Consider the following 55669-nt stretch of genomic DNA (forward strand, 5'->3'; position numbering starts at 1 on the left):
CCCCGCACGGCCCCGCACCTCACGCCTCCCCAGCCTCGTCGGCGGCTCCCGTCGGTCGCCGCCGACTCCCTCGCGTGGTGCTGACTCGCGGCCGCCCGGGGCGGCCGCTCGCAGGCACGCGCCACCGCAGGAAAAATTCGTTAGTCGTCGTTCGCGGGGTTGCCGTCGCGCGTCTTCACGGCGACGCCGGAGCCGAGCTGCTCGGCCTCCGCGCCGGAGAGTTCGGCCCGCCCGACCCCGAATATTGCGTCGCTCTCGTCGACGACGAGCACCTCGTCGCCCGGCCGGATCCCGTCGTCGGCCGCGGTGACGAACTTCGCGAACGCGTTGCGCCCCTCGCGGACGAACGGCTCGCTCTCCTCGCCGACGACCATCCGGTGTCGCGGGGCGGCGAAGGCGTCGTGGAGGCGCTTTCCCCCCGCGATCCCGAGCGTGAACCGGCCGTCGGTGCCGTACGAGACGAGGCGGTCGCCCTCGCTGCTGCCGGGGGTGTCGTCGACGTCGCCGTCGATCACCTGTCGCGGGCGGCCGCCGCTCGACCGGCGCACCGTGAGCGGGTCGTCCGGCGGGAACAGGGCCTCGCCCGCGCCCGCCCCGAACTGGTAGTCGGCGGCGGTCCGCAGGTCCGCGAGCGTGTCGGCGTCGGTCATGCCCGCGATACCGACCGCGCGCCCAAAGCGATTGCGACACCGACCGGCCGCGCCGCCTCGGCCGCGACGCGAGCCAGTGACGCCTCCGCGGCCCGACTCCGGACGGTCCGGACGGCCCCCGCTACAGTTCGATCCGGTCGACGATCGAGCCGTTCCCGTCCTGTCCGTCGCTGTGGGTGTTGATCGCGACGGTCCGGATCTGGTCTTCGAGCAGCGAGCCGTCGATCTTCGCCTTCAAAAGCGAGTCGACCTGATAGACGCCCGCGGCGTTGTTCATCCGTATCACGACTTGGACCGGGGTCTCGTCGCCCTCGCGGAGCGAGACGCGCTCGATCGCCTGCGAGGAGACGGTGTTGATCCCGCGGCCGCCCTCCTCGTAGGGGACGCGCGAGCGCCCGCGCTCCATGTCGAGGCCGTCGGCGATCCGGACGACGCCGGCCTCCAGCGTGAGCGGCTGCTCCTCGGTGTGGTGGCACAAGATCGCGTGGAGCACCTCCGCCTTCACGCGAACGCGGTCCGCCGCGCCGTAGAAGGTGGGCAACAGATCGTCCAGCAGGTCCGCGGCCAGCGGGATCGAGTAGTACGGGTGGTCGTCGCGGTGGACGACGTGGCCGATGTCGTGGAGCGTCGCCGCCAGCGCGACGACCACCGGCTCGTCGGCCTCGTCGAGCCCCTGCTGGCGGGCGCCGTTGAACTCGACGCCGCCGGACTTGAGGAGGTCGTACAGCCGGAGCGCGCGGTCGCGGACGATCTCTACGTGTTTGGACCCGTGGTCGTTGTACCCTTTCCGGGCGACCGGGTTGACGTTCTGCGCCTCTAGGTAGGCGACGACCTCCTCGTCCGATTCGAGGTGCGCGAGGACTTCGTTGAGCCGCTCGTCCGGGAACGCGTGTTCGGCGTCCGGATCGTACTCGTGGCGGTCGGCGTCGGTGTCGGCGTCGATCTCGTCGCGCGGGTCGGGCGCGCCGTCCGCGGTCGGGTCCGGGACGTCGTCGCCGTCGGTCGGGTCGGGGGCGTCGTCGGCAGGGTCGTTCATGCGTCTCCCAGAGTCGCCCGCCGGGGATAAATGTGCGAGGCACGCGATTCCAACGGAGCCCGCCGGTCGATCCCGACGGAGCCCGCCGGCGTCCCGACCGCTTATCCGGCGGCCGACTGTGGCCTCGCGTATGGCGTTCGACCCCGACCGCGTCTCGACGGTGACGTTCGACTCGTACAGCACGCTCGTGGACGTGGAGGCCGCCGAGGCGGCGCTCGCGGACCGCGTCGCCGACCCCGAGCCGGTGTCGCGGCTGTGGCGGTCGCGGTCGCTGGCGTACACGTTCGTCGCGAACGCCGTCGACGCCTACCAGCCATTCTACGAGATGAACCGCGACGCGCTGACGTACGCGCTGGCGGCGCACGGCGTCGACCTCCCCGACGCGGAGCGCGACGAGATCCTCGCGGTGTACCACGAGCTTGAGGTGTTCGACGACGTGCGCGACGCGATCGGCCGCCTGCGCGACGCGGGCTACGACTGTTACGTCCTCTCGAACGGCGACCCGGAGATGCTCGCCTCGATGGTCGAGCACGCCGACATCGGAGACCTGATCGCGGACGCGATCAGCGCCGACGAGGTGGAGACGTTCAAGCCGGCCGCCGGGCTCTACCGCCACTGCGCCGCCCGGACCGGGACGCCGGTCGACGAGGTGGTCCACGCCACCGCCGGGTGGTTCGACGTGCTTGGCGCGCGCCACGCCGGGATGCAGGCGGCGTGGGTCGACCGGAAGTCGAGCCCGTGGGAGCCGTTCGGCGGCGACCCGGACGTCACCGTCGAGACGCTCCACGAGCTGGCGGACCTGCTCGGGGCCTGACGCGCAGTGCGGCTCCCGACGCGCCCCCGCGGTCGGCCGCTCGCGACGTGGCTCCTGATCGCCGTGGCCGGGCAGCTCTCGGTCCGCGGGCTCGTCGGCGGCGCGGCCCTCGTCGCCGCGCCCTCGGGCCGGCTGGTCGGGGCGTCGACGGCCCCGCTCGACGGGCTCCCGGTCGGCGACTTCCTGCTTTCGGGAGTCGCGCTGTTCGTCGCCTTCGGGGTCGCGCCCGGGGTCGTCGCCGCCGCGCTGTACGGCCGCCGTGGGTGGGCGCCGCCCGCCGCGGCCGCCGTCGGCGCCGCGCTGCTGGGGTGGCTGTCGGTCGAGCTCCTCGCCGGGTTCGACCGACCGACGGCGTGGCTGAACCTCGCGACCGCCCTCGCGCTGCTCGCGCTCGCCGGCCGCCGATCCCTCCGGGCCGAGGCGCGAACGCCCGGGTGACGGCGCGGCCCCGCGGCAGTTTCGACCAGAGGCACAATCTATAAGCGCGCGACCGATCCATATGTCGGTGTGACCCGACCCGCGTCCGCACGCGGTCAGCCGTCGACGCCAGCGGCGCGGCTCTTCTCGAAAAAACGCGCGTGAACCGTCCGTCGGCGGGAGTGGCGACCCCGTCCCGGACGACCCCCGGCCCGCGCGCATCAGTCCGCTGACCGACCCGGACTCACCGCTACCCGACCCGAACTCACCGCTACCCGACCCAAACCCACCCCAACACCCATGACGGACACCACCACCACGACACCCTACGCGACGCACGAGGAGACGGACCGAGACACCACCGACGCGCCCTTCGAGGGCGTCTACCCGGCGATGACCACGCCGTTCACCGAGGACGACGCGGTCGATCACGAACAGCTCGCCGACAACGCCCGCTACCTCGAACGCGCCGGCGTCGACGGGGTCGTCCCCGTCGGCTCGACCGGCGAGTCGGCGACGATGAGCCACGACGAACACGTCGCGGTGATAGAGACGGTCCGCGACGCCCTCGACGACATCCCCGTGATCGCGGGCACCGGCTCGAACAACACCGCGGAGGCGCTCTCGCTGTCGCGGCGCGCGGCCGACGCGGGCGCCGACGGCCTGCTGCTCATCTCGCCGTACTACAACAAGCCGGAGCCGCAGGGGTTTTTGAACCACTACCGGACGATCGCGGACAAGGTCGACCTCCCGCAGATAGTCTACAACGTCCCGAGCCGGACGGGGCAGTCGATCCCCGCCGACGTCACCGTCGAACTTGCCGAACACCCGAACATCCAGGGGTACAAGGCGGCCTCGGGCGACCTGAACCTAATCAGCGAGGTGATAGAGCGCACGCGCGACGCGGACTTCGCGGTGCTGTCGGGCGACGACGGGCTCACGCTGCCGGTCCTCTCCGTCGGCGGTACGGGGACGATCAGCGTGGTCGCCAACGTCGAACCCGAGCGGACCTGCGCGATGGTCGGCGCCGCGCTCTCGGGTGACTACGACCGCGCGCGGACGCTCCACCACGAGCTGTCGCCGCTCGTCCGCGAGCTGTTCGCCGAGACGAACCCGATCCCGGTGAAGGAGGCGATGTACATCCGCGGCCGCGGCGGCCCCCGCGTCCGGTCGCCGCTCTCGCGGCTCTCGGAGGGGCGGCGCGACGCGCTCCGCGAGCTGCTGGCCGCGTACGAGGACGGCGAGCCGGGGGCGGTCGACCCGGCGGCCGTCGCGTCCGCCGCGACGGAGGGCGCCGAATGAGCGGCGCGAGCGACTCGGCCGCCGCGGGGAGTGACGGGGACGACGACCTCCGGATCGCCGTCACCGGCGCGGGCGGTCGCATGGGACGCGAGGTGATCGAGGCCGCCGTCGGCCGCGAGGGCGTCGCGGTCGCGACCGCGGTCAACCGCACCGAGACGGGTCCGGTCGCGGGCGTCGCGGTCGCGGACGCCGACCGACTCGGCGACCTGCTCGCGAGCGAGGAGCCCGACGTCGTCGTCGACTTCACCGGCCCGGCGTCGGCGGTCGCGTACGCCGAGGCCTGCGCGGACGCCGGCGTCCCGCTCGTGACGGGGACGACTGGGTTCACGGAGTCGCAGCTCGACTCCCTGCGAGCCGCGAGCGAGGCGGTTCCCGTGCTCAAGGCGTCGAACTTCGCGCGCGGCGTGGCCGCGCTCCGCCGCGCGGTCCGCGAGGCCGCCGCGGCGCTGCCCGGCTACGACGTCGAACTGACCGAGACGCACCACAACGCGAAGCGCGACGCCCCCTCAGGCACCGCGAAGTCGATCCTCGACGATGTCGAGGGCGTGCGCGACGACCTCGACGAACGCGTCCACGGCCGCGAGGGAGACGCACCGCGGAGCGCCGGCGAGATCGGCGTCCACGCCCGCCGCGCGGGCGACGTGACCGGCGAACACGAGGTCCTGCTCGCGGGGAACCGCGAGACGCTCGAACTCACCCACCGCGCCGGCGACCGCGGCGTCTTCGCCGAGGGCGCGCTCGACGCCGCCGACTGGCTCGCCGGCCGCGACCCGGACTGGTACGGGTTCGGTGACGTGTTGGACGCGGACGACGCGGAATAATCACTGGACATAGTCACATCGACATATAAATACCGCCACTCATCCATACACCATTCAATGAGTCTCGAAGCCGACGTAACCGACCTGTGGAACCGCTATCAAGACGGGCTGACCGCCGCCGACGCGACGTCCGACGACGCCGACGTCATCGACGAGTTCCTCGCCGCGCTGGAGGCCGGCGAGGTCCGCGCCGCCGAGAAGACCGGCGACGACGTGACCTCGTGGGAGGCGAACGAGTGGGTCAAGCGGGGGATCCTGCTCAACTTCGGCCTGCGAGAGACGGAGCCGCGGGAGTACGGCGGCGTCACCTACCACGACGTGCTCCCGCTCCGGGACACGGACGACCTCGCGGAGCGCGGCACCCGGAACACGCCGGACGGGACCGCGATCCGCCGCGGGGCCTACCTCGGGAGCGACTGTATCATGATGAGCCCCTCGTTCGTCAACATGGGCGCGTACGTCGGCGACGGCACGCTCGTCGACTCCTGTGACACCGTCGGCTCCTGCGCGCAGCTGGGCGAGAACGTCAAGCTCGGCGCGAACACCCTGATCGGCGGGGTCCTCGAACCGGTCGAGGACGCCCCGGTGATTATCGAGGACGGCGTCTCGCTGGGCGCGGGCTGCCGGGTCACTTCGGGATTCCGCGTCGGCGAGAACTCGATCGTCGGCGAGAACACCCTCCTCACGCCGCGCATCCCCGTCTACGACCTCGTCGAGGAGGAGATCGTCTACGGCCACCTCCCGGCCGACCGCCGCGCGTTCACTCGGATGGTGGCGTCGTCGGTCGGCGACCACGAGCTGTTCGAGGGCGGCGCGTACAAGCCCGCGGTCGTCGCGACGCACGTCGAGGAGGAGACGCTGGAGGCGACCCGGCGGGAGGACGCCCTCCGCGAATGAGCGACCGCGACGTCGGCGCCGCGGAGGCGACGACCGGCTCCGTCGACGACGACAACCCCCCGGTCCGCCGCGTGAGCGACTGGGACGCCGACCGGCTCGCCGCCCTCGCGGCCGACCACGAGACGCCCCTGTACGTTCAGGACCTCGACCGCGTCCGCGAGAACTGCGAGCGCCTGCTCGCGGCGTTCCCCGACGCGGACGTGAGATACGCGGTCAAGGCGCACACCGGCCGCGCCGTCTTGGAGGCGGTCCGCGACGCCGGCCTCGACGCCGAGTGCGCCTCCGCGGGCGAGGTCGACCGCGCGCTCGCCGCCGGCTTCGACGGCTCGCGGCTCCACTACACCGCGGTGAATCCGCCCGCCCGCGACCTCGACTACGTCGCCGACGTCGCTGAGGCGGAGCCGGAGCTGACCGTCACCGCCGGGGCGGTCGACACCCTCGACCGCCTCGCCGAGCGGGGCTACGACGGCCGGGTCTGCGTCCGCGTGAACCCCGGCGTCGGCGCGGGCCACCACGAGAAGGTCACCACCGGCGGCGCCGCGAAGTTCGGGATTCCCTACGACCGCGCCGCGGCGGCGGTCCGGGCGGCGACCGAGCGCTTCGACGTGGTCGGGATCCACGCCCACGCCGGCTCCGGGATCGACCCGGACCAGCTCGACAGCCACCGCGAGCTCGTCGCGCGGATGGGAGAGCTGGCGCGGGAGCTGATCGACCCGAGCGGCGATACCGATCCGAGCGACAACGACCCGAGCGGCGACGGGGCCGACGCCGACCCCGTCGATCTCGAGTACGTCGACGTCGGCGGCGGGTTCGGCGTCCCGTACGAGGAGGACGCGCCGCCGCTCGACCTGCCGGCGGTCGCGGCGGCGACGCGGGAGGCGGTCGCCCCGCTTCCCGAGGGCGTCGACCTCGCGATCGAACCCGGGCGCTACGTCGTCGCCGACGCGGGCGTCCTCCTGACGAGGGTGAACACCGTGAAGCCGACGCCGGACGAGACGGTCGTCGGCGTCGACGCGGGGATGACGGACCTGTTGCGTCCGGCGATGTACGACGCCTACCACCCGATACGAAACCTCGGAGGCGGACGGGAACCCGACGGGGGCGACGCTCCTCCCGTCGCCGAGCGGGAGGCAACCCCTGTCACCGTCGCCGGACCTATCTGTGAGACCGGCGATACGCTGGGTACGAACCGAGCGCTCGCCGACCCGAACCGCGGGGACCTCCTCGCGGTCGGCGTCGCGGGCGCGTACGGATACGAGATGGCGAGCCAATACAACTCACGGCCGCGGCCCGCGGAGGTCGCGCTCGACGACGGAACCGCGACGATCGCTCGACGCCGAGAGGACCTCTCCGACCTGACCGTCGCCGAACGACACCCGGAACCCGACGGCGGCGACCGACCGGAGGCGGAGCGATGAGCACCCACGCCGTTCCGGTCGAGAAGTACCACGGCACCGGGAACGACTTCCTCGTCGTCGACGCGGCCGCCGAGAACGTCGGCGACCGCGCGGCGTTCGCGCGGGCCCACTGCGACCGCGAGACGGGCGTCGACGGGCGGGATTTCGGCGCTGACGCCGGAGGCGACGCCGACGGGATCGGTGGGGACGGAAGCGGCGAGACAGCCGGCCGACGAGGCGCCGACGGCGTCCTCTTTTTGAGCGTCGAAGAACGGTTCAACCCGACCCGCGTCGTGATGACGCTCGTACAGCCCGACGGCTCCACGGCGTCGATGTGCGGCAACGGCGCGCGAGTCGTCGCGCTGTGGGCGCACGAACAGACCGGCGAGCACGAGTTCATGATCGACACGCAGGCCGGCACCCGCCGGGCCACGGTGAACGCGGACGCGACCGCGGCCACCATCGAGATGGGCGAGCCGACGTTCGACCCGCGTCGCGTCCCGGTCGCTCGCGAGGGTTCCCTCGCGGACGAGCCGCTGGTCGACGAACCGGTCGAGGGGCTGACGGTCACCGCCGTCAACACCGGCGTTCCGCACGCGGTCGCGTTCGTCGACGGCGGCCGCGAGGACCCCGACGGGATCGACGCGGTCGACCTCGACGCGGTCGCGCCGCCGGTCCGCCACGCCGAGGTCTTCCCGGAGGGGGCGAACGTGAACCTCGCGGCGGTCGTCGACGACGGGTCCGGCGACGGCCCCGCGGTCCTCGACCAGCGCACCTTCGAGCGCGGCGTCGAGGGCGAGACGCGCTCCTGTGGCACCGGCGCGGTCGCGGTCGTCGCGGCCGCCCGCCGGCTGGGCCTGATCGAGGGCGAGTCGGCCGTGAGCCGCCCGCCGGGCGGCGAGCTGGAGATAACGGTTCCCGACCGCGGCCACGCGACCCTCTCCGGCCCGGTCGCCCACGAGTTCTCGGGGACGCTCCCCGCCGACCCGCGATGAGCGAGGAGTCCGGGCGCGACGCGGACTCGGTGCGCTCCGCCGACTCGGAGCGCGCCGCCGACTTCGACCCCGTCTCGTTCCTCGAAGAAGCGGTTCGAATCCCCTCCCACGAGTCGGCCGACGAGATGCGCGAGTTCGCTGTCGAGACGCTCGCGGCCAACGGGGCGGACCCCGCGGTCGTCGCGGACGGCTGCGTCCTCGCCGAGAAGCGCTCCCCGGAGCCCGACGCGGGCCCGCACCTCGTGTTGAACACCCACCTCGACACGGTGACGCCGGGCGTCCCCTTCGAACGGGGAGAGGCGACCGAGGACGAGCGGGGCGGCACCGCCCCGGCCGTAGACGGACCGGACGAGGTGATCCGCGGGCGCGGCGCCTGCGACGCGAAGGGGCCGCTCGCGGCGCTCCTCGGCGCCTTCCTCGCCGCCGACCCCGCCCGCGGCCGGCTCACCCTCGCGCTCACGCCCGACGAGGAGGCGCTGTCGCTCGGGGCGGCGGCGCTGACGGGGCGGCTTCCGGGGACCGAGGACCGGCTCGACGCCGACCTCTACGTGGTCGGAGAGCCGACCGGGCTCGACGCGTGTACCGCCGCGAAGGGCCGTTTTCAGGCGACGGTCGAGCTGTCGGGAACGGCCGCGCACGCCGCCGAGTTCGCGGGCGCGAACGCGGTCGCGGCGGCCGAGGACGCGCTCGCCGCGATCCGGACGTTCGACGCGGGCGCGGAGCCGCACCCGCAGTTGGGTCCCCCGAAGCTCACTCCCACGGTCATCGAGGGCGGCGAGGCCACGAACCAGGTGCCGGCCGACTGCGCGATCACGGTCGACCGGCGGAGCGTCCCGCCGGAGACGGCCGAGGAGTTCCGGTCGTCGCTGGCCGAGGCGGTGCGGGGGTCGCTCGCCGACGTGGCGGGCGGCGACGACCGCGGCGACGTCGACGCCGCGGTCGCGCTCACCGACCGCGAGTCGCCGTTTCTGGAGGCGTTCGCCACGGACCCGGACCACGAACTCGTCCGGGCGGTCGCGGCCGCGGCGCGCGAGGCGGGCGACGCGGTCGGCCTCCCGAGCGAGCGCGGCGGCGACGTGCGCCCCTTCGGCGCCGCGACGGAGGCGTCGTACTTCGCGCCCGCGCCGACGGTCGTGTTCGGCCCGGGTGACCTCGCGGACGAGACGGGCGCCGTCGCGCACGCCGAGCGGGAGTACGTGCGGGTGCGCGAGGTCGAGGCGGCCGCGGCGGCCGTCGCGGACGCGGTCGCTGCGCTGCTCGGGTAGCCGCCCGCCTCGGCGCTCGTTGCCGGCGCCGTAGTTACAGGAGGAACTGCTCCTCGTCGTCCGCGAGGTCGACGAAGTCGTCGGCCGCCTCGATCAGCTCGTCGGCGGCGGAGTTGCCGAACCCCATCGCCTCCACGCGGACGCCCTCGTGGCGGAGGTGCGAGCAGAGCCGCGCGAAGTCGCCGTCGCCGGTACAGAGGACAACGGTGTCGACGTGGCTCGCGAGCGAGACGGCGTCGAGGCTCATCCCGAGGTCCCAGTCGGCCTTCTTCGAGCCGTCGGCGAACGTCTTGATCTCCTTGATCTTCGTCTCGAAGCCGATGTCGCGGAGCGCCTCGAAGAAGCTCTCCTCCTCCGGGGAGTCGGCGCGGATCACGTACGCGATGGCGCGCACGAGCGACCGGTCCGCGACGGCGCCGTCGAGGAGTCCGGAGTAGTCGATGTTCCGCGAGTAGACGCTCTGTGCCGAGTGATACAGGTTCTGCGAGTCCGCCAGCACCGCCACGCGCTGGTCCGGGTGAATGTCGGTCATAGGTCACTCTTCACCCCCCGTCGTTAGGGGCTTTGGGATCGGCGCGGCCGCGGTTCCGGGGTCGTCGCGGTCGCAACGACCACCATGGTTTATGTCAGGCGCTGGCGACCGTGGCCCATGGACGAAAAGCGGTTCGTCGTCGCCCTCTTCGGCCTCGCGGTCGCGCTCGTCGCCGGCTACGTGGCCTATCGGTTCGTCGCCCCGCTCACCGTCGCGGTCTTCCTCTACTACTCGACGCGGCGGTTCTACCACCGGCTCGAACGGTTCCGGCTCCCGGCCCGAGTGCGCGCGGTGGTGTCGCTCTCGGTCATCGGCGTCCCGCTCATCGGTCTGGTGAGCTACACGCTGGTCCTGCTGATCTTGGAGGCGCGGCGGTTCATCGAGACGTACCCGGTGGCCGACACGATCGGCGCGGAGAACTCGGTGATCGGCGATCTCGCGGCGCTGTCGAACCCGACCGCGGACGAACTGCTCGCGGCCTACCGCTCCGGGCAGTTCGACCCCCTCATCGAGCTCGTCTCCGAGCAGGCGTCGCTGCTCGCCAGCACGGTATCCGGACTCGCCTTGAACCTCCTCATCACCGTGGTCGTCACCTACTACCTGCTGATCGACGGCTCCAAGTTCCACGACTGGCTGCTCTCCTTCGACGACGACGCGATCGTCCGCGAGTACCTCGAGACCGCCGACGACGAGCTGGAGGCGGTGCTGTACGGCAACCTGCTCAACGTCATCGCCATCTCGATCATCGCGGTCGTCACCTACCTCGGGTACAACACGGTCGCCCCCGCCGCGGTGGAGATTCCGTATCCGACGCTTGCGGGCGCGCTCACCGGCGTCGCCAGCCTGATTCCGGTGATCGGGATGAAGATCGTCTACATCCCGATCGCGGCGGCGATGTCGATCCCGATCGCGCTCGACGGCGAGATAGCGCTGCTCGCGTACGTCGCCGGATTCCTCGCCGTCGTGGTCGTGGTCGTCGACACCATCCCCGACATCGTCCTCCGGCCGTACTTCAGCGGCAAGACGACGCACGTCGGGCTGCTCATGCTCGCGTACATCTTCGGCCCGGTCGTGTTCGGCTTCCACGGGCTGTTCCTCGCGCCGATCATCCTCGTGTTGGTGCTGACGTTCGCGGACACCGCGCTGTTGCGCCTGCTCGGCGTCGAGCCGAATCCGGGGCCCGAGATCCCCGAGGGGCAGCAGCGGCTCGACGAGTTCTGAGGCGTCGCGAGTGCGCGAGGATTCGGCCGGGGTTCGCGGCGAGCCGAAGTCATATATCCCCGCTCGACGACCGGGGCACGTATGCGACTACACGTTATCGGCCTCGGCGGGGCCGGGGGCCGGATCGCCGACAGGCTCGCCGCCGCCCACGACGGCGATCCGTTCCTCGCGGGCGTTCACGCCTTCGACACGGACATCGACGCGCTCGGAGCGCTGGACGCGCTCGGCGACGAGCGCCGGTACCGGTTCGGCGACGCCGCGGGCGGGGACGGGCTCGGCGGTGACCTCCACGCCGGGCGTCGCCTCGGCGACGCGCACGCGAGCGAACTCGGCCGCGCGATGGACGACCAACAGCCGTCGCTCGCGGAGGCGTTCCTGCTCGTCGTCGGCCTCGGCGGCGCGGCCGGCGCGGGCGCGGCGCCCGCCCTCGCCGAGGAACTCTCGCGACTCTACGACGCTCCCGTCTACGCGCTCGGGCTCCTCCCGACTCCCGACGAGACCGAGGACCCCGACGAGGGCGGTCCGGCGGGAGCGGGATCGAGCGCCGACCCGGCGCCGTCGGCCCCGCACCGCCCGCTCGCCGAGCGGAACGCCGCGAGGACGCTCGACGCGCTCTCGGACCGCTGCGCGGCGGTCTTCCCGTTCGACAACGCGGCGTGGCTCCGTCCGAGCGAGACGCTCGGCGGGGCTCGCGACCGGCTCAACGAGGTCGCCGCCGAGCGGGTCGCGGCGCTGTTCGGCGCCGGCGAGACGCCCGAGGGAACGGAGACGCCCCAACAGGTGCTCGACGCGAGCGACGTCGCCCGCGCGGTGGGAAGCGACGGCGAGATCGCGGTGATCGGCCACGCGACGCAGGCCGTGGACCCCCCCGAGTCGGGCTCCCGGTTCGGGCTCGGGCTGTTCGGCTCCTCGGAGCCGGCCGAGGTCGACACGAGCGCGGCCGTGTCGGCGATCGAGACGGTCATCCGGAAGGCGGCCCGCGGGAAGAACACGGTCGAGGTCCCCGAGGGACGCGCCGACCGGACCCTGCTCGTGGTCGGCGGTCCGCCGGCGTGGCTCAACCGGGAGGCGATCGCCGACGGGCGGCGCTGGCTCGCCGAGGAGACCGGCTCGGACGCGATACTGAGCGGCGACGCCCCGGTTCACGACGGGGACGAGGTGTTCGCGGTCGTGGTCCGGTCGGGGACCGACGAGTCGGACCGAATCCGGGAGCTCCGGGAGACGATCGAGTGAGCCGATCCGAACGGAGTAGCGTGGACCGACCCGAACGGATTAACCGCGTGGCGCGCCCAGTCCTCTCGTGACGACGAAGCCCGACCTCGGTATCGACCTCGACGTGCGCGACGCCGCGGCCGTCGCGGAGCGCCGCGACGAGCTCGTCGCCACCGTACGCGACCACGCAGGGGAGATCGCCTACCAGCTCGCGCGGCTTCAGGGAGGCGACTACGGCCGCGAGACGCTGTCGACGCCCGGCGGCGAGTGGACGGTGAAACACGAGGCGGGCGAGCTGGAGTTCCTGCTGTTCTCGCCGACCTCCGGCTCGGACACGTACGTGATCTCGACGAAACAGCCCCCCAAGCCGGCGGCGCTGGCGACCGCGCTCGACGACTACGCGGCGTTCGTGGCGGCGTGGAACGAGCACGTCGACTCGCTGTCTGGCGTCCTCGACGACGTGCGCGCGGAGTTCCCCGACCCGGCGACGACCGACGGCGTGGTGGCCGAACGCGACCGCGTCCTCGACGGGATCCGCGACACGTGCGCCGTCATGGCCGGAGAGATCCACCGGTACGAGAGCGACGACTACGGCACGTTCACAGCCCGCGTCGAGGGCGACCGCTGGGAGCTGAAGTACGACGAGGGGGCCGTCTCGTACCTCCGGATCGGCGGCTCGGGCGGGCTCTACCTCCTCTCGCAGTACGGCGCGCCCTCCGCGGCCGACGTCCGGGAGTACGCGGACCGGTTCCGCGGGTTCGTCGAGGCGTACAACGAGTTCGTCGACGAACTCGAAGCCGACCTCGAACGGATCTCCGTCTGAGGGGCCGGTGCCGTCCGCCGCCACAGATCGATCCGTGTTCGTGCGTATTCGGCGGTTGATTTGGTAATACTTATTCACTTCTGTTCAGTACCGCACCGTACATGTCGATCACCCTTCCGGGGCCGACGCTCGGCGTCGTGGGCGGCGGGCAGCTGGGCCGGATGTTGGCCGAGGCCGCCGCGCCGCTCGGCGTCGACCTCGTCGTGTTGGACCCGACGCCCGACTGTCCGGCGGCGCCCGTCGCGGCCGACCAGATCGTCGCCGACTTCGACGACGCGGACGCGATCGACGAGCTCGCCGCCCGCGTCGACGCCCTGACCTTCGAGATTGAGCTCGCGGACCCGGCGGTCCTCGCGGCCGCGAGCGAGGAGCACGGCGTGCCGGTCCACCCCGACCCGGCCACGCTGGAGACGATCCAGGACAAGCTGGTCCAGAAGGAGGCCCTCGCCGACGCCGGGATCCCCGTCCCCGAGTTCGTCGCGGTCGCGACCGCCGAGGGGCTCGAACGCGTCGTCGAGGAGTTCGGCGGCGTGATGCTGAAGGCCCGCGAGGGCGGTTACGACGGCCGCGGGAACGTCCCCGTCGAGACGCCCGACGAGGCCGCCGCCGCGCTCGACCAGATCGGCGGCGCCGCGATGGCCGAGGAGTTCCTCGACTTCGAGCGCGAGATCGCGGTGATGGGCCTGAAGGGCGCCGATGGCGAGACGCGGACCTACCCCGTCACGGAGACGATTCACCGCGAGGAGATCCTGCGCGAGAGCGTCAGTCCGGCGCGCGCCGACGACGCGGTCGTCGCGGAGGCGGAGTCCGTCGCCCGCGACGTGCTCGACGTCCTCGACGGCCGCGGCGTCTTCGGGATCGAGCTGTTCGAGACCCGCGAGGGCGAGGTGCTGGTCAACGAGATCGCGCCGCGCCCGCACAACTCCGGGCACTGGACGATCGAGGGCGCGCGCACCTCGCAGTTCGAGAACCACGTCCGCGCCGTCCTCGGCTGGCCGCTCGGCCCGACCGACCTCGTCGCGCCCGCCGTCACCGCGAACGTGCTCGGCGACGTGGACGACCGCGAGGCGGCGACGCTTCGGAACGTCGAGACCGTCCTCGACGCGGACGACGCCGACCCCCACTGGTACGGCAAAGACGACGTGTACCCGCTCCGGAAGATGGGGCACCTGACGGTGACGGCGCACGAGGACGCGGTCTCGCCGGGCGACGGCGAGACCGACCGCGACGCGCTCCTCTCGCGGGCCCGAGAGCTCCGCGACGGACTGACGTTCCGGGACGCGTAGCCACGGCTCGGTCGGGCCTCACGAGTCGCGGTCGATCCACGCGCAGAAGGCGTCGAACTCGTTCGCACCCGCCCCGTCCGCGATATCCCTGAGCGTCCCTTCTCGAAGTTCGTCGTGTAGCGGGACCGTGACGTGCCTTTTGTCCGTCTCGTTTGTCGGGTGTTCGTAGTAGAGCTGTGCGTGATCTCCGGTAGTCCGTCGCCACTCGAAGCCGCCGAAGTTGACGAGTACCTTCACGACTTCTCGTCCGGAGAACGTTCGCCTCGCCACGCTACTCGAGGATGTCGGGCGGGGCCTCGGTCCCGGTCGCGTTCTCCTCGGGATCGATCCCGAGTTCGCGGAGCTCCTCGTCGGTCGGTTCGCGACCGATCTCTCCCCGATGGAGCGCGACGGCCTCGTCGAGGTTCTCCAGCGCGTCGGACCGGGACTCACCCTGCGTCGCGACGCCTGTTCCGACGTCTCGGGCGATCCACCATCCATCCTCGCGCCAGAGTCGGATCTCGCTATCGCGATCCGATCTATCATCCGTCGTGCTCGCCATCGTCGTACCGTTCGTCGATTCAACTGATAAGGGTTGGGCAGGGCCCTTACGCCGACCGAGACGGGAGATCGCATCCGGCACTTCCTTACCGACCTCCGCCGAACTCCCGTCCATGACCACGGTTGACGACCTGATCGAGCGGCTCGAAGCGGAGGCGGCGGCCGACGCCGACCCGGCGACCACCCCGGACGTGGGGATCATCATGGGCTCCGACTCGGACCTCCCGACGATGGAGGGTGCCTACGAGGCGCTCGACGAGCTCGGTTTCGCGGAGCAGACCGACTTCGGCGACGCCCCCGACGCGCGGTTCACCTACGAGAGCTACGTCGTCTCCGCGCACCGGACGCCGGAGCTGATGTACGCGTACGGCGAGACGGCGACCGAGCGCGGGGTCGACGTGATCGTCGCGGGCGCCGGCGGGAAATCCGCGGACCTGCCCAACATGACCGCCTCGATCGCGTACCCGGTACCGGTGATCGGGGTGCCGGTTCAGGAGAAGTCGGTCGACTCCGTTATCGGGATGCCGACCGGGGCACCGATCGTCGCCGTCGACGCCGGGAAGTCGTACAACGCCGCCCTCTCGGCCGCGCAGGTGCTCGCGCGCGAACACGACGATATCGAGGAGCGACTGGTCGAGTTCCACGACGATCAGAAGGCGGGCGTCGCGGACGTCTCCGCCGACCTCCACGACCTGGGTCTCGACGGGTTCCGCGATCGGTAGCGAGACCGCGTCGAAGTCGGCCGCCCCGCCGTCCGGACGCACGTCATTTTTCGTCGCGTGACGGAGCCGTTCGACGGCTCTCGGTGAGTTTCCCGGCGCTCCGACCGCAAACGGCCGCGACCGGGCCGCACGCCCGCGGGCGCACAAGACTCAACGCTTATGAGGGGGCGGTCCAAACGCCAGCACGTTACGGAGACCTATATGAGCGATTGGATAGCTATTGGCGCCTTGGCGGTCGTCGGCCTGCTCATCCCGATAGCGATGATGACAGTGTCGGCGCTGCTCCGTCCGAGCGTGCCTGAGACCGGTAAAAGTACCACCTACGAGTCCGGCGAGACCCCGACGGGCGGAACGCGGATCCGGTTCAACATCCAGTACTACATGGTCGCGTTGTTGTTCGTCGTGTTCGACATCGAGACCGTGTTGCTGTTCCCGTGGGCGGTCATCTATCGCCCGGCCGTTCAGGCCGGCGTGCCGATGGCCGACCTGCTGTGGCCGATGTTGGCCTTCGTCGGGATCCTCGCGGTCGGACTCGTCTGGGCGTGGCGGTCGGGGGCGATCAGCTGGGCCCGCAGCCCCCGCGCGACCAGCAGAAAGACGACGGAGGACATCAACTAATGAGCAGCGATCAACCGTTTATCACCGACGATTCGCAAGTCGTAACCGAGACCCGAGACGCCCGGATGACCGGGCAGGGGGACCGATTCAACTCCCGCCTGCGCGAGGCGTTCGGCTCCTCGCCGTTCATCCTCACCAAGTTCGACAAGTTCCTGAACTGGTGTCGGGGCTCCTCGATGTTCATGCTACAGTTCGGCATCGCCTGCTGTAGCATCGAGATGATGCACACCTACGCGGTGAAACACGACCTCGACCGCTTCGGGTCGGGCGTCCCCCGCGCCTCGCCGCGGCAGGCCGACGTGATGATCGTCCCCGGGACGATCGTCTCGAAGTTCGCCCCGCGGATGAAGCGCGTCTACGACCAGATGCCCGAGCCGAAGTTCGTCGTCGGCATGGGTTCCTGTACCATCTCCGGCGGCCCGTTCCAGGAGGGGTACAACGTGATCAAGGGCGCCGAGGAGGTCATCCCGATCGACATCCACGTCCCCGGCTGCCCGCCCCGCCCCGAGGCGCTCGTCTACGGCGTCGTGAAGCTGCAGGAGCGCGTCGCCAACGGCGAGGCCGCGCCCGTCACGGTCAAGCCGTACGAGCTGGAGGAGTTCTCGGACCTCGAACGCGACGAACTCGTCGACAAGCTGGCCGACCAGATCGACGACGACGAGCTCGTCATGCGGTACAACTTCGCTGATTCGCCATGAGCCTCGAACGACCAGACACCGTCGACGACGGCGCCGTTGAGCAGACCCCCGACGAGCTGGAGGCGCTGCTCGGCGACCTCGTCGTCGACCGCGACGACCACCTGAACGCTCCCGGCTTCGTCATCCGCCCGGACACCGTTCAGGAGACGCTTCGGACCCTGAAACAGCAGGCGGGGTACGACCACCTCTCCGTCGTCTCCGCACAGGAGTACGAGAACCGCTACGAGTCGATCTACCACCTGAAGAAGTACGACGACCCGACCCAGGAGGTCAGCGTCGTCGTCCCCGCGGACAAGGACGACCCAGTCTCCGAGTCGGGCGAGCCCGTCTTCCGCACGGCGGACTGGCACGAGCGGGAGGCGTACGACCTCATCGGGATCGAGTACGACGACCACCCCGACCTGCGTCGGATTCTGCTGCCGGAGACCTGGCAGGGCCACCCCCTGTCGATGGACTACGACAAGGACCGGCCGCAGATCGCGACGCTGCCGGAGCACGCGAACCCGCTCGAGGACCACCACAAGGACGCCGAGTCCGACACGATGTTCCTCAACATCGGGCCGCACCACCCGGCGACGCACGGCGTCCTCCACCTGAAGACGGTCCTCGACGGCGAGCAGGTCGCCGACGTCGAACCCGACATCGGCTACCTCCACCGCAGCGAGGAGCAGATGGCGCAGTCCGGGACGTACCGCCACCAGATCATGCCGTACCCGGACCGCTGGGACTACATCTCGGCGGGGCTGCTCAACGAGTGGGCGTACGCCCGCGCGGCCGAGGACCTCGCGGACATCGAGGTGCCCGAGTACGCGCAGGTGATCCGCACGATGGGCGCGGAGATGTGCCGCATCGCCGCGCACATGCTCGCGCTGGCGACGTTCGCGCTCGACATCAACGGGGACTTCACGGCGACGTTCATGTACGCCATCAACGACCGCGAGCGCGTCCAGAACCTCCTTGAGGATCTGACGGGCCAGCGGCTGATGTTCAACTACTTCCGGCTCGGCGGGGTCGTCTGGGACCTCCCCGAACCCCGCGAGGAGTTCTTCTCGAAGACCCGCGACTTCCTCGACCAGCTCCCGGAGTCCGTCGAGGAGTACCACAACCTGATCACCTCGAACGAGGTGTTCCAGATGCGGACGATCGACACCGGCATCCTCCCGCCGGAGGTCGCGAAGAACTACGGCGCAACCGGGCCCGTCGCTCGCGGCTCGGGCGTCGACTACGACCTGCGCCGCGACGACCCGTACGGCTACTACGACGAGCTCGACTGGGACGTCGTGACCGAGGACGGCTGCGACAACTTCAGCCGCCTCCTCGTCCGGATGCGCGAGGTCGAGGAGTCCGCGAAGATCATCGAGCAGTGCGTCGACCTGCTCGAAGACTGGCCGGAAGACGAGCGGAACATTCAGGCGAACGTACCGCGCACGCTGCGCCCGGACGACGACACGGAGATCTACCGCGCCGTCGAAGGCGCCAAGGGCGAGCTCGGCATCTACATCCGCGCCGACGGGACGGACAAGCCCGCCCGATTCAAGATCCGGTCGCCGTGCTTCTCGAACCTCCAGACGCTCCCCGAGATGGCGAACGGGGAGTACATCCCCGACGTCATCGCCGCGCTCGGTAGCCTCGACGTCGTCCTCGGGGAGGTGGACCGCTGATGGGTACGGCGCCCGCGCAGCTGTTCCCCGAGTTCATCGTCGACACGCTCGGCCTCGACAGCGTCATCGGCGAGGTCGCGGCCTCGCTCGTCGCCGCGTTCGTCGTCGGGAACATCATCCTCGCGTTCACGGGCGTCGCGGGTCCGTGGGCGAAACGGAAGATCACGGCCGCGTTCACCGACCGGATCGCGGTCGACCGGATCGGACCGTTCGGCCTGCTCATCATCCCGGCGGCGGCGGTCCAGCTCCTCGCGAAGGAGCTGATCATCCCGGAGGGCGTCGACCGTCCCTCGTGGGACATCGCGCCGATCCTCCTGCCGTCGTCTGCGCTTCTGGGCTTCTCAGTCATCCCGATGGGGCAGCTCGGACCGATCAACCTCCACCTCGCGGACCCCGAAGTCGGGTTCGCGCTGGTGTTCGCGTTCGCCTCCATCGCCTCGGTGTCGCTGGTGATGGCCGGCTACGCGTCGAACAACAAGTACTCGCTGCTGGGCGGGCTGCGCGCGGTCGCGCAGAACCTCGCGTACGAGATCCCGCTCATCGTCACCGCGATGTCGGTGGTGATCTTCTCGGGGACGCTCCAGATGAGCGGCGTCGTCGGCGCGCAGACCGAGACGCTCGTCACCATCGGCGGGATCGCGATCCCGTCGTGGTACGCGTTCGTGAACCCGTTCGCGTTCGTGCTGTTCCTCACCGCGAACATGGCCGAGATCGGTCGGAACCCGTTCGACATCCCCGAGGCGCCGACGGAGATCGTCGCGGGGTACCAGACGGAGTACTCCTCGGCGTACTTCGTCCTCTTCTACCTCGGGGAGTTCGTCCATATCTTCCTCGGGGGTGCGATCCTCGCCGTGACGTTCCTCGGCGGGGCGTCCGGCCCCGGCCCGGAGAGCATCGGCTTCATCTGGTTCGTGGTGAAGATCTGGGGCTTCTTCCTGTTCACGCAGTGGGCCCGCGCGGCGCTGCCGCGCGTCCGTATCGACCAGCTGATCGAGATCGGCTGGAAGGGAATGCTGGTGCTGTCGTTCGCGAACTTGGTGCTCACGGCCGTAATCGTGGGGGTGATCGCCTGATATGATCGGACTCATGAAATCCATGGCGACGACGATGAAACACGCGCTGGACGGGACGACGTTCACGGTGGAATACCCGGAGGACGCGCCCGAAGTGAGTCCCCGGTTCCGCGGGGTCCACAAGTTCAGCCAAGAGCGGTGTATCTGGTGTCGGCAGTGCGAGAACGTCTGTCCGAACGACACGATCCAGATCGTTCAGGACGACCAGCGCAACGGGGAGCAGTACAACCTCCACATCGGGCAGTGTATCTACTGCCGGCTCTGCGAGGAGGTCTGCCCCGTCGACGCCATCCTGCTGACGCAGAACTTCGAGTTCACCGCCGACACGAAAGACGACTTCGTGTTCAACAAAGAACAGCTCAAGAACGTCCCGTGGTACAAGGGAATCGACCCGCTGGAGTCCCGGAACCCCGATCGCGGCGCGTGGATCGGGGAGGGAGACGGCGAGGTCGACTACCAGTAACGGGCACGTCTCGAAATCTTCAAAGGGGTTCTCATAGGAGACAAACACAATGGTTTATGCTACCATCGCGTTCGGGCTGTTCGCCGCGGTCACGCTGGCGTTCGCCCTCGGGGTCGTCCTGGCGCGCGACGTGTTCCACGCCGCGCTGCTTCTGGGCGGAGCCCTCACGAGCGTCGCGGTGCACTACGTGATGCTGCGGGCGGAGTTCATCGCCGCCATGCAGATCCTCGTCTACGTGGGCGGGGTCCTCATCCTAGTCACGTTCGCCGTGATGCTCACGCGATCGGATTCCGAAGCGGAGGTGAGTAGCGCGTGAGCAACGACGAGAGCCGCGGGTCGCGTATCGCACCCGCGATCGCCGTGGGCGCACTGTTCGCGGTGTTGGCTGCGACGGTCAACGCGGCGACGTTCGGCTTCGGGGAGGTCGGCTTCCCGGCGGACGCCTCGGTCGTCCACAACATCGGGTACGCCCTGTTCGATCTGGGCGCGTACGACGTCGCGACCGTCCCCGCGGAGGGGTTCCTCGCGGCCTTCCTGATCGCCGCGGTCGCGCTCGACGTCGCCGTCGACGGCGCCGTCTACCTGGCCAAGCGCGAGGAGGGCGACTCGATCGTCTCCGCGCTCGGGCAGGCGTTCACCGACGGCGGACGGGACGGAGGTGACCGGCGATGACCGCCGTCGCCGCCTCGATCCCGCCGTCGTGGTACCTGCTGCTGGCGTCGGCCGTGTTCTGCGTCGGGCTGTTCGGCGTGTTGACGCGGCGGAGCGCGCTGTACTTCCTCATGAGCGTCGAGCTCATGATGAACGCGGCCAACATCAACTTCGTCGCGTTCGCGCTGTACTACGGCGACCTCACGGGGCAGGTGTTCGCGCTGTTCGTCATCGCGCTCGCCGCCGCCGAGGTCGCTATCGGCATCGGCATCATACTCGTGTTATACCGTAACTTCGGCACGACAGACGTGACTGTTCCCGCGGAGATGAGGTGGTAAGATGGTGGACGCATTCGCATACGTTCCGGCGATCGTACTCTTACCGTTCTTCTCGTTCCTGATCGCGCTCGGCGCCGGCCGGTACCTTCCGAAGGGCGGCGCCTTCGGCGGCATCGCGGCGACGGCGGGGTCGTTCCTGCTGTCGATCTGGGTCGCCGCGACCGTCGCGGGCGGGCGGGCGTACGACGAGACGCTGTACTACTGGGCGAGCGAGGGCGGCGCGCGGATCGGCCCGACGGATATCGAACTGTCCTTCGGCGTGCTGATCGACCCGCTGTCGGCGCTCATGCTCGTCATCGTGACGCTCGTGGCCCTGCTCGTTCACGTGTTCTCGCTCGGCTACATGAACGACGAGGGCGAGACCGGACTGCCGCGCTACTACGCCGGTCTCGGCCTGTTCACGGCGTCGATGCTCGGCTTCGTCGTCGCCGACAACCTGCTGATGGCGTTCATGTTCTTCGAGCTGGTCGGGCTCTGCTCGTACCTGCTCATCGGCTTCCACTTCCGGGAGCCCGGTCCGCCGTCGGCCGCGAAGAAGGCGTTCCTCGTCACCCGTTTCGGCGACTACTTCTTCCTCGTCGGCGTGGTCGCGGTGTTCGCCACGTTCGGCACGGCGCAGTTCGCCGGCCCCGAGTCGTTCCCGGCGCTCGCCGACGCGGCGCTCAACGGCTCCGGGTCCGTCGCGTGGACGCCCGGCGGCCTCGACGTCATGACGTGGTTCACGGTCGTCGGCCTGCTCGTGCTGGGCGGCGTCGTCGGCAAGTCCGCGCAGTTCCCGCTCCACACGTGGCTCCCCGACGCGATGGAGGGTCCGACGCCCGTCTCCGCGCTCATCCACGCCGCGACGATGGTCGCGGCCGGCGTCTACCTCGTCGCGCGGATGTACGGCTTCTACGTGCTGACGCCGACGACGATGGCGGTTATCGCCTTCGTCGGCGGCTTCACGGCGCTGTTCGCGGCGACGATGGGGCTCGTGAAAGACGAGCTGAAGCAGGTGCTCGCGTACTCCACCATCTCGCAGTACGGCTACATGATGCTCGCGCTCGGCGCGGGCGGGTACGTGGCCGCGGTCTTCCATCTCACCACCCACGCGTTCTTCAAGGCGCTGCTGTTCCTCGGCGCCGGCTCGGTCATCATCGCGATGCACCACAACGAGGACATGTGGGACATGGGCGGGCTCAAATCGAAGCTGCCAGTCACCTACTACACGTTCCTCGCCGGGTCGCTGGCGCTCGCAGGAATCTTCCCGTTCGCCGGCTTCTGGTCGAAAGACGAGATTCTCTACGAGGCGCTCGTCCACGGGCTCAACGACCCGCTGCTGCTCGGCGGCTACCTGATGGGGCTGCTCGCGGTGCCCGTCACCGCGTTCTACACCTTCCGGATGGTGTTCCTGACCTTCCACGGCGAGCCGCGGAGCGACACCGCGCGTGACCCCGAATCCGTTCGCTGGAACGTGAAGGGGCCGCTGGCGGTTCTCGGCTCGCTCGCCGTCGTCACCGGCTTCATCAACATGGTGCCGGTCCAGAAGGTCCTCGGACTGGAGGGGATCGACCTCCTCCACCGGTGGCTCGACAACGAGTGGGGCGGCATCGAGGGGCTCTCGTCGCACCACTACGCCGACCTGAGCCCGTACAGCAGCGGGTACCTCGTCGGCGGTGAGGCCGGGACCGTCCTCGTCGGTGCGGCCGTCTCGCTCGGCCTCGCGCTGCTCGGTCTCGGACTCGCCTGGCGGCTCTACAACGTGCCGTCGCCGACGGAACACACCGCCAAACTCGGCGGGATCAAAGACGTGCTGTACAACAACTACTACCTCGACGAACTGCAGGTCTGGCTCGCGTATCGGACGGAAGACGTGGCGGGCGGCGCGAACGTCTTCGATCAGGGAATCATCGACGGCGTCGTCAACGGCGTCTCCTCCGTGAGTCTGACCGGCGGCGACCGGATCCGGAAGCTCCAGTCGGGCGTCGTCTCGCAGTACGCCGCGCTGCTCACCTTCGGACTCGTCGCGCTGCTGCTCGTGCTCGGCGCGACCGGGGGGTGGTTCCTGTGATACTCGAAGCGCTCATGGCGGCCGCCTTCGTCGGCGCGCTGACGGTGTTCCTCGCGCCCGACGAGTGGGCCGGTCGGCTGGCGTTCGCGATCAGCCTGGTCCCGTTCGTCGGGAGCCTCTACCTCTGGTCCGGCTTCGAGGCCGGCGGCAACGCGCTGCTCGGCGGCGAGATCGCGTACGCGACGCAGATCGAGTGGCTCGAAGTGGGCGGCCGGAGCGTCTCGTGGTTCGTCGGGCTCGACGGGATCAGCCTCCCGCTGTTCGTGCTCACCACGTTCCTCGTGCCGCTGGCGATCCTCAGCGCGTGGACGCCGGTCGACGCGAGAAAGAGCCAGTTCTACGGGCTCATGCTGTTCATGGAGGCGAACCTGCTCGGCGTATTCGCTGCGCTCGACTTCTTCGTCTGGTTCGTTTTCTGGGAGGCGGTGCTGGTCCCGATGTACTTCCTCATCGGGATCTGGGGCGGTCCGCGCCGCAAGTACGCCGCGATCAAGTTCTTCGTCTACACGAACGCGGCGTCGCTGCTGATGTTCATCGGGTTCATGAGCCTCGTGTTCGCGCTCGGCGACTCGGTGTCGTCGTTCGCCCTCCCGGAGATCGCACAGGCGATCGCGGCGGGTGACCTGGGGACGTGGTTCGGCATCCCGCCGGACCGGATCGCGATGGTCGCGTTCCTCGCGATGTTCCTCGGGTTCGCGGTGAAGGTCCCGATCGTGCCCTTCCACACGTGGCTGCCGGACGCCCACGTTCAGGCGCCGACGCCCGCGTCGGTGCTGCTGGCCGGCGTCCTCCTGAAGATGGGGACGTACGCGCTGCTCCGGTTCAACTTCACGATGTTGCCCGAGCAGGCGTCGATGCTCGCGGTCCCGATAGCCGCCATCGCCGTCATCAGCGTCATCTACGGCGCCATGTTGGCGCTGGCACAGAAGGACCTCAAGCGGATCGTCGCGTACTCGTCCGTCTCGTCAATGGGCTACGTCATCCTCGGGCTCATCGTCTTCACCGAGTACGGGGTCGGCGGCGCGACGTTCCAGATGGTCGCGCACGGCCTCATCTCGGGGCTGATGTTCATGGCGGTCGGCGTCATCTACAACACCACCCACACCCGGATGGTCGGCGACATGGCCGGGATGGCCGACCGGATGCCGATCACGGTCGGCATCCTCGTCGCCGGCGCCTTCGGCTACATGGGGCTGCCGCTGATGGCCGGCTTCGCGGGCGAGTTCTTCATCTTCGTCGGCTCGCTGTCCGCGCCGGCGCTCCCGTACGCGCCGCTGTTCACGGCGGCCGCGATGTTCGGTATCGTCATCGTCGCCGGCTACCTGCTGTCGGCGATGCAGAGCACTCTGTTCGGGCCGTTCGAACTGGAGACCGACTACGAGGTCGGCCCCGCGGCGTTCCACGACGTCGCCCCGCTCGCGGTGCTGCTCGTGGCGATCATCGTGCTCGGCGTCGCGCCCGACATCTTCTTCGAGATGATCCGTGACGCTGCCCTTCCCGTGGTCGAGGGGGTGACGATCGATGGTTAACGGTCTGCCGGGCGTGACGGCGCTGCTGCCCGCGCTGTTGCTGGCGGCCACCGGACTCGCGCTGCTGCTGGTCGACACCGTTCGGCCGGAGGCGCGCTCGAACACGTCGATGGCGGTCGTCGGCGCGTTGGGCTCGCTCGCGGCGCTGGCGGCCACCGTCTGGCTCACCGCGAGCGGCGGCGTGAGCCCCGACGGCGGCGCGGTGCTGCTGTTCGCGGACGCGATCAAGGTGGACACGATGGCGCTGTTCTTCACCGCCATCTTCGCGTCGGTGACGGCGCTGGTGTTGGTCGCCGCGCACGATTACTTCCACGACCACGCCAACCCGGCGGCGTTCTACTCGCTGGTGACGTTCGCCGCGACCGGGATGGCGCTGCTCGCGGTCGCGAACTCGCTCGCGGTCGTGTTCGTCGCTCTGGAGATGGTGTCGCTGCCGTCGTACGTGCTCGTCGCGTACCTCAAGCACGACCGCGGGAGTGTCGAGGCGGGGCTGAAGTACTTCCTCGTCGGCGCGCTCTCGTCGGCGATCTTCCTGTTCGGCATCTCGCTCGTGTACGCCGCGACCGGGTCGCTAATCTTAGCCGACATCGCGTCGGCCTCGATCGAGGGACTCGCCGGCGTCCTCGGCGTCGGCGTCGTGATGATGATCGGCGGCGTCGCGTTCAAGACGGCCTCCGTTCCGTTCCACTTCTGGGCGCCGGAGGCGTACGAGGGCGCGCCCGCACCGGTGAGCGCGTTCCTCTCGTCGGCCTCGAAGGCCGCCGGATTCGTCGTCGCCTTCCGCGTGTTCACCGAGGCGTTCCCGCTGGAGATGGCGGTGTCGGCGAACGTCGACTGGATGTTCGCCTTCGCGGTCCTCGCGGCCGTCACGATGACGCTCGGTAACTTCGCGGCCGCGGTCCAGGAGGAGGTCAAGCGGATGCTCGCGTACTCCTCGATCGGCCACGCGGGGTACGCGCTCATCGGCGTCGCAGCGCTCACGGTCGACGGACCGGCGAACGGAACCGTCATGGGCGCCGCGATGGCGCACCTGCTCGTCTACGGGTTCATGAACACCGGCGCGTTCCTCTTCGTCGCGATGGCGGAGCGGTGGGGCGTCGGTCGAACCTTCTCGGACTACGCGGGGCTCTGGCGGCGCGCGCCGGTCGCCTCCGTCGCGATGGCCGTGTTCATGTTCTCGCTCGCGGGGCTCCCGCCGTTCGCCGGGTTCTTCTCGAAGTACTTCCTGTTCCAGGCGGCCATCGACAACGGCTTCCTGTGGCTCGCGGGGCTCGGCGCTGTCAACAGCGTCGTCTCGCTGTACTACTACAGTCGGGTCGTGAAGGCGCTGTTCTTAGACGACCCCGCCTCGCCGAGCGCGCTCGACGCGATCGACGTGCGCCCGACGGCGCTGTACGCCGCGGTCGTCTTCGCGGCGGTCGCGACGGTGCTGCTCCTGCCCGGCTTCGGTCCCGTCATCGAGACGGCCGAGGCGGCGGCGTCCGCGCTGTTCTAGGCGGCTCTCACCGTCTTCGGTCTCTTTTCTTCTTCGACGTTTCGACGCCCGCAGCGACCGATCCGGACCCGTCGAGTTTCGATCGGCGAGCCGTCCGCCGCCGCCCACAGATACTCGTTCGTTCGGTCCGTTAGCGTACGCATGTCCCGGACTCGCACCTACCGGTGTCTGAACTGCCTCGACGAGGTCGTCACTCGATCGTTCGACACTTCCCACCTCTCGATGACGTGTCCGAACTGCGAGTCGTTCGAACGGTTCGCGAACGAGACGGTGATCCAGCGGTTCGAGTCGCTGGAGGCGTCGCCGCCGACCGAGTTCGACTGGGATCGACTGGAGCGACGAGAGAAGCTGTTGGTCGCCGAACGGCTCGCTCGCACGGACAAGGAGATCGGGGACTTCGACGTGGTCGCCGACGGCCCCGACGAGTCGGACCCCGGCGCCGAGGCGTAGCGCCGCCGTGCGGTGCTAGCGCGCGTACAGCTTGCCGCCGACGAGGTCCGGGAGTCCGACGCCGTCGCCGGGCGTGACGGCCACGTAGGGCTGTCCCACCGGGCCGAACACGTCGACGACGCGCCCGACGGCCGAGAGGGACTCGTCGACGACGCTCGCGCCGATTCTGGGCGGATCGGCGCCGGGGTCGCCCCGGGCGATCGCGAGTCCGCCGGCCGTGCGGACGACGGTACCGACGCGCCGCACGATTACTCCCGAAGCACGCCGAGGTACGCGGCGATCGCCTGGACGAGGTCGTTTTTCGCGGTGTCCTCGGTGCCCTTGACCACGACGGAGCCGCGGGCCTCGAACTCTCGGGAGTACGTTGCGTCGCGCTCGACGACGGCGTCGTAACCGACCTGCTGGACCGCCTTCGCTATCTCGTCGACGGTCGGCGCTTCGACCGCCAGATCCGCCGGGACGCGGCGCCCCTCCGAGCGCGACAGTTCGGCGTCGAAGTAGGCGGGGTAGACGACGTTCTCGACCATACCGGAAGAGCCGAGCGCGCGGCGTAAGGTCGTTTCGGACCGGTTCCGGTCAGGAAGTGCGGAACTCGAACCGGGCGCCGCCGTCCCCGCCGGCGAGCGCGTGGACGGTCCAGCCGTGGGCCTCGGCGATTCGCTTCGTGATGGCGAGTCCGAGTCCCGTTCCGGAGTCGTCGGTCGTGAAGCCGCTCTCGAACACGCGGTCGACGTCCGCCTCCGGGAGCCCCGTGCCGTCGTCCTCGACGTAAAACCCCGCGTCCCCGTCCTCCTCGTCGAGCGTTCCGACACTGACGGAGAGGTCGTCCGCCGGCGACTCCCGGCCGTGTTCGACGCTGTTTCGGAAGACGTTCTCGAACAGCTCGCGGAGCCGCGTCCGGTTCGCCTCCACGACCGCCTCCGACTCGACGGCGAACGTCGCCGTCCCGGTTTCGACGCTGCTCCACGCCTCGCGTGCGACCGCCGTGAGCGAGACGGACTCCGTCTCGCCGACCGCCCGACCCTGCCTAGCCAGCGACAGGAGGTCGGCGACGAGTTCGTCCATCCGGTCGATCGCCTCCGCGGCCGCGTCGAGGCGGTCGACCTCCCCCGTCTCGCGGACGAGGTCGACGTACCCCTCCGCGACCGACAGCGGATTGCGGAGGTCGTGCGAGACGATCGAGGCGAACTCGTCGAGCCGCTCGTTCTGTCTCCGGAGGGTCTCCTCGCGCTCGCGCCGGTCGGTGACGTCGGTGTAGATGGCGTAGCCGGCCGCGTTCGAAGCGTCGAGGTGGATCGGGATGACGTGGAGGATGAAGTGGCGCGGTCCGTCCGCGGTGGTTCGCGTCACCTCCCGGCGGACGTTCTCGCCGCGACGTAACCGCTCGTTGAGGTCGCCGGCCTCCGGCTCGGCGTCGGGAGGGACGATGTAGTCGTCGACGGATTCGCCGAGAACGGTCTCGGCGTCGTAGCCGAACGTCTCCTCGAACGCGTCGTTCACCTGTCGGACGATCGGCTCGTCGTCGACGTAGTCGTAGGCGATGGCGGGGTCGGGGACGTTGGTGAACAGCGCGAGCAATCTGTCTCGTTCGGTCCGAAGCGTCTCCGTGACCGAGATCCGGTCGAGCGTCTCCTCTAAGTGCGACGCGAGCAGCTCCGCCAGTCGGCGGTCGGCGTCGTCGAACTCGGCGTCGCCGTGAGTCTCGTCAGTCGCGAGCTGGAAGACGACGTCGTCGCCGACCGGGACGGTGAGCAGCGTTCCGAACCGGCTCTCGGGGTTCGGGTTCGGCGCGACGGACACGTCGCCGGTCTGGACGGTCCTGCCGGCCACGCCGGCGCCGACACGGACTCGGTTACAGTCCTCGACCGGCGTCCCGCTGGAGGCGACCACGGGCTCGATCCACGCTCCGTCCCGGACGGCGACCACGGCCTGATACGTCGGAAACACCTGGTCGGCGACCGCGATGGCGGCCCGGTACGCCTCGTCGACCGATCTGACGGCGGCGATCTCCGTCATCCCGGCGTTGAGCTGTTCGATCCGCGAGGGGGTCCGGGTCGGTTCCGACCGGACGACGGACCGTCGATCCCGGGCGAGCAGCCACGAGACCGTCTCCGAGAGCGCCGCCGGAGACCCCGCGACCGCGTCCACGTGCGGGTCCGTCGCCGTCGGGTCCGCGGGATCGTCGACGTAGGCGATCACGGGGCCGACGCGGTCGGCCGAGCGGATTCGGTCGAGTCCCGCCTCGTCGGTGACGACCGCCACGTCGGCGTCGGCGAGGCGCTCGTCGTCGACTTCCTCGGGAGCCGCCGCGTGCGTCTCGACTGCGATCGGCCCGTCGTCGGCGTCGCGGTGCTCGGCGCCGATCCGCGACTCGCCTTCGTCGGTGAGATCGAAGTCGTCTGCGAGTACGAGAACGGACGCCCGCTCACCCAACGCGGAAGTCACAATTGTACCCATAGGTACGCGCCGAGAGTATAAACCTTCTTACTGATCGCCGTCGTCGGGCGATTCCGATCCCTCCGGCGGGGGCGCCTCTCGGCCTGACGACGGACCCCGGAACCCTTTTGGAGCAACACGGGCCACGTTCGTGTAATGAGCGATCTCGAAGCGGAGTACCGTCTCGACTACTTCGAGGAGGAGGGGTTCGAGCGCAAGGAGTGTCTCTCCTGTGGCGCGCACTTCTGGACCCGCGACGCCGACCGCGAACTGTGCGGCGAGCCGCCCTGCGAGGACTACAGCTTCATCGACGATCCGGGGTTCCCGGAGGCCCACTCGCTGTCGGAGATGCGCGAGGCGTTCCTCTCCTTCTTCGAAGAACACGGCCACGAGCGGATCGACCCGTATCCGGTCGCCGCGAACCGCTGGCGCGACGACGTCCTCCTGACGCAGGCGTCGATCTACGACTTCCAGCCGCTCGTCACCTCCGGGCAGACGCCGCCGCCGGCGAACCCGCTGACGATCTCACAGCCCTGTATCCGGATGCAGGACATCGACAACGTGGGCAAGACCGGGCGACACACGATGGCGTTCGAGATGATGGCCCACCACGCGTTCAACACGCGCGAGGAGGTCGACGAGGACGAGTACGCCTACCACGGCGAGGTGTACTGGAAAGACGAGACGGTCCAGTACTGCGACGAGCTGTTCGAGTCCCTCGGCGCCGACCTAGAGGAGATCACCTACATCGAAGACCCGTGGGTCGGCGGCGGCAACGCCGGCCCCGCCATCGAGGTCATCTACAAGGGCGCCGAGCTGGCGACGCTCGTCTTCATGTGTATGGAGCAGGACCCGGACGGCGACTACGAGATGAAAGACGGGAACACGTACTCGTTCATGGACACGTACATCGTCGACACGGGCTACGGGCTCGAACGGTGGACGTGGATGAGCCAGGGGACGGCGACGGTGTACGAGGCGGTCTACCCCGACGCGATCGACTTCTTGAAGGACAACGCCGGCATCGAACACACCGAGGCGGAACGGGAACTCGTCCACCGCGCCGCGAAGCTCTCCGGCCGGCTCGACATCGACGACGTGGACGACGTGGAGGCCGCCCGCGGCGAGATCGCCGACCGGCTCGACGTCGACGTCGACCGGCTCCGCGAGCTGGTCGAGCCGCTGGAGTCCATCTACGCCATTGCCGACCACTCCCGCACGCTCGCGTACATGTTCGGCGACGAGATCGTCCCCTCGAACGTCGGGACGGGCTACCTCGCGCGCATGGTGTTGCGCCGGATGAAGCGGCTCGTCGACGAGGTGGGCGTCGACGCCCCCCTCGATGAACTCGTCGACATGCAGGCCGAGCGGCTCGGCTACGAGAACCGCGACACGATCCGCGAGATCGTCCGCAGCGAGGAGCGGAAGTACGAGCGGACGTTGGAGCGCGGCGCCCGCAAGGTCGAGCAGCTCGCCGACGAGTACGCCGGCACCGGCGAGCCGATCCCGACAGAGGAGCTGCTGGAGCTGTACGACTCCCACGGGATCCAGCCCGACATGGTCGCCGACATCGCCGACGAGCGCGGCGCGGCCGTCGACGTGCCCGACGACTTCTACGCGCTCGTCGCCGACCGACACGAGGAGGGCGACGCCGCGGCGGCGGCCGACGAGCGCGACCAGCGGCTCGCCGACCTCCCCGAGACGGAGAAGCTGTTCTACGACGACCAGGGGCGCACCGAGTTCGAGGCGGTCGTCCTCGACGTGGTCGACGCCGAGGAGGGGTACGACGTCGTGTTGGACCAGACGATGTTCTACCCCGAGGGCGGCGGCCAGCCGGCGGACCGAGGGCAGCTCACGGTCGGCGAGACCACCGTCGACGTCACCGACGTTCAGGAGGTCGACGGCGTCGTGCTCCACCGAGCGGACGCGGACCCCGGCAAAGGCGAGTTCGTCACGGGGCAGGTCGACGGCGACCGTCGCGACCGGCTCCGCGCGCACCACACCGCGACCCACCTGATCGGGCACGCCGCCCGCGAGGTGCTCGGCGACCACGTCCGACAGGCGGGCGCCCAGAAGGGGACCGACTCCGCCCGGCTCGACGTGCGCCACTTCGAGCGCATCACCCGCGAGGACGTCAAAGAGATCGAACGCGTCGCCAACGAGCTCGTCCGCGACGACGTCCCCGTCCGTCAGGAGTGGCCCGACCGCAACGAGGCGGAGGCGGAACACGGCTTCGACCTGTATCAGGGCGGCGTCCCGCCGGGAACGAACGTCCGCCTCATCCACGTCGGCGACGCCGACGTCCAGGCCTGCGCCGGCACCCACGTCGGCCGGACCGGCGAGATCGGCGCGGTGAAGGTGTTGAAGACGGAGCCGGTTCAGGACGGCGTCGAACGCATCGCCTTCGCGGCCGGAGCCGCCGCGATCGAGGCGACGCAGCGCACGGAGGACGCGCTGTACGACGCGGCCGACGTCTTGGACGTCGACCCGCTCGACGTGCCCGAGACGGCAGAGCGCTTCTTCGAGGAGTGGAAGGCGCGAGGCAAGGAGATCGAGTCGCTGAAAGAGGAGCTCGCGGCCGCGCGCGCCTCCGGCGGCGCCGACGCCGAGGAGGTCGAGGTCGTCGGGACGATCGCGGTGATCCAGCGCCTCGACGGCGACGCCGACGAGCTGCGCGCGACCGCCAACGCCCACGTCGACGACGGGAAGGTCGCGGTGATCGGCAGCGGCGCGGACGGCTCCGCGAGCTTCGTCGTCGGCGTCCCCGACGGCGTCGACGTGAACGCCGGGCAGGTCGTCTCGGAGCTCGCCGGGCTGGTCGGCGGCGGCGGGGGCGGACCGCCGGACTTCGCACAGGGCGGCGGCCCCGACGCCGAGGCGCTCGACGACGCGCTCGCGGCGGCGCCGGACGTCCTCCGCAACCTTCAGGAGGCGTAACGGCTCACTCGACCCGCCATGCCCTACGCGACCAACGCCGGCACCGAGATCCGGTACGAGGTGGACGCCCCCGACGCCGGCTCGGACGACGAGGCGGTCGTCTTCTGCGGCGACGTCGGCCTCGGCGCCTGGCAGTTCGGCTGGCAACACGCCGCGCTGGCGGGTCCGCACACGGTTATCACGCCCGAGACGCGCGGCGTCGGCCGATCGGACGCGCCCCCCGGCCCGTACGGGGTCGAGACCCTCGCGGCCGACGTGGACGCAGTCTGTGCGGCCGAGGGGATCCGGAACGCCCACCTCGTCGGCTACGGCCTCGGCGGGATGGTGGCGCTGGCGGCCGCGTTGGGCTCCTCTCGCCCGGCCAGCGTCGCGTTGGTGGGGACGCCGCCCGCGGGCGACGCGTACAACCCCGCCGGCGTCTGGGCCGACCCGAGCGACCCGGCCGCGGTGAAGGGGTCACTGAACGGGCTGCTCTCCGCGGAGTTTCGTGAGACACGCCCGGACGCGCTCTCGCGGATCGCGGAGTGGCGCCTCGCGGAGGACGCGGACCGCGAGACGTACGAGGCGCATCGCGCCGCGGTCGAAGGGTTCGACCTCGCCGAGGCGCTCTTCGAGATAACGACGCCCGCGCTCGTCGTCCACGGCGCGGACGACACCGTCTGTCCGGTCACGGCCGGCGAGACGCTCGCCGAGGGGCTCCCTCGCGGCGAGTTCCACGCGGTCGAGGGCGCCCGGCACCTCGTCGGTGTCGAGGCGTCGGCCGCCGTCAACGACCTGCTCGTCGGATGGCTCGCGGAACACGGGAGCGACCGGTTCGCGTACCGGTAGACGTTCCCCGAAGCGTCGCGTCAGCGTCGTCGGCCGAGGCGTCCGGCGCCGCAACCGTTTTGTGACTCTCGCCTCTCCGTTCGGTCGATGACTCGCCTCCGGTTCGCCCTGTTGAACGCCGCCCACGACGGCGCGAACACCCGTCGGAACTTCCGCCGCGAACTCGACGCAGACCTCGTCGAGTTCGACGCGGTCGCCGGGGACCTCCCCGACCACACCGAGTTCGACGGCGTCGTGGTGACGGGGTCTCGCTCCTCGGTCTACTGGGACGAGGAGTGGATCCCGCCGCTCGTCGACTACGTCGCCGAGGCCGCCGAGGCCGACGTTCCGGTGCTCGGCGTCTGTTACGGCCACCAAGTGCTCGCGGAGGCCCTCGGCGGCCGCGTCGCGGGGATGGACGGCTTCGAGATCGGCTACAACGAGATCCGGCAGGTGCGCGATGACCCGCTGTTCGAGGGGATCGACGAGCGGTTCACCGCCTTCACCACCCACGGCGACGAGGTCGTCGAACTCCCGCCGTCCGCGACGCTGCTCGCGGAGAACGACCGCGGGGTCCACGCCTTCCGAGACGGGCACTGCTGGGGCGTCCAGTTCCACCCGGAGTACGACGCCGAGACCGCTCGCGAGGTTGCCGACGGGAAGCGCGACCAGATCGGCGACGCCCGCGTGGACGGCGTCCTCGAATCGATCACCCCGGCGGCGTACGACGCCGCCTGCGAGGCGAAGGCGCTGTTCGAGAACTTCACGGCCTACGCCGCGGCGGTGGCCGCCGATCGGGACGCGGTCGCCGCCGACGACTGATCGGGCCGGTCGTCGCGGACGACTGATCGGGTCGACCGCATCGGCTCGCGTTCGCCGGTGGCGACCCGTCCGCGCCACCGGTCGAACACCCTTATACGCCTGCCGGACCGATCCGCTGTATGAACGTAGTACCGGACACGAGCGCGGTCGTCGACGGCCGCGTGTCCGAACGCGTCGCGGACGGGACCTACGAGTCGGTCACCGTGTTCGTCCCGGAGGCGGTCGTCGGCGAGCTGGAGTCGCAGGCGAACGACGGGCTCGAATCCGGCTGGGACGGGCTGAGCGAGCTCAAGCGGCTCGCCGATCTCGCCGACGACGGAACGATCGAGCTGCGGTACGTCGGCGAGCGCGCGAGCGGCGACGCCCGCTCGAACGCCCACGAGGGCGACGTGGACGCGCTGATCCGCGATCTGGCCGCCGACCACGACGCGACGCTCCTGTCCAGCGACGTGGTCCAGGCCGAGGTCGCCCGCGCGAAGGGGCTCGACGTCGAGTACGTCGAGCCCGTCGCCCGCGGCGTCGTCGACGAGCTGCCGATTCAGGACTTCTTCACCGACGAGACGATGTCCGTCCACCTCAAGACGGGAACCGTCCCGAAGGCGAAACGCGGGGCGCTCGGCGAGATGCGCTACGTCGAGATCGACGACGAGCCCACCGAGGAGGAACAGATGCGCGAGTGGGCCAACTCGATCGTCGATCTGGCGCGCCAGTCGACCGAGGGGTTCATCGAGCTCTCCGGCGACGGGATGGACATCGTCCAGTTCCGGAACTACCGGATCGCGGTGGCGCGGCCGCCGTTCGCCGACGGGATCGAGATCACCGCGGTCCGCCCCATCGCGAAGACGACGCTCGACGACTACGAGTTCGCCGACGAACTGCGCGAGCGCTTCCTCGAACAGAAGCGGGGCGTGCTCATCTCCGGGTCGCCCGGCGCCGGGAAGTCGACGTTCGCGCAGGCGGTCGCGGAGTTCCTGAACGACAGCGACTACGCGGTGAAGACGATGGAGAAGCCCCGGGACCTCCAGGTCGGCCCGGAGATCACCCAGTACGGCGCGCTCGGCGGCGAGATGGAGAACACCGCCGACTCGCTGCTCCTCGTTCGCCCCGACTACACCATCTACGACGAGGTCCGAAAGACGAACGACTTCGAGGTGTTCTCCGACATGCGGATGGCGGGCGTCGGGATGGTCGGCGTCGTCCACGCCTCCCGCGCCATCGACGCGCTCCAGCGGCTCGTCGGCCGCGTGGAGCTCGGGATGATCCCCCAGATCGTCGACACCGTCGTCTACATCGAGGCCGGCGAGGTCCACACCGTCTACGACGTGACGACGGAAGTGAAGGTCCCGGCGGGGCTCACGGCCGAGGACCTCGCGCGCCCGGTCATCCAGGTGTCGAACTTCGAGACCGGTCGCCCCGAGTACGAGATCTACACGTTCAACCGGCAGGTCGTCACCGTCCCGCTGAACGAGGACGGCGACGGCGCCGAAAGCGAGACCGGCGTCGGTCGAATCGCGAAAAAGGAGATCGAACGCGAGATCAAGTCGGTCGCCCACGGTCACGTCGACGTGGAGCTCAACGGCGACGACGAGGCTGTCGTCTACGTCACCGAGGGGGACATCGGCACCGTGATCGGGAAGGGTGGCGGTCGGATCGCCGACATCGAGAACCGGCTCGGGATAGATATCGACGTCCGCACGCACGACGAGAAGCCCGGCGGGTCGGGGACGAGCGCCTCCGGCGGCGCCGCGGGGGGCGGCCGCGGCGACGGACAGGTGGGCGCGGAGCGCGGGACGGTGGTGGCGCCGGAGATCACCTCCCGCCACGTCGTCATCGACGTCGACGACGAGGTCGGCGAGACGGTCGAAGTGCGCGCCGACGGCGAGTACCTCTTCACCGCCACCGTCGGCCGCGGCGGCGAGGTCCAGGTCTCCCGCGGCTCCGCCATCGCCGAGGAACTGGAGGACGCGATCGACCGGAACCGGACGGTGACGGTCGTGCCGGCGCGCTGAGACGTTCCCGGACCGACTCCGGCTGCCGAGACGGCGCCGGTTCCGCGCTCTCGCGACAGGCGCACAGACGTTTCCGAACACTGTCACGTCGTCGTACGACGCGGTGACGTACCACGATCGACGTACCGTATTCCTCCTGAAAGATAACGCTTTTTTGCCGTTGGTCGGAACGACGTAGTATGGCCGATGAGTTAAAGCGCGGGCTCGAGGGCGTCCTCGTCGCGGAGTCGGATCTGAGCTACGTCGACGGCGAGGTCGGGAAGCTCGTGTATCGCGGGTACGACATCGAGGACCTCGCGCGCGGCGCGAGCTACGAGGAGGTGCTGTACCTCCTGTGGCACGGTTCCCTGCCGACCGCCGCGGAGCTCGACGCGTTCGCCGCCGACCTCGCGGCGGAGCGCGAGGTGGACGACGACGTCATCGAGACGATCCGCGCGCTCGCCGACGCCGGCGAGCGACCGATGGCCGCGCTCCGGACCGCGACGTCGATGCTGTCCGCGTACGATTCCGACGGCGAGAGCGACGACGACGGAGAGGCCACCCTCCGTCAGGGCCGACGGATCACGGCGAAGATCCCGACGATCCTCGCCGCGTTCGAGCGCGTTCGACAGGGCGAGGAGCCGGTCGCGCCGGACCCCGACCTCTCGCACGCCGGCAACTTCCTCTACATGCTCACCGGGACCGAGCCGGACGACGTGAGCGAGGAGACGTTCGACATGGCGCTGACGCTCCACGCCGACCACGGGCTCAACGCCTCCACGTTCACCGCGATGGTGATCGGCTCGACGATGGCCGACGTCTACTCCGGCGTCACCGGCGGGATCGGCGCGCTCTCCGGCCCCCTCCACGGCGGCGCCAACCAGGACGTGATGGAAGTGCTCCACGAGGTCGACGCCTCCTCGAAGGACCCCGTCGAGTGGGTGAAAGACGCCCGTGACGACGGGCGGCGCATCCCCGGCTTCGGCCACCGCGTCTACAAGGTGAAAGACCCCCGCGCGAAGATCTTAGAGGAGAAGCTTCGCGACCTCGCCGAGTCGTCCGGCGACACCAAGTGGCTCGATTACACCACCGCTATCGAGGAGTACCTCACCGACCAGGGGCTCGTCGAGAAGGGGATCGCTCCGAACGTCGACTTCTACTCCGGCTCCGTCTACGACTCGCTCGGCATCCCCGTCGACATGTACACGCCCATCTTCGCGATGAGCCGCGTCGGCGGCTGGATCGCTCACGTCGCCGAGTACCAGGAGGACAACCGGCTCATCCGCCCGCGCGCCCGCTACACCGGTCCCGAGGACTCCGAGTTCGTTCCGATCGACGAGCGGTAGCGGACCCCGACCGTCCCTTTTCGTCCCGTTCTCGCCCGGCTCCGCCGTCCGAACGTCGCGATTTCCGTTAGTCCCGCGTCGAACACCGGCGGCCAGCCGTCGGTCCGCTCTTCAGACCCCGAACCGCTCGCGGGCGTACTTCGCGAGCAGCGGGACGTCGTCGAGGTGGAGCAGCCGCGCCATCCCCGCCTTCTCGCCGCGGTTCGCCTTCGCGAGGACGTCGTCGTCGGTCTCTTGGAGATCCCTCAGGAGCCGGTCGTACCGCTCGTTGGGCGCGAGATACAGCAGCTCTGTGAGCGCCAACCGCGACTCTGCGCGCGGCGCCACGTCGCGGTGCCACAGCGTCTCGTACACCGCGAGACTCTCCGCGTCGAGGCGCCGCTCCGAGTCGGTGAGACAGCGGTCGACGGTCGCCGCGGCGGCGCGGGCGGACTTCATTCCCTTATGAATCCCCTCGCCCCACAGCGGGTCGATGCTCGGCACGGTGTCGCCGATCGCGAGGAAGCTGTCCGTGTGCATCTGTCCCGGCCGCTGGATGTGCGCGGAGCCGCGGTGGACCTTCTCGTCGATCCGCTCGGCGTCGGCGAACCGGGGGTCGCGGCCGATCCAATCGTCGAGGTACCCGTCGACCGTCTTGCCGGCCTCGGCGAACTCGCGGTGGCGGTCGTTCTGGATGTAACAGAGGCCGACCTTCGCGGTGTCCTCGCCGGTCGCGAAGATCCACGAGTAGCCGCCGGGCGCGATGTTGTGGTCGAGACGGAGCATCATCGCGCGTCGGAGGTCGGCGTATCCGGGGTGGTTCGTCTCGACGCCTTCCATCTCGTACTCGATGCCGATCGCCTGATTCTCGCGTTCGAGGTCGACGACGTCCAGCGCGCTCGCGAGCGGCGCGGCCGGCCCGGTGGCGTCAATCACGACGTCGGCGTACAGCTCCTCGTCGCCGTTGTATCGAACCCCTTCGATGACGCCGTCGTCGTCGAGGATCGGCCGCGAGACTCGCGCGTCGAAGCGATACTCCGCGCCGTTCTCGCGGCCGTCGGCGACGAGGAACCGCTTGAACTCCGCGAACTCCAGTACCGCCCCCGGCTGGTAGCTCTCGTAGTACTCGTTGGGGGACTCCAACACGACGTCGTCGGTGTACGACATCACGACGTCGTCGGGAATCCCGAAGGAGGACATCATCGACGGGAACGTGCCGGCCGTCGATTTGTTGCTCTGTCGCGGGAACTCGTCTTCGGACTCCGTCTCTAAGACGACGACGTCGTAGTCGCGCGTCGCCAGGTCGCGGGCGCACTGCGCGCCCGCCGGACCGGCACCGGCGATAGCGACGTCGTAGCGATCAACCATATACTCGTGAATACGGACCCACGTAATTAGGCTTGCTGAAACCCGACGAAAAATCAGCCTGACCCCGCTCTTTCGCCCGGTTTTGGCGGTCGCGAAAGGTCGGAATACGCTGGCGTTACGCGGGGAACTGAACCGCCGTCGACGGCGGTCCGGTCCGACAGTCCCGGCGACCGGGTCAGTAGAACTCGCGGACGAGGTCGGTCGCGCTCTCGGGGGCGCCGTCCGGGATGACGGACATGTCTTCGTCGACGCCGTGCTGCTCGTGGTACGGCACCGACGACTCGTCCTTGTAGATGACGCCCTGGTGTTCCTTCTCGTTGTCGAGGATGACGTCCTTCGCCGCCTCGCGGTCGGTCGGATCGTACCCTTCCTCCTCCTTCAGGTCGACCAGCGAGTCGCGGAAGTAGTCGTACGTGTCGACGTCGTTGAACGTGACACAGGGCGAGTAGACGTTCACGAAGCCGAACCCGTCGTGCTCGATCGCCTCTTGGATGATCTCCTGGTGGCGGAGCGCGTCGGAGGAGAACGACTGCGCGATGAACGTCGCGCCCGAGGCGAGCGCCAGCGCGTGCGGGTTCACCGGGGGCTGTTTCGGTCCCTCGGGGCTCGTCGACGTCTCGAAGTCCTCGCGGGAGGTCGGGGAGGCCTGCCCCTTCGTCAGTCCGTAGATCCGGTTGTCCATCACGACGTACGTCATGTCGACGTTGCGCCGGACCGCGTGGACGAAGTGGCCCGCGCCGATGGAGTAGCCGTCGCCGTCGCCGCCGGCGACCATCACTTCGATGTCGGGCCGGGCCATCTTGACGCCGGTGCCGACGGGGAGCGCGCGCCCGTGAACGCCGTGGAGCGCGTAGCTGTGCATGTACGTGCCGATCTTACCGGAGCAGCCGATGCCGGCGACGACGAAGGTGTTGTCGGGGTCGTTCCCCGTCTCCGCCAGCGCCTTCATCATCCCGTTCATCGTGCCGAAGTCGCCGCACCCCGGGCACCACGTCGGCTGCTTGTCGGACTTGAAGTCGGTGAATCGAATGTCTGAGCTCATTGGTTACGCCTCCACCCCCGCTTCGAGGGTCGACTTGATCTCCGCTGCGAGTTCGTCGGCCTTGTATCGCACGCCGTTGTACTTGTTCACGCGGTCGACCCGTTCGAGCACGTCGTGCTCCACGAGGTCCGCGAACTGCCCCTGCTCGTTACACTCGACGACGACCGTCGTCTCCGCGGCCGCGACGTCCTCGGAGAGGTCCGGTCGCGGGAAGATGTACGGGACCGAGAGGACCCGCACGTTCTGCCCCTCGTCGTCGAGAATCTCGACCGCCTCGGCGAGCGCGCCCTCGTTCGACCCCCACGTGATCACGAGGTCGTCGGCGTCCGCGTCGCCGAACTCGCGCGGGCTCCAGTCCTCGCGCTCGCGGGCCGTCTCGACCTTCCGGTTGCGCTTGTCGACCTGCTCGACGCGCATCTCCGTGTCCTCTGTCCGGCGGCCCTGCTCGTCGTGTTCGAGGCCGGTAGACATGTGCGCGCCGTCGGCAGTGCCGGGGAACGCCCGCGGCGAGATCCCGTCGTCGGTGATCTCGTGGGGCTGGAAGCCGCCCGACTCGCTCATGTGGTCGTCGATCGTCGCCTCGTCGACGACCTTGCCGCGGTCGATCTCCACTTCGTCCATGTCGAAGGTGTCGGGGGAGAACGTCTGCTCGGTGACCGCCATCGAGAGGTCGGCGGTGAGGTAGACGGGGAGCTGGTACTTCTCGGCGAGGTTGAACGCCTCGACCGTCTTCCAGAAACACTCGTCGATGGTGGTCGGCGCGAGGACGAACCGCGGCACCTCGCCGTGACCGCCGTACAGCATCTGGTTCAGGTCGCCCTGCTCCTGTTTCGTCGGCATCCCGGTCGAGGGCCCCGAGCGCATCACGTTACAGATGACGAGCGGCGTCTCCGAGGTGGCGATGAGGCCGAACGTCTCGGTCATCAGGTCGATCCCCGGGCCGGAGGTCGCCGTCATCGCGCGGGCGCCGCCGCGGGCCGCGCCGAGCGCCATGTTGATCGCGGACAGCTCGTCTTCCGCCTGGACGACGTGGCCGCCGTAGCGCTCGATGCGTCCGGTGAGATACGTCATCACGTCCGTCGCGGGCGTGATCGGGTAGCCGGCGTAGAAGCGACAGCCCGCCGCGATGGCGCCCATGCCGATCGCCTCGTCGCCGTTGAGGAGGACGTAGTCCTCGTCGGTGGTCTCCAGGTCGTAGTCGAACTCGCGGTCCGCGTACTCGTCGGCGACGTAGTCGCGGCCGGCGCGGGCCGCCTCCTTGTTGTTGTCGACGAGCTTCTGTCCCTTGTCCTTGAACCGCTTTTCGAGCGCCGAGTCGAGGTTCTCGATGGGGAACTCGGCGACCTCGCAGGCCGCGCCGAGCGCGACGACGTTCCGCATGATCGCCCCGCCCGCGTCCTCGGCGAGGCTCTTGAGCGGCACGTCGAGCCCGATCATCCCCTCGGGTATCTCGACGTCCTGCATCGTGGTCCGCTCGCCGTCGTAGATGATCACCGACCCCTCGTGGAGCTCGTCGAGGTTCTCCTCGATCGTCCGGGGGGTAAGGGCGATGAGCACGTCGAGCCGGTCAACGACGCTCTGTACCTTGTCGACGGACGTTCGCACCTTGTAGGCGGTGTAGCCGCCTCGGATCCGCGATGCGAAGTCCTTCGACGTGAACACGTGTCGACCCGCGCGGGAAAGCGCCTGTGCGAAGATCTTTCCCGTCGAGTCGATGCCGTCGCCGGCCTCTCCGCCGACAGCCCAGTTGAAATCCGCGGCCATGTGCTATGCGCTAGGTTCCGGCGGACTCATCAAAAGGCTTCTGGAAGGAGCCACCGAGGCATTTCTGGACGAACGCGTTCAATCTCGCGAATATTGTCGCTCTAGACGGCGCAGTCGGACACAAATAAGAGAAAATTGAACGTTCGTCCACCACATTCCTCACGATCGACCCCACGTGTCGGACCGGTTTTCGACGATCATCGAACGCCTCGGGTCGCAGTGGGCCTCCCCGGCGCGCGTCGTCGGAGTCGAGAGCCGGTACCGGCGCGTCGGCGAGGGCCGTGTTCCGTCTCCGGGGCGCCCCGCGGCCAGTTTCGACACGGGCAGGACCGACGCCGACAGGAAGGCGTTTGTGTCTCCCTCGCCGATCCGGCGTATGGACACGACAGCGACGGTCGAGTCGGTCGAGCAGGTCGGCCCCGACACGTACGCCCTCAGCTTTCGCGCGCCCGAGGGCTTCGCGGCCGAACCCGGACAGTTCGTGAAGCTCGGCACCGAGATCGACGGCGAGTCGGTCGCGCGCTTTTACACGCTCTCCTCGCCGCGCGTCGGCGAGACGTTCGAGGTCACGGTCGGCATCGACCCCGACGACGGCGGCGAGTTCTCGGCGTTCCTCGCCGGCGCCGAGGCGGGCACCGAGATGACGCTCTCCGGCCCCTTCGGCGACCAGCACTACGACGGCGAGCCCCGCGCGGTCGTGATCGCGGGCGGCCCCGGGGTCGGCCCCGCCGTCGCCATCGCGGAGCGCACCCTCGACGAGGGCGCCGAGGCCGCGGTCGTCTACCGCGACGACGACGTCGCCCACGCCGACCGGATCGACGCCCTCCGCGAGCGGGGCGCCGTGGTCCGCCTCCTCGACGCGGACGATCCCCTGACAGACGCCGTCGCGGACGTCCTCACCGACGTGGACGGCGAGACCGTGTTCGTCTACGGGTTCGCGGACCTCGTCGCCGACGCCGAGGCCGCGGTCGACGCCGCGGGCGGCGACGCGGACGCCGCGAAGGTCGAGAACTTCGGGTAGGCGCGGTCGCCGGACGGGTCCCTCCTCGTCGCGGCTTCGCTCGCCTGCGAGCGCCGCGCCGTCTCCGCGGCCTCCTCCGCCGGTGCCGCCACGCTTTAGCTACCCCGCCCGAGAGGGTCGGGTATGGACTATCGACGACTCGGGAACACGGGACTCAGCGTCTCGGAGCTCTGCTTCGGGACGTGGCGGTTCGGGCGCGAGACGAACGGCGTGGTAGAGACGGGCCGCGAGGAGTCGCACGAGCTCCTCGACGCGGCCGCGGACCGCGGGATCAACTTCATCGACACGGCCAACGTGTACGGCACGCCGAACGGCAAGAGCGAGACGTACATCGGCGAGTGGCTCGCGGACCGCGACCGCGAGGACTACGTCATCGCCTCGAAGGTGTACTTCCCGTTCGACGGGCGCGGCGAGCCCGGGCCGAACGATTCGGGGCTCGGCCGGAAACACATCCGCGCGCAGATCGAGGGGACCCTCGACCGGCTCGACACCGACTACCTCGACGTGTACTACATCCACCGCTGGGACGAGGAGACCCCGATCGAGGAGACGATGCGCGCGCTCGACGAGCTCGTCTCGGAGGGGAAGGTCCACCACCTCGGCGCGTCGACGATGGCGGCGTGGCAGCTGACGAAGGCGCAGTGGACCGCCGACGTCAACGACTACGCGAGCTTCGACGTCGTCCAGCCACTCCACCACGCGGGCTACTACGAGGACGTGAGCGAGTACCTCGACGTCTGTATCGATCAGGACCTCGCGGTCTGCCCGTACTCCCCGCTCGCGGGCGGGTTCCTCACCGGGAAGTACGAGCGCGCCGACCCGAACGACCCGGAGAAGGTGATCGCGCCCGACGGCTCCCGCGCGAGCTTCGACGACCGGTTCGAGCGCTTCTACCTCTCCGAGCGCGGCTGGAAGGTGCTCGACGCGGTCCGCGACGTGGCGGACGAGCTCGACGCGACGCCGGCGCAGGTCGCGCTCGCGTGGCTCACGGAGTGGGACGAGTTCACCTGCGTCCCCATCGTCGGCGCGCGGACGGTCGACCAGCTCGACGAGAACGTCGCGGCGACCGACCTCGACCTCTCCGACGAGCAGTGGGACCGGATCATGGACGCGCGCTACGACCCCGACGGGAACCTCTGGGGACACTAAAGCGGCTGGCGGTGGGTCCGCGTCGGCGTCGGCGGCGGCGTCGGGGTCGAACTGGCGGTCGTCGCGCTCGCGTCGCTTCCGCCGTCCGTTACGTCTCGAAGTCGGGGAGGTCGTCCGGCGCGTCGAACTCTGCCTCCCAGTCGATGTACTCCTCTTTGAGCGTTTCGCAGACGATCTGACCGAGCTCGGTGAGCCCCGCGTTGATCGCGGAGACCGTGCCCCACGAGTCGAGGTCCGGGTGGAGGTCGCGCTCCTTCCAGTCCTCCGGCAGCCCCGGCGCGTGGTAGCCGACGCGGTCGGCGAAGTCGTCCCAGAAGAAGTCGAACCGGGAGACCAAGCCGAGGTCGACGGCGATCGCCCAGTCGTCCTCGTCCATGTCGCTGCCGGCCGCCCACTCCGCGAACGCCTCATCCCACGCGCCCTCGCGGAGGAAGGTCTCCAGTTCGTCGCGGCGGTACTCGCCGCCGGAGACCTCGGCGTCCTCGTACTCGTTGGGGTCGACGGCGGCGAGTTCGGGGGGCTCCGGCGGATCGACGTCGAGTGGCATGGTCGGAGGTGGGCGCCCACGGGGCAAAACGCTACGGGAACGCGGTCGTTCGGCGCGTCCGACTCACCCGTCCGGTCTGCCTGCCGCGTCCGATCCGGTCCTTTTACCGCGGTTCCGCTCCGAGTGCGAGTATGGACCTCCGCGCCGTCTCGCGCCGGGTCGGGATCGCCGCCGCCGTCGTCACCGTCGTCGCGCTCGTCGCGCCGTACGCGGTCATCACGGGGCCGGAGTACGCCTCGCAGCTGGCGACCTACTACGCCTCCGGGATCGTCGGCTGGACCGGGATCGCGCTGTTCGCGCTGCTCTCCGCGGTCGTCATCGCTTCCGTCGAGCGGGGCAACGTCGACCCGGGGACGCTCGCCGGGGTGGCGGTCGTCCTCGGTGTCGCGACGACCGCGAGCGCGGCGACGTGGGCGCTGGCGGTCGAGCCGAGTCCGGTGTTCCGCGATTACCTCTGGCTCGTGTGGCACTCGCGCGCCGTCGTCGCGCTGTCGCTCCCCGTGCCGCTCGCCGCCGCGGTGTACGCCCGCTCGCTGCTGTCGTAGTCGCGGAACGCGGTCCGCGTTCCCCTCCGTCCCGCCGAACGAAAGGCCCTTAAGTTGGTGTCGTGTACCCGGAAGTGGACTAGGTCGGGCGGTTAGGCCCCGCTCGTCACCCGTGAGGCAGTCTTCAGCGGGGACCGAACAGCGGGCACGTCCGGTCAGACCGGCACGGGCCCCGAGAGCCAACGTAGAAACCTCGTCCGCCGGGGACAGCGGTCCGTGGCGCCCGCTCGCAGGAGCGGTCCGTCGCGGTTCGTCGACGACACCGGGTCAGGCGCGGAAGCGAGCAGCCCACCGTCGAACGCCCGTCGCTCGTCGGGTCGCGGGGTGGAGGAGGCAATCGGGATACCCCGTGACGGAACGCCGGGCTACCCCGCCTGTCCGCCATTCATACCGATTCCCGTTCGCCGAGTGGTGACGCCGTGACGTTGCGGTCGGCGACGTGAGCGTCGACATCGCAAACGTTTGTTTATAAATGGATACCGTCTGCTCGGCGACTTGTTTATAAACAACCGACACCGCCGCCGAAGCCCCAGTCGCTCGTTTATGAGCGCCTCCTGCCGGATCGACGGCGAACAGCTCCGAAGCCCCAGCCGCGAGGACGGCGCACGCTCGTTGTGCTCCTCACTCGGTCGCTCACTCCGTTCGCTCCCTCGCTCCGGTGCTTACGTCGCCCGCGCCGTCCTCGCGACTGCCCCTTCGATTCCCGCCCGACCGCACAGCGACCGCGCCCCACGCCTCCCCAGCCTCGTCGGCGGCTCCCGACGGTCGCCGCCGACTCCCTCGCGCGGTGCTCCTCGGCCGCAGTGCGGCCTCGGAGGCACGCGCCACCGCGACAGGGAAAAGCCGTTCTCGCTTCTCAGCGACCGGTGTCGTACTTATACGTCGCCGAGTCCGGGTCGATCCCGAAGTCCTCCGCGGACTCCTCCGGCTCGTCCTCGCCGGTCGGCTCGGCGTCTTTGAACGCCTTCCGGAGGCGACTCGGCATCTCGAACGCGTCGACGGCGAGTGCGAGGCCGACGACGCCGCCGCCGAGGAACTCCCGCTTTTCGGAGAGTCGGTCGGAGAGCGCGGGCGGGAGGTCGTCGGTGTCGACGCGTTCGAAGCCGAACTGCGTCAGGTAGTCGGGCTGGTCGGTGAGCACGTACACCGTCTCGAACCCGTCCGCGGCCGCGGTGTCGACGAGGCGCTCGACGACGTGCGCCCCGACTCCGCGGTCGCGCCACTCGGGGAGCACGCCGATGCCGGTGAGCTCGATCCGGTTCGCCTCGTCCTCGTCGCCGCGGTGGAGGCGAAGCCGGCCGAACCCCGCCCGGTCGCCGGACTCCTCGTCGACCGCGATCACGTAGTCCCGCGACCGGAAGGCGACGTCGTCGAGCCCCAGCTGCTCGATCGCGTCCAACAACCACGCCTCGTCACGGTTTTTGGCGTCGCGGACGTACATAATCAGAGGTACGCCGGCGGGGGTAAAAAGGCGTTCCCCGCCGGGTCGTCATCCCCCGCCGCGCGCGACGCATCGGGTCGCTTTTGCCCGCCGCCCGCCGACCGGACGCCTATGGAATTCGGTGCGCTGGCGGACCGGGCGGAACGGGTGGCCGCGAACGACGGCGATATCGAGACGACGCTCGCGGTCGCCGCCCTCCTCGCGGACGCCGGCGCCGCCGACGGTCCCGGAGACGACGCCGAGGGAGACGACGCTGAGGGGGACGGGACGACCGACGATCTCCCGGTCGTTGTCCGCTTCCTCCTCGGGCGCGTCTTCCCCGCCCACGACACCCGAACCCTCGACGTCGGCCCCGCGCTCTGCCGCGAGGCGATCGCCCGCGCCGCGGGTCAGAACGTCTCCGCCGCCGACGTGGAGGACCGCCTCGCGGAGCGCGGCGAGATCGGCGCCGTCGCGGCCGCGTACGACTTCGGCGGGCAGCGGGGACTCGCCGCGTTCGGCGGCGGACGCGACGCGCTCACGGTCGCCGCGGTCGACGAGGCGCTTCGCGGTCTGGCGGCCGAGACCGGCGAGGGGAGCGAGTTGCGCAAGCGGGACGCGCTGTTCGGGCTGTTCACCCGGTGTTCGCCGAGCGAGGCGGCGTTCCTCGCCCGCCTCGTCCTCGGCGAGATGCGGCTCGGCGTCGGCGAGGGGACGGTCCGTGACGCGACGGCGGATGCGTTCCTCGCGCCCCACTCGGAGTCCGACGGCGACGACGCGTCCGACGAGGCCGCGCTCCGGGCGACCGACGAGGCGGTCGCGGCCGTCGAGCGCGCCCTTCAGGTGACGAACGACTACGGTCGGGTCGCGGTCCGCGCCCGCGACGAGGGGATCGAAGGGCTGCGGGGCGAGTCGCTGCGCGTCGGCCGGCCGGTCCAGGCGATGCTCGCGCAGGCGGGCACCGCGACCGACGCCGTCGACTCGTTCGGCGAGGTCGCCGTCGAGACGAAGTTCGACGGGGCCCGCGTTCAGGTTCACTACGCACTGGGCGGAGACGCGGCTGCCGGCGGCGACTCGGCGGCTGACACCGAGCGGGACGCGGGCGAGTCGCTCGGTCCCCGACTCTACTCGCGGAACATGGACGACGTGACCGAGGCGCTCCCCGAGATCGTCGAGTTCGTCGCCGAGCGCGTCGACGTCCCGGTCATCCTCGATGGCGAGGTGGTCGCGGTCGATGACGACGGCGACCCGCTCCCGTTCCAAGAAGTGCTGCGGCGGTTCCGGCGGAAACACGACGTCGACCGCATGCGAGAGGCGATCTCGTTGCGGCTCCACGCGTTCGACTGCCTCCACGCCGACGGCGACGACCTGCTCGACGCGCCTCTCCGTGACCGGCACGCGCGCCTTCGGGAGGTCCTCCCCGACGCGGCCGCGGACCTCACGCTCGCGGAAGACACCGAGGCGATCGCCGCCGAGGAACGGGCCGCGCTCGACGCCGGCCACGAGGGCGTCATGCTGAAGAACCCCGAGGCGGCGTACACCCCCGGCGACCGCGGGCGCGACTGGCTGAAACGCAAGCCCGACGTGGAGACGCTCGACGCGGTCGTCGTCGGCGCCGAGTGGGGCGAGGGGCGCCGCGCGGAACTGTTCGGGACGTTCCTGCTGGCCGTCCGCACGGAAGACACCGACCGCGACGCCGCCGACGTCGACCGCAACGCCGCCGACGCCGACGACCCCGCGCCCGCGGGGTACGCCACGGTCGGCAAGGTGGCGACGGGGATCACCGACGAGGCGCTGGCGGACCTCACGGACCGGCTGGAACCGCACGTCGTCGACGAGACGGGGACGACGGTCGCGTTCGACCCCGAGCTGGTGGTCGAGGTCGGCTACGAGGAGATCCAGACCTCGCCGACGTACTCCGCCGGCTACGCCCTCCGATTCCCGCGGTTCGTCGGCGTCCGCGAGGACAAGGACGTCGGCGACGCCGACTCGCTCGCCCGCGTCCGTCGGCTCGCCGGCGACGACTGAACGGGGGAGAGGAGACGACTGTCGCCCCGACCGCCGCGACGTTCCGCCACGCGAAACCCCTTCACGGTCCGGGCCGTAGGAGATCGCATGCCAGGCCCGCTCGGCGACGCGACACGGTGCGACCTCACCGACGCGGCCGTCGCGCGGCTCGCGGCCGACGGGTTCGAGGTCGTTCGCCCGGAGAGCGCCGCCGAGCCGCCGGCGGTCGCGACCCGCGGCGACGACCGCGTGTCGGTGGAGCCGCTCGCGGCCGACGACGCCACCCCGACCGTGATCGTCTCGCGGCTCGGCCACGCGCTCGCCCGCGATCGCCGAGCGCTCTTCGTCACCCGCGACGACGCCACCGCGACCGCCGTGCGCGACCTCCTCGCCGACCCGCCCCTCCTCGCCGACCGCCGCGACGGCCGCCGGACGTTCCACCTCGGGCCGGACCGGATTCCCGTCGCGGGCGGCGGCTACGCCTGCGTCCGCGCCGACGGCCTCGGCGACCCGACGTTCGCGTGGCGCGAGACGGACACGCCGGCCGGGCCGATCGGGGCCGACTCAGACTCCGGCGCCGACGCCGCCGCGGTCGGCGACGACGGCCGCCCGGCCGTCCCGCGGCTCGTCTGCGAGGTCGACGGGACGCCCGTCGCGGTCCTCGCCGGCGTCGACGGCCTCCGAACGCCGCCGGACGAGGCGTTCCCGTTCGCGTACCGACGCGATCCGACCGACAAGCGGTTCCGCGTCCGCCGGGGCGACGACGGGGCGGTCGTCGAGACGATCGGCGGGTTCGCCGCGCTGCGCGACGCCGGGTACGTCCCGGTCCCAATGCCGCTCGTCCCGGAACACGCCCTCGGGCGCGACGTCGACGACGAGGCGCTCGCGGCGGCGTGGGACCTGTCCGTGATCGGTGGCGCCGACGCCGAGTCCGACCCCGACGGCGATCCCGAGCCCGACCGATAGCCACCCTCAAGGCGCCCGCGGCCGGACGCGGTGACATGACGGTCCGCTACGAGGAATTCGCGGTGGAGTGGCTCGGCTACGCGACGGCGCGGCTGGAGACGGACGGCGGCCCGGTCGCCTACACCGACCCCGGTCGCTACGGCGTCCTCGACGACTACTGGGCGCGGGACGGCGACCTCGTCGTCGTCACCCACGACCACCACTACGACTCCGACGGGATTCGGTCGGTGGCGAACGAGGACGCGACGCTGGTCATCTACGAGGCGGTCGACCCCGCCGGGATCGACCGCGACGTCGAGCCGATCGACGCGCTCGCGGCCGACTACGAGGTCGTCCACGTCGGCGAGGAGGACCGCGTCGACGTCGAAACGCCGGCCGGCGAGGTCCGGGTGTGGTCCGTTCCCGCCCACAACGACCCGGAGGGGCCGAACGCCGACGCGGACGGCTCCGTGGCCCATCCGCCCGGGTTCGGCTGCGGCTTCCTCCTGTCGCTCGGCGGCCGGACCGTCTTCTGGCCGGGAGACTCCGACGCGCTCGACGGGTTCGCCGAGCTCGACGTCTCCGTGTTCCTCGCCAACATCGGCGGGGGCGGCATCGTCTCGGACCGTCACGAGGCGGCCGAGCTGGCCGAGGCGATGGGTCCGGACCTCGTCGTCCCGATCCACTACGACACCTTCGACCAGCTCGAAGCGGACGGCGAGGCGTTCGCGGGCGACGTCGCCAGCCGGTCGATCCCCGTCGCGCTCGACGCGCGCTCGGCGAACCAGTAGTCGGGTCGGGCGGCGCGGAGATATCTCGCGGCCGGTGGCCTTTTTAACCCGCCGCGTCCTTGCTCGGTCGCATGACCACCGAGTCCGCGCTCGCCGACGGGGTTCGAGAGGCGCTTTCGGTCGACGCCGAGGCGTTCGCCGAGCGCGCGGCCGAGGAGGCCGAGATCGTCAAACAGGAGCTGCGAGACGGCTCCTTCGACAACCACCAGTCGATCGTCGGCTTCGAGTACGAGTTCTACGCGGTCGGCGACGGGCGGTGGAGCGAAGAGTCGCGAGCGGGCGAGTACGCGCTGATGCGCGTGCCGCGCCGGATGCTGGAGCTGATGGGCTTCGAGAAGGAGCTTGGACTCCACAACGCCGAGATGTCCACGAGCCCGCAGCCCCTCTCCGACCACGGGCTCCGCGCGCAGCTCGCCGAGGTCCGCGCGCGGCTGGAGGCCGCCGAGAACACCGCCGGCGTCGAGGGGATGCGGCTGGTCTCCGACGGCCTCTGGACCATCCCACCGGCGGGCGAGACCGCCCGCGAGTACCTCACCGACAGCGTCGAGGTCGACGGGGTGGTCGTCGCGGTCAACATGAGCGACGCGGTCCGCTACCACGCGATGGCCAACGCGGACCCCGACGGGACGGACTGGGACGGAAGAGACGACGCGCGGTCGGCGGACGCCCGGGTCGAGCTCTCCGCGCCGGGCGTGTCGCTTTCGGCGGAGACGGTGATGCCGGAGAGTCTCATCACGTCGATCCAGCCCCACTACCAGGTGGCCCACGCCGAGACGCTGCCGCGACACTTCCGGTACGCGCTCCGGATCGCCGGGCCGCTCCTGGCGCTCGGCGTCAACTCTCCCTTCTTCCCCCCGGAGCTGTACGACGACGACTGGGACGGCGAGCGCGTCCTCGCCGAGGGGGCGATCGAGAACCGCGTCCACGTGTTCGAGTCCGTCCTCAACGCTCGGACCGACGCCGACAAGGTCAGGTTCCCGCGCGAGTTCCACGACGTCGAGACCGCGGTCGACCGCATCGCGGGCGACGAGACGCTGATCCCGATGCCCGACCCCGGCGGCAGCGACCGCTTCGACGACGCGTTCGCGACGTTCCGGACGAAACACGGCAGCTACTGGCGGTGGGTCCGCCCCGTCTTCGAGGGGGCGAGCCGCTCGGCCGCGAACGCCCGGATCGAGTTCCGCCCGATCCCCGGCCAGCCGACGGTCCGCGACTCCATCGCTTTTCAGGGAGCGTTCGCGGGGTTGATGCAGGCGCTCGCCCAGCGCGAACACCCCGTCATCGGCCTCGACTGGGAGACCGCTCGCGACAACTTCTACGCCGCGGTCGCCGACGGCCTCGACGCCGAGATGGTGTGGGTCGGGCGCGACGGAGAGCGGACGACCGACACGGACGCGCTGTACGGCGACCTCCTCGACCACGCGGAGGCAGGGCTCCGGACCGCCGGCTGCGCCGACGACGAGGCCGCCGAGTGGATCGCCCCGCTCCGCTGGCGCGTCGCGAACCGGACGACCCCGGCGAGCTGGAAGCGCGACCGGGTCCGCGACCGGCTCGACGGCGGCGACGACTTCGAGACGGCGGTCCACGACACCCAGCGCGAGTACATCCGCAAACAGGCGGAGACACTCGTCGACGGCGGCTTCTCGGCGTGGACGAACGGCGTCTGAGGCGAGAGCTGCGGCGCTTTTGACTAGCTGGTGCGCGGTGGCGCGTGCCTGTGAGCGGTCGCCGCAGGCGACCGCGAACAGCACCGCGCGAGGGAGTCGCTGGCTCCCGGAGCGAAGCGGAGGGTGCCAGCGACGAGGCTGGGGAGGCGTGAGGTGTGGTGTTGCGCGGTGCGGGGCGGGGCTCGAAGGGGCAGCCGCGAGGGCGAAGCACGCCGCAGCAAGCACCGCAGCGAGCGAAGCGAGCGAGGAGCACAGCAAGGCGCGCGAGTCCTCGCGGCTGGGGCTTCGGTGGTGTTCGCCGTCGATCTGCGCTTATTCATTCATATACGAGGGGCTAGGCCTTCGGAGGCCTCGTCGGGGGCGCTCCGAGCCGCCGTGTGGACGCTCACCTCTTGGCCCGTCCACCGTCACCGCAGATTCACCGATCGACGACACCGTACAGTTATCGGTCCGCCGCGCCACCCGCCCGTATGGACGAGCTGATCGCCGCCGCGCGTGACGCCCTCGAAGCCGCCCACGTCCCGTACTCCGAGTACCGCGTCGGCGCCGCGCTACGGACCGCCGACGGAACCGTCTACACCGGCTGTAACATCGAGAACGCGAACTACTCCAGCAGCCTCCACGCCGAGGAGGTCGCGCTCGCGGAGGCGGTGAAGAACGGTCACCGCGAGTTCGACCGGATCGCGGTCTCGTCGGGCGTCCGCGACGGCGTCACTCCCTGCGGAATGTGCCGACAGAGCCTCGCCGAGTTCGCGGCCGACGACCTCGTCGTCGCCTGCGACGAGGGCGGCGACGCCGTGACGGAGTACACCCTCGGCGAACTGCTGCCGAACACCATAAGCGAGGGAACGCTCGACGACGCAAAAGCGAGCGCGAGCGACGCTGCCGGCGCGTCCGGCGGCGACGCCGACTCGAACTGACCCGGCCGCCGGTCCCGTCACTCCGAGACCGACACCGCGTCCGGCTCCGGCGGTCCGTCACTCGCTTCCCGGCGCTCGTCGTCCTCTCCGTCCCACTCGCCGACGCGCTCGGCGACCCGTCGCCGGTTCACCTCGCCGACGCGGTCCGCGACGGAGTCGACCATCTCGAAGAGGTCCTCGCGGACGGGGCTGTCGGGGTCCCGAACCGAGGGCCCGTCCGAGCCCGCCGAGTCGAAGTCCGGGTGGACGGGGAGCCGCGAGAGGACGGGCACGCCGTAGTCGTCCCGGATTTCGTCGCCGCCGCCCTCGCCGAAGACGGCGTGGGTGTCGCCGCACTCGGGGCACCGGAACGCGCTCATGTTCTCGACGACGCCGAGGACCGGCGCGTCGTGCTCGTCGAACAGGCGGAGCCCCTTGCGAGCGTCGGCGACGGCCATCTCCTGGGGCGTCGTGACGATGACGACGCCGGCGACGGGGAGCGACTGGAGCAGGTTCAGCGAGGCGTCGCCGGTGCCCGGCGGGAGGTCGACGACGAGGTAGTCGAGCCGCCCCCACTCGACCTCGTTGACGAACTTCATCATCACGTTGTTCACCATCGGCCCGCGCAGCACCGCCGGCTGGTCGCCGTCGGGCATGAGGTGGTCGGTGCTCATCACGCGGACCCCGTCGGCGGCCGGGGGAACGATCTCCTCGTTCGGCGTGACACCCGGTTCGTTCTCCGTCGGCAGCAGCCGGGGTACGTTCGGCCCGTGGACGTCGGCGTCGAGGATGCCGACGCGAGCACCCCGCTCGCGGAGCCCCGCGGCGAGGTTCGCGGCCACGGTCGTCTTGCCGACGCCCCCCTTGCCGGAGGCGACGGCGATCACGTTGCGGACGCCGGGGAGGACGTCGGTCTTGTGGCCGTGTTCCTCGCGGAACTCGGCGCGGAGGTCGGGTTCGAGTCCGGCCTCCTCGATCACCTCGCGGACCGCGTCGCCGATCGCCATCTCCGCCGGCGCGTGCGGGGCGTTGAACGCGAGCGACACCTCCGCGGTGCCGTCGCTGATCGTTACGTCGTCGACGAGGCCCATCGAGACGATGTCGTCGCCGTTTTCGGGGTCGTCGACGGCGGCGAGTCGGTCGGTCAGTTCGGCTTCGGTGAGTGTCATTGGGTTGGGTTGGCGGCGGGTCGGTCTGCGAGCGGTACGCGACGGCGGGTCGGTCTGCGAGCGATACTCTGGGGGACTCCGTCAGAAGAACACGGCCCCGATGATCAGCGTCGCCACGAAGAGGCTCCCCCACAGCACGGTGGTGAGGCCGGCGAGGTAGCCGACGCCGAGCAGGCCCGCGAACCGGTCGCTCGGGTCGCCGAGGAACCACGCCGCGACCATCGCGTACACCGGCGCGAGGACGATCCCGAAGATGAGGTACGTCCCCGGGCCGACGAACGGGAGCGTGTACTCCGCGGACAGCGGGACCGCCGCGGGCGACGCGGCGACCGTCGGGACCGACGCGGCGACCGCGGCGATGAGAGCCGTCAGGGGTGCGAGCGCAGTCATGCGTCCACCTCCTCGTGGTCTTCGATCGCGTGGAGTTCGACCACCGGGATCACCTTCGAGACGACGAGGAAGAACAGCACGACGACGCCGATGGTCCCGAGGACGGCCGAGATCTCGACCGCCGAGGGGACGTACTGCCCGGGCACCCCGTCGTACAGGGCGAAGTGCGCGTGCTGGAGCCCCTCGACGACGAACAGTACCTTCTCCGTGAGCGTGCCGAAGAGCACGCCGACGGAGATCCCCACGAGCGCCCGCAGGTCGAACAGGTCGGGGCGCAGCGCGGTCGCGAAGGCGTACAGCATCGCGAGGACGACGAGGCCGATCGCGACCCAGTACAGCGGGGTCGAGATCTTCACCTCGGTCGCGTGCTGGAGCGTGGTCGGGGCCGCGAAGATCCCCGTGATCACCTGCTGGAGCTGGAGCCACAGGAAGATGAGGCTGAAGAAGCCGAGCCACTTGGCGAGCCCTTGGAAGACGGCCCGCGGGATGAGCTCCTCCCAGCCGTACGCGTACCGGAACGCGGCCGCGACGATGATGATCCCCGCGACCGCCGAGGTCAGCGCGATGGAGAGGAACGACGGCCCCTGAACGCCGCCGGCCCAGCCCGCCATCGACGGGAGCAGCGAGAACAGCCACGGGATCACCCCGCCGTGGAGCAACAGCGGCGCCATGATGATGATCGCGAACGCGATCCACCAGACCATCCGCTCGACGACCTCGTCCTCTCGCTCGGTGTACCCGACGGTCAGCGCCGAGTACAGGGGTTCGAGCCGGTCCGGAAGCCGGTCGCGGAGGCGGGTGACGTCGTAGCGGATCGTCAGGGCGAGGTACGTCGCCGTCAGCACGAAGTAGGCCGTGATGACGGTTACGTCCCACATCAGCGGCGACCACTGGACGCGCGTCGGCCACGCCGGCAGCACGCTGGTCACCAGCCGGTCCGGCCGGCCGACGTGGATGAGGATGAAGATGCCGGCGCAGGTGAGCGCGGCGATCGTGAGCAGTTCCGCCAGCCGCGCGACGGGCTGGTAGGTGTCCATCCCGAGCAGGCGCACCGCGGCCGAGAGGATGATCCCGCCGTGGGCGATGCCGACCCACCAGATGAACGCGCCGATGTAGAGCCCCCACGGCACGCCGCCGCCGGAGCCCCAGTCGGCGAGGTTGGTGACGATCAGCCCGTGCCGGAGCTGCCGGCTGTAGAAGAACAGCCAGACCCCGATCAGCCCGAGCGCGACCGCCAGCGCCGCGATGTACCGCGTCGAGAACGACCGGATCGGGCGAGTCAGCGTGTCGCGGTCGACGCCCGTCACGTCGACGCCGTCGACGCTCACGCCTCTTCACCCCCGTTCGCGGCGGCGCCCCGGTCGAGTACTTCCTTGCGATCGTCGACGAGGCCGACATCCTCGTACGCGACCGGCCCCTCGACCTGTTCGGCGTGCGGCGACGGTTCGTTGCCGACGAACCGGACGTTCGGCTCGGTGCCGCGCTCCTCCATCAGCTTGAACGTCGACACGGTGTGCCCCTTCCGGTTCGGGTAGTCGGAGCGGTCGTTCTCCTGTCCGTCGCGGTACTCGCGGAGGTGCCGGTTCGGGTCGCTCTCCGGGTCGTTCAGGTCGCCGAAGTGGATCGCGTCCATCGCACACGCCTCCTGACAGGCCGTGGTGCCGACCTTCTCTT

General features: G+C 70.2%; 55 protein-coding genes and 1 other RNA gene (1 of these 56 cut by a window edge). 39 read left to right on the forward strand and 17 right to left on the reverse strand.

Features of this window, described 5'->3' with window-relative positions; genetic code table 11:
* Positions 1–140 precede the first annotated feature (140 nt).
* Both EXE46_RS08200 and EXE46_RS08205 read right to left on the reverse strand, forming a co-directional pair.
* Positions 141–650, reverse strand: a complete 510-nt coding sequence (locus EXE46_RS08200) for a PUA domain-containing protein (RefSeq protein ID WP_137687938.1) — start codon at positions 648–650, stop codon at positions 141–143.
* Positions 651–771: 121 nt separating this feature from the next.
* Positions 772–1686: an HD domain-containing protein gene (locus EXE46_RS08205; protein ID WP_137687939.1), complete on the reverse strand. Its 915-nt coding sequence runs from the start codon at positions 1684–1686 to the stop codon at positions 772–774.
* A 130-nt stretch (positions 1687–1816) separates the two neighbouring features.
* Here EXE46_RS08205 and EXE46_RS08210 point away from each other — a divergent pair, with 130 nt between their 5' ends.
* The 8 genes from EXE46_RS08210 (at position 1817) to EXE46_RS08245 (ending at position 9594) form a co-directional block, all read left to right on the forward strand.
* On the forward strand, positions 1817–2500 hold the full coding sequence (locus tag EXE46_RS08210) for a haloacid dehalogenase type II (RefSeq protein WP_137687940.1): 684 nt from the start codon (positions 1817–1819) through the stop codon (positions 2498–2500).
* A gap of 6 nt (positions 2501–2506) precedes the next feature.
* On the forward strand, positions 2507–2938 hold the full coding sequence (locus tag EXE46_RS08215) for a hypothetical protein (protein ID WP_137687941.1): 432 nt from the start codon (positions 2507–2509) through the stop codon (positions 2936–2938).
* A gap of 279 nt (positions 2939–3217) precedes the next feature.
* On the forward strand, positions 3218–4219 hold the full coding sequence (gene dapA / locus EXE46_RS08220; protein WP_137687942.1) for a 4-hydroxy-tetrahydrodipicolinate synthase: 1002 nt from the start codon (positions 3218–3220) through the stop codon (positions 4217–4219).
* A complete protein-coding gene (gene dapB / locus EXE46_RS08225; RefSeq protein ID WP_137687943.1) occupies positions 4216–5040 on the forward strand; it encodes a 4-hydroxy-tetrahydrodipicolinate reductase in 825 nt (274 codons plus the stop codon). Before dapA ends, dapB begins: the two co-directional genes overlap by 4 nt.
* Before the next feature lie 57 nt (positions 5041–5097).
* Positions 5098–5937, forward strand: a complete 840-nt coding sequence (locus tag EXE46_RS08230) for a 2,3,4,5-tetrahydropyridine-2,6-dicarboxylate N-succinyltransferase (protein WP_137687944.1) — start codon at positions 5098–5100, stop codon at positions 5935–5937.
* Positions 5934–7355: a diaminopimelate decarboxylase gene (gene lysA / locus EXE46_RS08235; RefSeq protein WP_137687945.1), complete on the forward strand. Its 1422-nt coding sequence runs from the start codon at positions 5934–5936 to the stop codon at positions 7353–7355. Before EXE46_RS08230 ends, lysA begins: the two co-directional genes overlap by 4 nt.
* Complete coding sequence (gene dapF, locus EXE46_RS08240; RefSeq protein ID WP_137687946.1) at positions 7352–8329, forward strand: diaminopimelate epimerase; 978 nt, start codon at positions 7352–7354, stop codon at positions 8327–8329. The genes lysA and dapF overlap by 4 nt, the downstream gene beginning before the upstream one ends.
* Positions 8326–9594 (forward strand): M20/M25/M40 family metallo-hydrolase, encoded by a 1269-nt coding sequence (locus EXE46_RS08245; RefSeq protein WP_137687947.1) that lies wholly within the window; start codon positions 8326–8328, stop codon positions 9592–9594. Before dapF ends, EXE46_RS08245 begins: the two co-directional genes overlap by 4 nt.
* Positions 9595–9628: 34 nt before the next feature.
* Here the strand turns inward: EXE46_RS08245 and EXE46_RS08250 are convergent, their stop codons facing one another.
* Positions 9629–10126, reverse strand: coding sequence for an NYN domain-containing protein (locus EXE46_RS08250; RefSeq protein ID WP_137687948.1), 498 nt, complete (start codon positions 10124–10126; stop codon positions 9629–9631).
* 117 nt (positions 10127–10243) lie between these two features.
* Between EXE46_RS08250 and EXE46_RS08255 the strand changes: the two genes are divergently transcribed.
* The 4 genes from EXE46_RS08255 (at position 10244) to EXE46_RS08270 (ending at position 14668) form a co-directional block, all read left to right on the forward strand.
* Positions 10244–11347, forward strand: a complete 1104-nt coding sequence (locus EXE46_RS08255) for an AI-2E family transporter (protein ID WP_137687949.1) — start codon at positions 10244–10246, stop codon at positions 11345–11347.
* A gap of 81 nt (positions 11348–11428) precedes the next feature.
* On the forward strand, positions 11429–12580 hold the full coding sequence (locus tag EXE46_RS08260) for a cell division protein FtsZ (protein WP_137687950.1): 1152 nt from the start codon (positions 11429–11431) through the stop codon (positions 12578–12580).
* A gap of 67 nt (positions 12581–12647) precedes the next feature.
* Positions 12648–13382 carry a hypothetical protein gene (locus tag EXE46_RS08265; RefSeq protein WP_137687951.1) on the forward strand — a complete coding sequence of 245 codons (735 nt, stop codon included), beginning with the start codon at positions 12648–12650 and terminating at the stop codon, positions 13380–13382.
* Positions 13383–13483: 101 nt separating this feature from the next.
* Positions 13484–14668 carry a 5-(carboxyamino)imidazole ribonucleotide synthase gene (locus EXE46_RS08270; RefSeq protein WP_137687952.1) on the forward strand — a complete coding sequence of 395 codons (1185 nt, stop codon included), beginning with the start codon at positions 13484–13486 and terminating at the stop codon, positions 14666–14668.
* 18 nt (positions 14669–14686) lie between these two features.
* Here EXE46_RS08270 and EXE46_RS08275 read toward each other — a convergent pair whose 3' ends face one another.
* Together EXE46_RS08275 and EXE46_RS08280 are read right to left on the reverse strand one after the other, a co-directional pair.
* On the reverse strand, positions 14687–14938 hold the full coding sequence (locus EXE46_RS08275; protein WP_137687953.1) for a type II toxin-antitoxin system HicA family toxin: 252 nt from the start codon (positions 14936–14938) through the stop codon (positions 14687–14689).
* Position 14939: 1 nt separating this feature from the next.
* Complete coding sequence (locus tag EXE46_RS08280) at positions 14940–15209, reverse strand: type II toxin-antitoxin system HicB family antitoxin (RefSeq protein WP_137687954.1); 270 nt, start codon at positions 15207–15209, stop codon at positions 14940–14942.
* Positions 15210–15321: 112 nt separating this feature from the next.
* Here EXE46_RS08280 and purE point away from each other — a divergent pair, with 112 nt between their 5' ends.
* The 13 genes from purE (at position 15322) to EXE46_RS08345 (ending at position 26956) form a co-directional block, all read left to right on the forward strand.
* Positions 15322–15930 carry a 5-(carboxyamino)imidazole ribonucleotide mutase gene (purE, locus tag EXE46_RS08285; protein ID WP_137687955.1) on the forward strand — a complete coding sequence of 203 codons (609 nt, stop codon included), beginning with the start codon at positions 15322–15324 and terminating at the stop codon, positions 15928–15930.
* Positions 15931–16131: 201 nt separating this feature from the next.
* Positions 16132–16548 (forward strand): NADH-quinone oxidoreductase subunit A, encoded by a 417-nt coding sequence (locus tag EXE46_RS08290; protein ID WP_004596397.1) that lies wholly within the window; start codon positions 16132–16134, stop codon positions 16546–16548.
* The gene (locus EXE46_RS08295) at positions 16548–17246 is read left to right on the forward strand and encodes an NADH-quinone oxidoreductase subunit B (RefSeq protein ID WP_053771566.1); all 699 of its coding nucleotides are present in this window, start codon (positions 16548–16550) and stop codon (positions 17244–17246) included. Before EXE46_RS08290 ends, EXE46_RS08295 begins: the two co-directional genes overlap by 1 nt.
* Positions 17243–18907, forward strand: a complete 1665-nt coding sequence (locus tag EXE46_RS08300; RefSeq protein WP_137687956.1) for an NADH-quinone oxidoreductase subunit D — start codon at positions 17243–17245, stop codon at positions 18905–18907. The genes EXE46_RS08295 and EXE46_RS08300 overlap by 4 nt, the downstream gene beginning before the upstream one ends.
* Positions 18907–19980: an NADH-quinone oxidoreductase subunit H gene (locus tag EXE46_RS08305; protein ID WP_137687957.1), complete on the forward strand. Its 1074-nt coding sequence runs from the start codon at positions 18907–18909 to the stop codon at positions 19978–19980. The genes EXE46_RS08300 and EXE46_RS08305 overlap by 1 nt, the downstream gene beginning before the upstream one ends.
* A 1-nt stretch (position 19981) precedes the next feature.
* The gene (locus EXE46_RS08310; protein WP_006113010.1) at positions 19982–20443 is read left to right on the forward strand and encodes an NADH-quinone oxidoreductase subunit I; all 462 of its coding nucleotides are present in this window, start codon (positions 19982–19984) and stop codon (positions 20441–20443) included.
* Positions 20444–20492: 49 nt separating this feature from the next.
* The gene (locus EXE46_RS08315) at positions 20493–20759 is read left to right on the forward strand and encodes an NADH-quinone oxidoreductase subunit J (protein ID WP_137687958.1); all 267 of its coding nucleotides are present in this window, start codon (positions 20493–20495) and stop codon (positions 20757–20759) included.
* Positions 20756–21115 carry a hypothetical protein gene (locus tag EXE46_RS08320; RefSeq protein WP_137687959.1) on the forward strand — a complete coding sequence of 120 codons (360 nt, stop codon included), beginning with the start codon at positions 20756–20758 and terminating at the stop codon, positions 21113–21115. Before EXE46_RS08315 ends, EXE46_RS08320 begins: the two co-directional genes overlap by 4 nt.
* Positions 21112–21432 carry an NADH-quinone oxidoreductase subunit NuoK gene (nuoK, locus tag EXE46_RS08325; protein ID WP_137687960.1) on the forward strand — a complete coding sequence of 107 codons (321 nt, stop codon included), beginning with the start codon at positions 21112–21114 and terminating at the stop codon, positions 21430–21432. The genes EXE46_RS08320 and nuoK overlap by 4 nt, the downstream gene beginning before the upstream one ends.
* A 1-nt stretch (position 21433) precedes the next feature.
* A complete protein-coding gene (gene nuoL / locus EXE46_RS08330; RefSeq protein WP_137687961.1) occupies positions 21434–23482 on the forward strand; it encodes an NADH-quinone oxidoreductase subunit L in 2049 nt (682 codons plus the stop codon).
* Positions 23483–23496: 14 nt separating this feature from the next.
* Positions 23497–25011, forward strand: a complete 1515-nt coding sequence (locus EXE46_RS08335; RefSeq protein WP_137688015.1) for a NuoM family protein — start codon at positions 23497–23499, stop codon at positions 25009–25011.
* The gene (locus tag EXE46_RS08340) at positions 25004–26506 is read left to right on the forward strand and encodes an NADH-quinone oxidoreductase subunit N (RefSeq protein WP_137687962.1); all 1503 of its coding nucleotides are present in this window, start codon (positions 25004–25006) and stop codon (positions 26504–26506) included. The genes EXE46_RS08335 and EXE46_RS08340 overlap by 8 nt, the downstream gene beginning before the upstream one ends.
* Positions 26507–26647: 141 nt before the next feature.
* Positions 26648–26956 (forward strand): hypothetical protein, encoded by a 309-nt coding sequence (locus EXE46_RS08345; protein ID WP_137687963.1) that lies wholly within the window; start codon positions 26648–26650, stop codon positions 26954–26956.
* Between the two features lie 15 nt (positions 26957–26971).
* Here the strand turns inward: EXE46_RS08345 and EXE46_RS08350 are convergent, their stop codons facing one another.
* The 3 genes from EXE46_RS08350 to EXE46_RS08360 are packed head-to-tail and all read right to left on the reverse strand — an operon-like array spanning position 26972 to position 29401.
* The gene (locus EXE46_RS08350) at positions 26972–27202 is read right to left on the reverse strand and encodes an H/ACA ribonucleoprotein complex subunit GAR1 (protein ID WP_137687964.1); all 231 of its coding nucleotides are present in this window, start codon (positions 27200–27202) and stop codon (positions 26972–26974) included.
* 2 nt (positions 27203–27204) lie between these two features.
* Positions 27205–27483, reverse strand: a complete 279-nt coding sequence (gene srp19, locus EXE46_RS08355) for a signal recognition particle subunit SRP19 (protein WP_137687965.1) — start codon at positions 27481–27483, stop codon at positions 27205–27207.
* A 49-nt stretch (positions 27484–27532) separates the two neighbouring features.
* On the reverse strand, positions 27533–29401 hold the full coding sequence (locus tag EXE46_RS08360; protein ID WP_137687966.1) for a PAS domain-containing sensor histidine kinase: 1869 nt from the start codon (positions 29399–29401) through the stop codon (positions 27533–27535).
* A 147-nt stretch (positions 29402–29548) separates the two neighbouring features.
* On the opposite strand from EXE46_RS08360, the gene alaS reads away from it, so the two are divergent.
* The 5 genes from alaS to citZ all read left to right on the forward strand — a co-directional run bounded on the left by alaS (position 29549) and on the right by citZ (position 37292).
* The gene (gene alaS, locus EXE46_RS08365) at positions 29549–32329 is read left to right on the forward strand and encodes an alanine--tRNA ligase (protein ID WP_137687967.1); all 2781 of its coding nucleotides are present in this window, start codon (positions 29549–29551) and stop codon (positions 32327–32329) included.
* Between the two features lie 18 nt (positions 32330–32347).
* Positions 32348–33157: an alpha/beta fold hydrolase gene (locus EXE46_RS08370; RefSeq protein ID WP_137687968.1), complete on the forward strand. Its 810-nt coding sequence runs from the start codon at positions 32348–32350 to the stop codon at positions 33155–33157.
* 87 nt (positions 33158–33244) lie between these two features.
* Positions 33245–33958: a type 1 glutamine amidotransferase gene (locus EXE46_RS08375; RefSeq protein ID WP_137687969.1), complete on the forward strand. Its 714-nt coding sequence runs from the start codon at positions 33245–33247 to the stop codon at positions 33956–33958.
* Between the two features lie 119 nt (positions 33959–34077).
* On the forward strand, positions 34078–35967 hold the full coding sequence (locus EXE46_RS08380) for a PINc/VapC family ATPase (RefSeq protein ID WP_137687970.1): 1890 nt from the start codon (positions 34078–34080) through the stop codon (positions 35965–35967).
* A gap of 179 nt (positions 35968–36146) precedes the next feature.
* Positions 36147–37292 carry a citrate synthase gene (gene citZ, locus EXE46_RS08385; protein WP_137687971.1) on the forward strand — a complete coding sequence of 382 codons (1146 nt, stop codon included), beginning with the start codon at positions 36147–36149 and terminating at the stop codon, positions 37290–37292.
* Positions 37293–37403: 111 nt separating this feature from the next.
* On the opposite strand, the gene EXE46_RS08390 is transcribed toward citZ, so the two are convergent.
* The 3 genes from EXE46_RS08390 to EXE46_RS08400 form a co-directional block, all read right to left on the reverse strand.
* Positions 37404–38639, reverse strand: coding sequence for a digeranylgeranylglycerophospholipid reductase (locus EXE46_RS08390; RefSeq protein ID WP_137687972.1), 1236 nt, complete (start codon positions 38637–38639; stop codon positions 37404–37406).
* A 175-nt stretch (positions 38640–38814) separates the two neighbouring features.
* Positions 38815–39681, reverse strand: a complete 867-nt coding sequence (locus EXE46_RS08395) for a 2-oxoacid:ferredoxin oxidoreductase subunit beta (protein ID WP_137687973.1) — start codon at positions 39679–39681, stop codon at positions 38815–38817.
* A 3-nt stretch (positions 39682–39684) separates the two neighbouring features.
* Positions 39685–41445, reverse strand: coding sequence for a 2-oxoacid:acceptor oxidoreductase subunit alpha (locus tag EXE46_RS08400; RefSeq protein ID WP_137687974.1), 1761 nt, complete (start codon positions 41443–41445; stop codon positions 39685–39687).
* 376 nt (positions 41446–41821) lie between these two features.
* On the opposite strand from EXE46_RS08400, the gene EXE46_RS08405 reads away from it, so the two are divergent.
* Together EXE46_RS08405 and EXE46_RS08410 are read left to right on the forward strand one after the other, a co-directional pair.
* Entirely contained in the window at positions 41822–42466 is a 645-nt protein-coding gene (locus tag EXE46_RS08405) for a ferredoxin--NADP reductase (RefSeq protein WP_137687975.1), read from the forward strand.
* 123 nt (positions 42467–42589) lie between these two features.
* Positions 42590–43615, forward strand: coding sequence for an aldo/keto reductase (locus EXE46_RS08410; RefSeq protein ID WP_137687976.1), 1026 nt, complete (start codon positions 42590–42592; stop codon positions 43613–43615).
* A gap of 88 nt (positions 43616–43703) precedes the next feature.
* Here EXE46_RS08410 and EXE46_RS08415 read toward each other — a convergent pair whose 3' ends face one another.
* Complete coding sequence (locus EXE46_RS08415) at positions 43704–44162, reverse strand: hypothetical protein (protein WP_137687977.1); 459 nt, start codon at positions 44160–44162, stop codon at positions 43704–43706.
* A gap of 131 nt (positions 44163–44293) precedes the next feature.
* Here EXE46_RS08415 and EXE46_RS08420 point away from each other — a divergent pair, with 131 nt between their 5' ends.
* Together EXE46_RS08420 and ffs are read left to right on the forward strand one after the other, a co-directional pair.
* Positions 44294–44707 (forward strand): hypothetical protein, encoded by a 414-nt coding sequence (locus tag EXE46_RS08420; RefSeq protein ID WP_137687978.1) that lies wholly within the window; start codon positions 44294–44296, stop codon positions 44705–44707.
* Positions 44708–44779: 72 nt separating this feature from the next.
* Positions 44780–45091, forward strand: an RNA gene (gene ffs, locus EXE46_RS08425) — signal recognition particle sRNA.
* A 472-nt stretch (positions 45092–45563) separates the two neighbouring features.
* On the opposite strand, the gene EXE46_RS08430 is transcribed toward ffs, so the two are convergent.
* The gene (locus EXE46_RS08430) at positions 45564–46148 is read right to left on the reverse strand and encodes a GNAT family N-acetyltransferase (protein WP_137687979.1); all 585 of its coding nucleotides are present in this window, start codon (positions 46146–46148) and stop codon (positions 45564–45566) included.
* Between the two features lie 111 nt (positions 46149–46259).
* Between EXE46_RS08430 and EXE46_RS08435 the strand changes: the two genes are divergently transcribed.
* The 5 genes from EXE46_RS08435 to cdd all read left to right on the forward strand — a co-directional run bounded on the left by EXE46_RS08435 (position 46260) and on the right by cdd (position 52457).
* Positions 46260–48155, forward strand: coding sequence for an ATP-dependent DNA ligase (locus tag EXE46_RS08435; protein WP_137687980.1), 1896 nt, complete (start codon positions 46260–46262; stop codon positions 48153–48155).
* A gap of 87 nt (positions 48156–48242) precedes the next feature.
* On the forward strand, positions 48243–49100 hold the full coding sequence (locus EXE46_RS08440) for a hypothetical protein (RefSeq protein ID WP_137687981.1): 858 nt from the start codon (positions 48243–48245) through the stop codon (positions 49098–49100).
* 35 nt (positions 49101–49135) lie between these two features.
* Complete coding sequence (locus tag EXE46_RS08445; RefSeq protein ID WP_137687982.1) at positions 49136–49870, forward strand: MBL fold metallo-hydrolase; 735 nt, start codon at positions 49136–49138, stop codon at positions 49868–49870.
* Between the two features lie 71 nt (positions 49871–49941).
* Positions 49942–51537, forward strand: coding sequence for a hypothetical protein (locus EXE46_RS08450; protein ID WP_137687983.1), 1596 nt, complete (start codon positions 49942–49944; stop codon positions 51535–51537).
* 470 nt (positions 51538–52007) lie between these two features.
* Positions 52008–52457, forward strand: a complete 450-nt coding sequence (gene cdd / locus EXE46_RS08455) for a cytidine deaminase (protein WP_137687984.1) — start codon at positions 52008–52010, stop codon at positions 52455–52457.
* A gap of 17 nt (positions 52458–52474) precedes the next feature.
* Here cdd and EXE46_RS08460 read toward each other — a convergent pair whose 3' ends face one another.
* The 4 genes from EXE46_RS08460 to EXE46_RS08475 all read right to left on the reverse strand — a co-directional run.
* The gene (locus EXE46_RS08460) at positions 52475–53605 is read right to left on the reverse strand and encodes an Mrp/NBP35 family ATP-binding protein (RefSeq protein ID WP_137687985.1); all 1131 of its coding nucleotides are present in this window, start codon (positions 53603–53605) and stop codon (positions 52475–52477) included.
* A gap of 81 nt (positions 53606–53686) precedes the next feature.
* Complete coding sequence (locus EXE46_RS08465) at positions 53687–53995, reverse strand: hypothetical protein (protein WP_137687986.1); 309 nt, start codon at positions 53993–53995, stop codon at positions 53687–53689.
* A complete protein-coding gene (nrfD, locus tag EXE46_RS08470; RefSeq protein ID WP_199234132.1) occupies positions 53992–55323 on the reverse strand; it encodes an NrfD/PsrC family molybdoenzyme membrane anchor subunit in 1332 nt (443 codons plus the stop codon). The genes EXE46_RS08465 and nrfD overlap by 4 nt, the downstream gene beginning before the upstream one ends.
* Positions 55320–55669, reverse strand: partial view of a 4Fe-4S ferredoxin N-terminal domain-containing protein gene (locus tag EXE46_RS08475; RefSeq protein ID WP_137687987.1) — the 3' end only. Its footprint extends 928 nt past the window's final position; the window shows 350 of its 1278 coding nt (coding positions 929–1278); its start codon lies beyond the right edge, outside the window; it ends in the stop codon at positions 55320–55322. Before EXE46_RS08475 ends, nrfD begins: the two co-directional genes overlap by 4 nt.

The sequence above is a fragment of the Halorubrum sp. GN11_10-6_MGM genome, from assembly GCF_005435165.1.
In the GTDB taxonomy this organism is placed as follows: Archaea; Halobacteriota; Halobacteria; order Halobacteriales; family Haloferacaceae; genus Halorubrum.

Excerpts from the sequence above, each read along its gene's own strand:
- EXE46_RS08200 (WP_137687938.1), bottom strand. The coding sequence starts at position 650 with ATGACCGACGCCGACACGCTCGCGGACCTGCGGACCGCCGCCGACTAC.
- EXE46_RS08205 (WP_137687939.1), bottom strand. The coding sequence starts at position 1,686 with ATGAACGACCCTGCCGACGACGCCCCCGACCCGACCGACGGCGACGAC.
- EXE46_RS08210 (WP_137687940.1), top strand. The coding sequence starts at position 1,817 with ATGGCGTTCGACCCCGACCGCGTCTCGACGGTGACGTTCGACTCGTAC.
- dapA (WP_137687942.1), top strand. The coding sequence starts at position 3,218 with ATGACGGACACCACCACCACGACACCCTACGCGACGCACGAGGAGACG.
- dapB (WP_137687943.1), top strand. The coding sequence starts at position 4,216 with ATGAGCGGCGCGAGCGACTCGGCCGCCGCGGGGAGTGACGGGGACGAC.
- EXE46_RS08230 (WP_137687944.1), top strand. The coding sequence starts at position 5,098 with ATGAGTCTCGAAGCCGACGTAACCGACCTGTGGAACCGCTATCAAGAC.
- lysA (WP_137687945.1), top strand. The coding sequence starts at position 5,934 with ATGAGCGACCGCGACGTCGGCGCCGCGGAGGCGACGACCGGCTCCGTC.
- dapF (WP_137687946.1), top strand. The coding sequence starts at position 7,352 with ATGAGCACCCACGCCGTTCCGGTCGAGAAGTACCACGGCACCGGGAAC.
- EXE46_RS08245 (WP_137687947.1), top strand. The coding sequence starts at position 8,326 with ATGAGCGAGGAGTCCGGGCGCGACGCGGACTCGGTGCGCTCCGCCGAC.
- EXE46_RS08250 (WP_137687948.1), bottom strand. The coding sequence starts at position 10,126 with ATGACCGACATTCACCCGGACCAGCGCGTGGCGGTGCTGGCGGACTCG.
- EXE46_RS08255 (WP_137687949.1), top strand. The coding sequence starts at position 10,244 with ATGGACGAAAAGCGGTTCGTCGTCGCCCTCTTCGGCCTCGCGGTCGCG.
- EXE46_RS08260 (WP_137687950.1), top strand. The coding sequence starts at position 11,429 with ATGCGACTACACGTTATCGGCCTCGGCGGGGCCGGGGGCCGGATCGCC.
- EXE46_RS08270 (WP_137687952.1), top strand. The coding sequence starts at position 13,484 with ATGTCGATCACCCTTCCGGGGCCGACGCTCGGCGTCGTGGGCGGCGGG.
- EXE46_RS08280 (WP_137687954.1), bottom strand. The coding sequence starts at position 15,209 with ATGGCGAGCACGACGGATGATAGATCGGATCGCGATAGCGAGATCCGA.
- purE (WP_137687955.1), top strand. The coding sequence starts at position 15,322 with ATGACCACGGTTGACGACCTGATCGAGCGGCTCGAAGCGGAGGCGGCG.
- EXE46_RS08290 (WP_004596397.1), top strand. The coding sequence starts at position 16,132 with ATGAGCGATTGGATAGCTATTGGCGCCTTGGCGGTCGTCGGCCTGCTC.
- EXE46_RS08295 (WP_053771566.1), top strand. The coding sequence starts at position 16,548 with ATGAGCAGCGATCAACCGTTTATCACCGACGATTCGCAAGTCGTAACC.
- EXE46_RS08300 (WP_137687956.1), top strand. The coding sequence starts at position 17,243 with ATGAGCCTCGAACGACCAGACACCGTCGACGACGGCGCCGTTGAGCAG.
- EXE46_RS08305 (WP_137687957.1), top strand. The coding sequence starts at position 18,907 with ATGGGTACGGCGCCCGCGCAGCTGTTCCCCGAGTTCATCGTCGACACG.
- EXE46_RS08310 (WP_006113010.1), top strand. The coding sequence starts at position 19,982 with ATGATCGGACTCATGAAATCCATGGCGACGACGATGAAACACGCGCTG.
- EXE46_RS08315 (WP_137687958.1), top strand. The coding sequence starts at position 20,493 with ATGGTTTATGCTACCATCGCGTTCGGGCTGTTCGCCGCGGTCACGCTG.
- nuoK (WP_137687960.1), top strand. The coding sequence starts at position 21,112 with ATGACCGCCGTCGCCGCCTCGATCCCGCCGTCGTGGTACCTGCTGCTG.
- nuoL (WP_137687961.1), top strand. The coding sequence starts at position 21,434 with ATGGTGGACGCATTCGCATACGTTCCGGCGATCGTACTCTTACCGTTC.
- EXE46_RS08335 (WP_137688015.1), top strand. The coding sequence starts at position 23,497 with ATGGCGGCCGCCTTCGTCGGCGCGCTGACGGTGTTCCTCGCGCCCGAC.
- EXE46_RS08340 (WP_137687962.1), top strand. The coding sequence starts at position 25,004 with ATGGTTAACGGTCTGCCGGGCGTGACGGCGCTGCTGCCCGCGCTGTTG.
- EXE46_RS08345 (WP_137687963.1), top strand. The coding sequence starts at position 26,648 with ATGTCCCGGACTCGCACCTACCGGTGTCTGAACTGCCTCGACGAGGTC.
- srp19 (WP_137687965.1), bottom strand. The coding sequence starts at position 27,483 with ATGGTCGAGAACGTCGTCTACCCCGCCTACTTCGACGCCGAACTGTCG.
- alaS (WP_137687967.1), top strand. The coding sequence starts at position 29,549 with ATGAGCGATCTCGAAGCGGAGTACCGTCTCGACTACTTCGAGGAGGAG.
- EXE46_RS08370 (WP_137687968.1), top strand. The coding sequence starts at position 32,348 with ATGCCCTACGCGACCAACGCCGGCACCGAGATCCGGTACGAGGTGGAC.
- EXE46_RS08375 (WP_137687969.1), top strand. The coding sequence starts at position 33,245 with ATGACTCGCCTCCGGTTCGCCCTGTTGAACGCCGCCCACGACGGCGCG.
- EXE46_RS08380 (WP_137687970.1), top strand. The coding sequence starts at position 34,078 with ATGAACGTAGTACCGGACACGAGCGCGGTCGTCGACGGCCGCGTGTCC.
- citZ (WP_137687971.1), top strand. The coding sequence starts at position 36,147 with ATGGCCGATGAGTTAAAGCGCGGGCTCGAGGGCGTCCTCGTCGCGGAG.
- EXE46_RS08390 (WP_137687972.1), bottom strand. The coding sequence starts at position 38,639 with ATGGTTGATCGCTACGACGTCGCTATCGCCGGTGCCGGTCCGGCGGGC.
- EXE46_RS08395 (WP_137687973.1), bottom strand. The coding sequence starts at position 39,681 with ATGAGCTCAGACATTCGATTCACCGACTTCAAGTCCGACAAGCAGCCG.
- EXE46_RS08400 (WP_137687974.1), bottom strand. The coding sequence starts at position 41,445 with ATGGCCGCGGATTTCAACTGGGCTGTCGGCGGAGAGGCCGGCGACGGC.
- EXE46_RS08405 (WP_137687975.1), top strand. The coding sequence starts at position 41,822 with ATGGACACGACAGCGACGGTCGAGTCGGTCGAGCAGGTCGGCCCCGAC.
- EXE46_RS08410 (WP_137687976.1), top strand. The coding sequence starts at position 42,590 with ATGGACTATCGACGACTCGGGAACACGGGACTCAGCGTCTCGGAGCTC.
- EXE46_RS08415 (WP_137687977.1), bottom strand. The coding sequence starts at position 44,162 with ATGCCACTCGACGTCGATCCGCCGGAGCCCCCCGAACTCGCCGCCGTC.
- EXE46_RS08420 (WP_137687978.1), top strand. The coding sequence starts at position 44,294 with ATGGACCTCCGCGCCGTCTCGCGCCGGGTCGGGATCGCCGCCGCCGTC.
- EXE46_RS08430 (WP_137687979.1), bottom strand. The coding sequence starts at position 46,148 with ATGTACGTCCGCGACGCCAAAAACCGTGACGAGGCGTGGTTGTTGGAC.
- EXE46_RS08435 (WP_137687980.1), top strand. The coding sequence starts at position 46,260 with ATGGAATTCGGTGCGCTGGCGGACCGGGCGGAACGGGTGGCCGCGAAC.
- EXE46_RS08440 (WP_137687981.1), top strand. The coding sequence starts at position 48,243 with ATGCCAGGCCCGCTCGGCGACGCGACACGGTGCGACCTCACCGACGCG.
- EXE46_RS08445 (WP_137687982.1), top strand. The coding sequence starts at position 49,136 with ATGACGGTCCGCTACGAGGAATTCGCGGTGGAGTGGCTCGGCTACGCG.
- EXE46_RS08450 (WP_137687983.1), top strand. The coding sequence starts at position 49,942 with ATGACCACCGAGTCCGCGCTCGCCGACGGGGTTCGAGAGGCGCTTTCG.
- cdd (WP_137687984.1), top strand. The coding sequence starts at position 52,008 with ATGGACGAGCTGATCGCCGCCGCGCGTGACGCCCTCGAAGCCGCCCAC.
- EXE46_RS08460 (WP_137687985.1), bottom strand. The coding sequence starts at position 53,605 with ATGACACTCACCGAAGCCGAACTGACCGACCGACTCGCCGCCGTCGAC.
- EXE46_RS08465 (WP_137687986.1), bottom strand. The coding sequence starts at position 53,995 with ATGACTGCGCTCGCACCCCTGACGGCTCTCATCGCCGCGGTCGCCGCG.